Annotated in this window: 54 protein-coding genes and 1 other annotated feature (2 of these 55 running past the window's edge); of the genes, 38 read left to right on the top strand and 16 right to left on the bottom strand. The window is 35.2% G+C overall.

Going from position 1 to position 57,671, the window contains the following annotated elements; translation table 11 throughout:
* The 4 genes from ESZ54_RS08140 to ESZ54_RS08125 all read left to right on the top strand — a co-directional run.
* A protein-coding gene (locus ESZ54_RS08140; RefSeq protein ID WP_136137169.1) for an ABC transporter permease crosses the window boundary here: on the top strand, positions 1-141 show its 3' portion. The gene continues 630 nt to the left of window position 1, outside the view; only the last 141 of its 771 coding nucleotides appear in the window; the start codon falls outside the window, past its left edge; it ends in the stop codon at positions 139-141.
* A gap of 8 nt (positions 142-149) precedes the next feature.
* Positions 150-1,151 (top strand): ABC transporter substrate-binding protein, encoded by a 1,002-nt coding sequence (locus tag ESZ54_RS08135; protein ID WP_136137168.1) that lies wholly within the window; start codon positions 150-152, stop codon positions 1,149-1,151.
* Positions 1,151-1,891, top strand: coding sequence for an ABC transporter ATP-binding protein (locus ESZ54_RS08130; protein WP_136137276.1), 741 nt, complete (start codon positions 1,151-1,153; stop codon positions 1,889-1,891). The genes ESZ54_RS08135 and ESZ54_RS08130 overlap by 1 nt, the downstream gene beginning before the upstream one ends.
* Before the next feature lie 703 nt (positions 1,892-2,594).
* Positions 2,595-4,118 (top strand): YfcC family protein, encoded by a 1,524-nt coding sequence (locus ESZ54_RS08125; RefSeq protein ID WP_136137167.1) that lies wholly within the window; start codon positions 2,595-2,597, stop codon positions 4,116-4,118.
* 65 nt (positions 4,119-4,183) lie between these two features.
* Here ESZ54_RS08125 and ESZ54_RS08120 read toward each other — a convergent pair whose 3' ends face one another.
* The 3 genes from ESZ54_RS08120 to ESZ54_RS08110 form a co-directional block, all read right to left on the bottom strand.
* Positions 4,184-4,780 carry a TetR/AcrR family transcriptional regulator gene (locus ESZ54_RS08120; protein ID WP_136137166.1) on the bottom strand — a complete coding sequence of 199 codons (597 nt, stop codon included), beginning with the start codon at positions 4,778-4,780 and terminating at the stop codon, positions 4,184-4,186.
* A gap of 71 nt (positions 4,781-4,851) precedes the next feature.
* Positions 4,852-5,544, bottom strand: a complete 693-nt coding sequence (locus ESZ54_RS08115) for an ABC transporter ATP-binding protein (RefSeq protein ID WP_136137165.1) — start codon at positions 5,542-5,544, stop codon at positions 4,852-4,854.
* Positions 5,545-5,548: 4 nt separating this feature from the next.
* Positions 5,549-6,625, bottom strand: coding sequence for an ABC transporter permease (locus tag ESZ54_RS08110; RefSeq protein ID WP_136137164.1), 1,077 nt, complete (start codon positions 6,623-6,625; stop codon positions 5,549-5,551).
* A 429-nt stretch (positions 6,626-7,054) separates the two neighbouring features.
* Here ESZ54_RS08110 and ESZ54_RS08105 point away from each other — a divergent pair, with 429 nt between their 5' ends.
* Genes ESZ54_RS08105 through ESZ54_RS08095 form a run of 3 tightly spaced genes read left to right on the top strand, consistent with a single transcriptional unit; the run spans position 7,055 to position 11,193 of the window.
* Entirely contained in the window at positions 7,055-7,891 is an 837-nt protein-coding gene (locus ESZ54_RS08105; RefSeq protein WP_136137275.1) for a PRD domain-containing protein, read from the top strand.
* A 5-nt stretch (positions 7,892-7,896) separates the two neighbouring features.
* Positions 7,897-9,735, top strand: a complete 1,839-nt coding sequence (locus ESZ54_RS08100; RefSeq protein WP_136137163.1) for a beta-glucoside-specific PTS transporter subunit IIABC — start codon at positions 7,897-7,899, stop codon at positions 9,733-9,735.
* A gap of 27 nt (positions 9,736-9,762) precedes the next feature.
* Complete coding sequence (locus tag ESZ54_RS08095) at positions 9,763-11,193, top strand: family 1 glycosylhydrolase (protein WP_136137162.1); 1,431 nt, start codon at positions 9,763-9,765, stop codon at positions 11,191-11,193.
* A gap of 147 nt (positions 11,194-11,340) precedes the next feature.
* On the opposite strand, the gene ESZ54_RS08090 is transcribed toward ESZ54_RS08095, so the two are convergent.
* Complete coding sequence (locus ESZ54_RS08090; protein ID WP_136137161.1) at positions 11,341-12,594, bottom strand: exo-alpha-sialidase; 1,254 nt, start codon at positions 12,592-12,594, stop codon at positions 11,341-11,343.
* A 250-nt stretch (positions 12,595-12,844) separates the two neighbouring features.
* Between ESZ54_RS08090 and ESZ54_RS08085 the strand changes: the two genes are divergently transcribed.
* Complete coding sequence (locus tag ESZ54_RS08085) at positions 12,845-13,582, top strand: MBL fold metallo-hydrolase (protein ID WP_136137160.1); 738 nt, start codon at positions 12,845-12,847, stop codon at positions 13,580-13,582.
* A 60-nt stretch (positions 13,583-13,642) separates the two neighbouring features.
* On the opposite strand, the gene ESZ54_RS12570 is transcribed toward ESZ54_RS08085, so the two are convergent.
* A complete protein-coding gene (locus ESZ54_RS12570) occupies positions 13,643-13,789 on the bottom strand; it encodes a hypothetical protein (protein WP_204249524.1) in 147 nt (48 codons plus the stop codon).
* A gap of 127 nt (positions 13,790-13,916) precedes the next feature.
* Here ESZ54_RS12570 and ESZ54_RS08080 point away from each other — a divergent pair, with 127 nt between their 5' ends.
* The 4 genes from ESZ54_RS08080 to ESZ54_RS08065 all read left to right on the top strand — a co-directional run bounded on the left by ESZ54_RS08080 (position 13,917) and on the right by ESZ54_RS08065 (position 17,309).
* Complete coding sequence (locus tag ESZ54_RS08080; protein ID WP_136137159.1) at positions 13,917-14,180, top strand: hypothetical protein; 264 nt, start codon at positions 13,917-13,919, stop codon at positions 14,178-14,180.
* A 144-nt stretch (positions 14,181-14,324) separates the two neighbouring features.
* Positions 14,325-15,158 (top strand): hypothetical protein, encoded by an 834-nt coding sequence (locus tag ESZ54_RS08075; protein WP_136137158.1) that lies wholly within the window; start codon positions 14,325-14,327, stop codon positions 15,156-15,158.
* 118 nt (positions 15,159-15,276) lie between these two features.
* Positions 15,277-16,260: a hypothetical protein gene (locus ESZ54_RS08070; RefSeq protein ID WP_136137157.1), complete on the top strand. Its 984-nt coding sequence runs from the start codon at positions 15,277-15,279 to the stop codon at positions 16,258-16,260.
* Positions 16,261-16,454: 194 nt separating this feature from the next.
* Positions 16,455-17,309, top strand: coding sequence for a metallophosphoesterase (locus ESZ54_RS08065; protein ID WP_136137156.1), 855 nt, complete (start codon positions 16,455-16,457; stop codon positions 17,307-17,309).
* A gap of 172 nt (positions 17,310-17,481) precedes the next feature.
* Here ESZ54_RS08065 and guaA read toward each other — a convergent pair whose 3' ends face one another.
* The 3 genes from guaA to ESZ54_RS08050 are packed head-to-tail and all read right to left on the bottom strand — an operon-like array spanning position 17,482 to position 20,546.
* Positions 17,482-19,035, bottom strand: coding sequence for a glutamine-hydrolyzing GMP synthase (gene guaA / locus ESZ54_RS08060; protein WP_136137155.1), 1,554 nt, complete (start codon positions 19,033-19,035; stop codon positions 17,482-17,484).
* Positions 19,036-19,064: 29 nt separating this feature from the next.
* Entirely contained in the window at positions 19,065-19,988 is a 924-nt protein-coding gene (gene coaA, locus ESZ54_RS08055) for a type I pantothenate kinase (RefSeq protein ID WP_136137154.1), read from the bottom strand.
* Between the two features lie 15 nt (positions 19,989-20,003).
* Positions 20,004-20,546 (bottom strand): acyl-CoA thioesterase, encoded by a 543-nt coding sequence (locus ESZ54_RS08050; RefSeq protein WP_136137153.1) that lies wholly within the window; start codon positions 20,544-20,546, stop codon positions 20,004-20,006.
* A gap of 86 nt (positions 20,547-20,632) precedes the next feature.
* On the opposite strand from ESZ54_RS08050, the gene ESZ54_RS08045 reads away from it, so the two are divergent.
* The 4 genes from ESZ54_RS08045 to rpoC all read left to right on the top strand — a co-directional run bounded on the left by ESZ54_RS08045 (position 20,633) and on the right by rpoC (position 29,436).
* Positions 20,633-21,187, top strand: coding sequence for an SGNH/GDSL hydrolase family protein (locus tag ESZ54_RS08045; RefSeq protein ID WP_136137152.1), 555 nt, complete (start codon positions 20,633-20,635; stop codon positions 21,185-21,187).
* A gap of 5 nt (positions 21,188-21,192) precedes the next feature.
* The gene (locus ESZ54_RS08040; RefSeq protein WP_136137151.1) at positions 21,193-21,792 is read left to right on the top strand and encodes a class I SAM-dependent methyltransferase; all 600 of its coding nucleotides are present in this window, start codon (positions 21,193-21,195) and stop codon (positions 21,790-21,792) included.
* 359 nt (positions 21,793-22,151) lie between these two features.
* Positions 22,152-25,730, top strand: a complete 3,579-nt coding sequence (gene rpoB / locus ESZ54_RS08035) for a DNA-directed RNA polymerase subunit beta (RefSeq protein ID WP_136137150.1) — start codon at positions 22,152-22,154, stop codon at positions 25,728-25,730.
* Positions 25,731-25,788: 58 nt separating this feature from the next.
* Entirely contained in the window at positions 25,789-29,436 is a 3,648-nt protein-coding gene (gene rpoC / locus ESZ54_RS08030; RefSeq protein ID WP_136137149.1) for a DNA-directed RNA polymerase subunit beta', read from the top strand.
* Positions 29,437-29,483: 47 nt separating this feature from the next.
* Here rpoC and ESZ54_RS12840 read toward each other — a convergent pair whose 3' ends face one another.
* Complete coding sequence (locus ESZ54_RS12840; protein WP_420824360.1) at positions 29,484-30,194, bottom strand: prepilin peptidase; 711 nt, start codon at positions 30,192-30,194, stop codon at positions 29,484-29,486.
* Positions 30,195-30,330: 136 nt separating this feature from the next.
* Here ESZ54_RS12840 and ESZ54_RS08020 point away from each other — a divergent pair, with 136 nt between their 5' ends.
* Positions 30,331-31,050 (top strand): DUF5105 domain-containing protein, encoded by a 720-nt coding sequence (locus tag ESZ54_RS08020; RefSeq protein WP_136137147.1) that lies wholly within the window; start codon positions 30,331-30,333, stop codon positions 31,048-31,050.
* Positions 31,051-31,118: 68 nt separating this feature from the next.
* Positions 31,119-31,583: a Dps family protein gene (locus tag ESZ54_RS08015; RefSeq protein ID WP_136137146.1), complete on the top strand. Its 465-nt coding sequence runs from the start codon at positions 31,119-31,121 to the stop codon at positions 31,581-31,583.
* A 67-nt stretch (positions 31,584-31,650) separates the two neighbouring features.
* Here ESZ54_RS08015 and ESZ54_RS08010 read toward each other — a convergent pair whose 3' ends face one another.
* The 3 genes from ESZ54_RS08010 to proB all read right to left on the bottom strand — a co-directional run bounded on the left by ESZ54_RS08010 (position 31,651) and on the right by proB (position 36,545).
* A complete protein-coding gene (locus tag ESZ54_RS08010) occupies positions 31,651-34,305 on the bottom strand; it encodes a YfhO family protein (RefSeq protein WP_136137145.1) in 2,655 nt (884 codons plus the stop codon).
* Positions 34,306-34,476: 171 nt separating this feature from the next.
* Positions 34,477-35,721, bottom strand: coding sequence for a glutamate-5-semialdehyde dehydrogenase (locus tag ESZ54_RS08005; protein WP_136137144.1), 1,245 nt, complete (start codon positions 35,719-35,721; stop codon positions 34,477-34,479).
* A 23-nt stretch (positions 35,722-35,744) separates the two neighbouring features.
* Positions 35,745-36,545: a glutamate 5-kinase gene (gene proB, locus ESZ54_RS08000; RefSeq protein ID WP_136137143.1), complete on the bottom strand. Its 801-nt coding sequence runs from the start codon at positions 36,543-36,545 to the stop codon at positions 35,745-35,747.
* A 370-nt stretch (positions 36,546-36,915) separates the two neighbouring features.
* Here proB and ESZ54_RS07995 point away from each other — a divergent pair, with 370 nt between their 5' ends.
* The 12 genes from ESZ54_RS07995 (at position 36,916) to ESZ54_RS07940 (ending at position 48,729) form a co-directional block, all read left to right on the top strand.
* On the top strand, positions 36,916-38,961 hold the full coding sequence (locus ESZ54_RS07995; protein ID WP_136137142.1) for a KUP/HAK/KT family potassium transporter: 2,046 nt from the start codon (positions 36,916-36,918) through the stop codon (positions 38,959-38,961).
* Between the two features lie 115 nt (positions 38,962-39,076).
* Complete coding sequence (locus tag ESZ54_RS07990) at positions 39,077-39,604, top strand: dCTP deaminase/dUTPase family protein (protein WP_136137141.1); 528 nt, start codon at positions 39,077-39,079, stop codon at positions 39,602-39,604.
* Positions 39,605-39,655: 51 nt separating this feature from the next.
* On the top strand, positions 39,656-41,026 hold the full coding sequence (gene radA / locus ESZ54_RS07985) for a DNA repair protein RadA (RefSeq protein ID WP_136137140.1): 1,371 nt from the start codon (positions 39,656-39,658) through the stop codon (positions 41,024-41,026).
* Positions 41,027-41,044: 18 nt separating this feature from the next.
* Positions 41,045-42,139 carry a PIN/TRAM domain-containing protein gene (locus ESZ54_RS07980; RefSeq protein WP_136137139.1) on the top strand — a complete coding sequence of 365 codons (1,095 nt, stop codon included), beginning with the start codon at positions 41,045-41,047 and terminating at the stop codon, positions 42,137-42,139.
* Between the two features lie 92 nt (positions 42,140-42,231).
* A complete protein-coding gene (gene gltX, locus ESZ54_RS07975) occupies positions 42,232-43,695 on the top strand; it encodes a glutamate--tRNA ligase (protein ID WP_136137138.1) in 1,464 nt (487 codons plus the stop codon).
* Positions 43,695-43,911, top strand: a binding site (T-box leader). Its footprint overlaps the gene before it by 1 nt.
* 46 nt (positions 43,912-43,957) lie before the next feature.
* Positions 43,958-45,367, top strand: a complete 1,410-nt coding sequence (cysS, locus tag ESZ54_RS07970; protein ID WP_136137137.1) for a cysteine--tRNA ligase — start codon at positions 43,958-43,960, stop codon at positions 45,365-45,367.
* The gene (locus tag ESZ54_RS07965; RefSeq protein ID WP_136137136.1) at positions 45,367-45,786 is read left to right on the top strand and encodes a Mini-ribonuclease 3; all 420 of its coding nucleotides are present in this window, start codon (positions 45,367-45,369) and stop codon (positions 45,784-45,786) included. The genes cysS and ESZ54_RS07965 overlap by 1 nt, the downstream gene beginning before the upstream one ends.
* The gene (gene rlmB / locus ESZ54_RS07960; protein WP_136137135.1) at positions 45,764-46,579 is read left to right on the top strand and encodes a 23S rRNA (guanosine(2251)-2'-O)-methyltransferase RlmB; all 816 of its coding nucleotides are present in this window, start codon (positions 45,764-45,766) and stop codon (positions 46,577-46,579) included. The genes ESZ54_RS07965 and rlmB overlap by 23 nt, the downstream gene beginning before the upstream one ends.
* Before the next feature lie 20 nt (positions 46,580-46,599).
* The gene (locus tag ESZ54_RS07955) at positions 46,600-47,127 is read left to right on the top strand and encodes an NYN domain-containing protein (protein WP_136137274.1); all 528 of its coding nucleotides are present in this window, start codon (positions 46,600-46,602) and stop codon (positions 47,125-47,127) included.
* Between the two features lie 98 nt (positions 47,128-47,225).
* Positions 47,226-47,777, top strand: a complete 552-nt coding sequence (locus tag ESZ54_RS07950; protein WP_136137134.1) for a sigma-70 family RNA polymerase sigma factor — start codon at positions 47,226-47,228, stop codon at positions 47,775-47,777.
* A 165-nt stretch (positions 47,778-47,942) separates the two neighbouring features.
* Positions 47,943-48,200, top strand: coding sequence for a Veg family protein (locus ESZ54_RS07945; protein ID WP_136137133.1), 258 nt, complete (start codon positions 47,943-47,945; stop codon positions 48,198-48,200).
* Between the two features lie 67 nt (positions 48,201-48,267).
* The gene (locus tag ESZ54_RS07940; RefSeq protein ID WP_136137132.1) at positions 48,268-48,729 is read left to right on the top strand and encodes a low molecular weight protein-tyrosine-phosphatase; all 462 of its coding nucleotides are present in this window, start codon (positions 48,268-48,270) and stop codon (positions 48,727-48,729) included.
* Positions 48,730-48,839: 110 nt separating this feature from the next.
* Here ESZ54_RS07940 and ESZ54_RS07935 read toward each other — a convergent pair whose 3' ends face one another.
* The 3 genes from ESZ54_RS07935 to ESZ54_RS07925 all read right to left on the bottom strand — a co-directional run bounded on the left by ESZ54_RS07935 (position 48,840) and on the right by ESZ54_RS07925 (position 50,805).
* Complete coding sequence (locus tag ESZ54_RS07935) at positions 48,840-49,835, bottom strand: peptidylprolyl isomerase (RefSeq protein ID WP_136137131.1); 996 nt, start codon at positions 49,833-49,835, stop codon at positions 48,840-48,842.
* 154 nt (positions 49,836-49,989) lie between these two features.
* Complete coding sequence (locus tag ESZ54_RS07930) at positions 49,990-50,379, bottom strand: YtxH domain-containing protein (protein ID WP_136137130.1); 390 nt, start codon at positions 50,377-50,379, stop codon at positions 49,990-49,992.
* A 3-nt stretch (positions 50,380-50,382) separates the two neighbouring features.
* On the bottom strand, positions 50,383-50,805 hold the full coding sequence (locus tag ESZ54_RS07925; protein WP_136137129.1) for an HIT family protein: 423 nt from the start codon (positions 50,803-50,805) through the stop codon (positions 50,383-50,385).
* Between the two features lie 145 nt (positions 50,806-50,950).
* Here ESZ54_RS07925 and ESZ54_RS07920 point away from each other — a divergent pair, with 145 nt between their 5' ends.
* The 4 genes from ESZ54_RS07920 to trmB all read left to right on the top strand — a co-directional run bounded on the left by ESZ54_RS07920 (position 50,951) and on the right by trmB (position 54,566).
* Positions 50,951-51,688, top strand: a complete 738-nt coding sequence (locus ESZ54_RS07920; RefSeq protein ID WP_136137128.1) for an ABC transporter ATP-binding protein — start codon at positions 50,951-50,953, stop codon at positions 51,686-51,688.
* A gap of 4 nt (positions 51,689-51,692) precedes the next feature.
* Positions 51,693-52,913 (top strand): ABC transporter permease, encoded by a 1,221-nt coding sequence (locus ESZ54_RS07915; protein WP_136137127.1) that lies wholly within the window; start codon positions 51,693-51,695, stop codon positions 52,911-52,913.
* Positions 52,914-53,021: 108 nt separating this feature from the next.
* On the top strand, positions 53,022-53,804 hold the full coding sequence (locus tag ESZ54_RS07910) for a phosphotransferase family protein (RefSeq protein ID WP_162615134.1): 783 nt from the start codon (positions 53,022-53,024) through the stop codon (positions 53,802-53,804).
* 123 nt (positions 53,805-53,927) lie between these two features.
* A complete protein-coding gene (trmB, locus tag ESZ54_RS07905) occupies positions 53,928-54,566 on the top strand; it encodes a tRNA (guanosine(46)-N7)-methyltransferase TrmB (protein WP_136137125.1) in 639 nt (212 codons plus the stop codon).
* A gap of 68 nt (positions 54,567-54,634) precedes the next feature.
* Here trmB and ESZ54_RS07900 read toward each other — a convergent pair whose 3' ends face one another.
* Entirely contained in the window at positions 54,635-54,988 is a 354-nt protein-coding gene (locus ESZ54_RS07900) for a PepSY domain-containing protein (protein WP_136137124.1), read from the bottom strand.
* Between the two features lie 193 nt (positions 54,989-55,181).
* Here ESZ54_RS07900 and pepA point away from each other — a divergent pair, with 193 nt between their 5' ends.
* From pepA to ytpR, 4 genes are all read left to right on the top strand, one after another.
* Positions 55,182-56,258 carry a glutamyl aminopeptidase gene (pepA, locus tag ESZ54_RS07895; RefSeq protein WP_136137123.1) on the top strand — a complete coding sequence of 359 codons (1,077 nt, stop codon included), beginning with the start codon at positions 55,182-55,184 and terminating at the stop codon, positions 56,256-56,258.
* A gap of 8 nt (positions 56,259-56,266) precedes the next feature.
* On the top strand, positions 56,267-56,578 hold the full coding sequence (locus ESZ54_RS07890) for a thioredoxin family protein (protein ID WP_136137122.1): 312 nt from the start codon (positions 56,267-56,269) through the stop codon (positions 56,576-56,578).
* A 12-nt stretch (positions 56,579-56,590) separates the two neighbouring features.
* A complete protein-coding gene (locus tag ESZ54_RS07885; RefSeq protein WP_136137121.1) occupies positions 56,591-57,049 on the top strand; it encodes a universal stress protein in 459 nt (152 codons plus the stop codon).
* A 91-nt stretch (positions 57,050-57,140) separates the two neighbouring features.
* Positions 57,141-57,671: the 5' portion of a YtpR family tRNA-binding protein gene (gene ytpR / locus ESZ54_RS07880; RefSeq protein WP_136137120.1), read on the top strand. Its footprint extends 81 nt past the window's final position; the window shows 531 of its 612 coding nt (coding positions 1-531); the start codon lies at positions 57,141-57,143; its stop codon lies beyond the right edge, outside the window.

The following is a 57,671-nucleotide window of genomic DNA, read 5'->3' as shown; positions in this document are numbered from 1 at the left end:
ACAAGGGTTAGAAAATCATATCATTTTGATAAAATGTTTGCTGTTATATTTTTGATTTCAATCATTAGCTTATTGTTAATGGCGGTAGTCAACGTGTTAGAAAAAATCTGTATGCCTTGGCAGAAACAGGAAAATATTTAGGAGGAATTATGAACTTTAAATCGATTGTTTTCGTTGCAGTAAGTAGTTTACTATTAGTAGGTTGTTCAGCAACACCAAAGAAGGATGAAACTAAAGAAAAAGATTTAAAAAAGATAACTTTTGTTTTAGATTGGACGCCTAATACTAATCATACCGGATTATATGTTGCCAAAGAAAAAGGCTATTATCAGGAAATGGGACTGGATGTTGAGATTGTCCAACCATCAGATGATAGTGCGAGCATGATTGTGGCAAATGGTAAAGCAGATTTTGGAATTACAGCCCAAGATTCAATGGCGCCCAATTTTGCAACTAAAAAGCCATTGCCAATTACCGCAGTAGCAACTATTTTGCAACATAATACATCAGGCATTATGTCTCGCAAAGGTGAAGGCATGAATCAACCGAAAGGCATGGAAGGAAAAGTCTATGCAACCTGGGATTCACCAGTCGAACAGGCAATGATTAAAGATGTGATGAAAAAAGATGGTGCTGATTTTGATAAAGTAAAACTTGTCCCGAATACGATTGTCGATGAAGCGATGGCTTTAAAACAAAAACAAGTAGATAGTTTGTGGGTCTTTTATGGTTGGGGCGGTATCATGTCCGAAATTGATAAAGTACCTGTTGATATGTTTTACTTTAAAGATTTAAATCCGAAATTTGACTATTATACACCAGTCATTATCTCGAATGAAAAATTCTTAAAAGATAATGAAAAGACGGCGAAAGACTTTCTTACTGCGACAGCTAAAGGCTATGAGGATGCCATTGAAAATCCTGATCAAGCAAGTGAAATTTTAATTGAACACGTGCCAGAAATTAATGCCGACTTAGTTAAGAAAAGTCAAAAGTGGATGGTAGCACAATATAAAGCAGATGAAAAGCGTTGGGGCTATATTGATCCAGAACGCTGGAATGCATTTTATCAATGGCTAGGTGATGAAAATTTAGTTGAACAGGCCATTCCAAAAGATACCGGATTTACCAATCAGTATTTAGGAGAGTGATCACCATTTTAGAAGTCAAAGATATCAGTCAACACTTTTCAGAGAAAAAAGTTTTAGAGCATGTAAATTTTACCGTTCAAAAAAATGAGATTGTAAGTATTTTAGGTCCGAGTGGTGCAGGTAAATCAACACTATTTAATATCATTGCGGGTTTGCTACAACCCTCATCAGGTGACATCTTACTGAATGGTCAATCAATAATCAAATCACCCGGACATGTGTCCTATATGCTACAAAAAGATTTGTTGTTACCATACAAGACAGTGGGCGTGAATGTTGCGTTGCCTTTAATTCTAAAAGGCGTTCCTAAAAAAGAGGCATTGGTTCAAGCAAGTGAACTTCTTGATCAATTTGGCTTGCATGGTATAAGTCAGACCTATCCGAATGAACTTTCAGGAGGAATGCGCCAACGTGTCGCTCTTTTAAGAACTTATCTCTTTTCGTCAGAATTGATTCTTTTAGACGAGCCTTTCAGTGCACTTGACACATTTACTAAAGATGAAATTCATGAATGGTATTTAAATATTCATCGTAAATTAAATTTAACGACAATTTTTATCACACATGATATTGAAGAAGCCATCAAACTATCAGATCGAATCTATATTTTAAAAGATCATGTCTTAAATGAAGCAGATAGTATCGTGATATCAAAAGAAAAAAAAGACCTAGAAGAATTCCTGCTCTCAACAGAGTATTTAGACTACAAAAGATTAATCATGTATTGTTTGAATCATTAGGTGATTATTTTGGCGTTCTGAGATGAGCAGTAAGACAATCCGGTTAATCAGGCGATTTTTGCCTGAATAAACGGATTAGCTTAATGCCGAATCTCAGCCAAAATAATCCCGATAAATTAGGTGATTTTTGGAGCGTTTGGAGGTGAGTCACAAGGCGAGCTTGCGAATAAATTGGTTTTTAATTTAATCGCGAGATTGACTTGTGACCGAACCTCTGCTCCGAAAATCCCGATAATCCAGTCATTTCAAGGGAAGTATTCTAAGTAATATGCAATAGCGTCACAGCGATCCAATCAAAATGTGAGTAACGTTTTGATTGGGTCGCTTTATTTGTTAAAAAAGAGTGACATTTCTCTGTGTAGCCAATATTTTTATGAATACTTCAGTTCAGAACATACATGAGTATATCTTTACCGAATTATTAAAATAAACTTAGCTAATTCTTTTTGAAATCTTAGTATTTTAAAATGGTTGTTAGATAACTTTAAAGTTCATTTGCATCTGTTTTGTTTTGTAATATACTTAGGTTATATTTATATAATTCCTAATTGATTAATTTGTGTCAGTTTGACTGATGACAGCATGGAAGCGGATACATTTTTATCGGTTAAAAATGTGATTAGGGTGAGGTGATTTCATTCGAAGTAATCTTTATAGTTTTTTATGGGTAGCGTAAAAATAAACTAAAAATGGAGAATTCAAAATGAAAGAGAAGAAAAAATTTCAGTTTCCTACCGCGTACACCGTTATTATTATTGTATTACTATTAGTTCAAGCACTAACATTTGTTATTCCATCAGGTAAGTACAGTACATTAAGCTATAATGACTCAAAAGACGAATTTGTTATTACTGATTCAAAAGACAAGACAACTTCGGAACCTGCAACACAAGAAGTCCTTAAGAAATATAAAATTAATATTTCAATTGATAAATTTAAGGACGGCACACTTTATAAACCAGTTGCAATTCCAGATAGCTACAAAGAAATTCCAAAACCAAAACGGGGCGTTGTCGGTACCGTTTTACAATTCTTGAATTCACAAGTTCAAGGGTTACTAGACAGTGTGGATATTATGGTATTTATCTTAGTGATTGGTGGGGTTTTAGGTGTAGTAAACTCTACTGGTGCAATGAATGCCGGAATCTTAAGACTGTCAGAAAAATTAGATGGCAAACAAAAATGGTTAATTATTATTATCATGGGCTTAATTGCTCTTGGTGGGTCAACATTTGGACTTGCTGAAGAAACATTAGCCTTCTATCCGATTTTAGTGCCAATCTTCTTAATCGCGGGTTACGATACACTGACCGCGGTCGCCACAATTTATCTAGGTTCGGCGATAGGGTCAATGAGTTCAACAATTAATCCGTTCTCGACGGTAATTGCATCTAACGCGGCTGGAATCAGTTTTACTGATGGTATGCCAGTCAGAGTTATCATGTGGGTATTATCAGTTGGATTATCTATGTTCTACACTATTCGTTATGCCGAACGTGTTAGAAAAAATCCAAGTGAATCTTTAGTAGTAGAAGAAATGAATGATAAAAACTTAGAACAATTTAAAATTGATAAAGATAAAGATGGCAAATTTACATTACGCCAAAAGATTACTTTACTCATTTTTGCTGGTGGTTTCCTTGTGATGATTTATGGGGTACAACAACTTGGTTGGTACTTCACTGAAATCACAGTTGTCTTCTTGGCAGTGCTTTACATCCTAGCTCTAACATCTGGATTGAAAGAAACCGTCTTCGTAGATAGTTTCGTAACAGGTGCGGGTGAATTACTCGGCGTAGCATTTACAGTAGGTATTGCTCGTTCTGTAGGGATTGTAATGGAAACTAGTTTCGTAAGTGATACAATCATGAACTTCTTTAGTAACTTAATTAGTGATATGAATAATGTTCTATTTATCATTGTATTATTCTTTGTTTACTGTATTTTAGGTCTGTTTATCCAATCTTCATCTGGTTTGGCGGTACTGTCTATGCCAATCATGGCACCATTAGCAGATGTTGTTGGAATTGATCGTTCAATTATTATTAATGCGTATAACTGGGGTCAAGGACTGATTGGTTTAATCGCACCAACTGGTTTAATCCTAGTTTCACTTGCAATGGTTAATATAGGTTTTGATAAGTGGCTGAAATTTGTTATGAAACTACTTGTCATGACGGTCATTTTAATCTTAATTGTTCTGGTCGCGAGTGTGTTAATACTATAGGCATTAGCGACGTAAATTATACTAATAAACGAGGTAAGTCATTTTCGACTTACCTCGTTTTCTTTTTATTTAATACCATTTAATATCCATTTAACACGGAAACGATAGTCTGTAATCAGTTCTTCAGTAGTCCAATCATTGGCGATGTATCCAGTTAAAGCATTCATGACCAATTCCATAATGAAATATAAGAAAGCAACCGCTTCATCATGACTATTCATCTCAATATTGCTTGCTGTTAAGGTATCCGTCCACTTAGTAATCAAAGGTGAATCAATATCGATTTGGAATCTTTTATAAGCAGATAGGTCATTAGATTCACTTAATAGGCGCAAACTTTTCCAATATTCACTTTCATGATCGAGTTCACTACACCAAATGAGATACTCTTCAATACCTTCAAAAAATTGTGTTTTATCGCGGTTAATATACGTTAAAATATCTTGATGAATGATGAGGGCGTACTTATTGATTGTATAGGAATAAGCATCCTCTAAGTCGTCAAAATATTTATAAAAAGCACCACGCGACATTTTCATATCGCTTACGATTTGTGAGACTTTGACCTGACTAATTGGCTGGTCAAAAAATGTCGTCAGCAGGATGTCATCAATCACTTGTTTCTTGTGATCAGGTAAGTTTAAAAAAGTTTCATGAGGCATAAATGTCACACCTTTCAGCTAGGCTAATAGAATTTATTAATTGCTATTATTCTAACATAAAATAGAGGAGGTTATGCTTCTTTTTGAAAGTCGAAGATCTCGATAAGTTCACCATCATACATCTCAAAAACGCGGTCACTCCATTGAATCATTCTTTTGTCATGTGTGACCATGACGGTGGCTTTGTTTTTTTCATGCGCTTCTTTAACAAGTAACTTTACAACTTCAAAAGCGTGCTCTGTGTCCAAACTTGCAGTGGGTTCATCGGCTAAAATCAAACTAGGCTCATTGTAAAGAGCTCGAGCGATGGCAACACGTTGGCGTTCACCACCAGATAAATCTTTTGGGTATTTATTTTGTAAATCCAAAATATCTAAAGAACGTAATAGGTTCTCGATTTTTTCAGTTGGATTTTTGGCTTTGTTCACTTTTTCGACTAAAAGAAATTGTTCTTTGATCGTCAAAAATGGAATTAGATTAGAAGCTTGAAGAATAAAGCCAATTTCTTTAAAGCGTAAAGTCGCGCGTTTTTTTTCGGATAAGTTTGTAAAAGAAGTATTATTGATTGCGATATCTCCAGTAGTCGGGCTTTGCAAACCTCCTGAAATTGTCAAAAAGGTGCTTTTTCCAGAACCAGAAGGACCAATAATACTGATGAATTCACCTTGTTTAACTGAAAAATTGATATTTTTTAGCGCGTGAATTTCTTGATTACCTTGTTTAAATGTTTTTGTAATGTTAGTCATTTTTAACATATCTTTCATATTTCTAACCTCCAATTGCTTTCATAGGATCAACGTTTGTGATGGTACGGATTGAGAAGATACTACCCAGTACTGTGACGAGTAATAAGACTAGACTATAGATACTCCAAAGCTGAAGTGGCACTTCAAACGGCATTGTACTTGGTAAAATCAAACTAGTGATGTAGGCGATAGCAAAACCAAGTGAAATACCAAATAATCCGACAAGTAATGATTGTTTAATTAAGGCATTGATAATAAAGCCGTTTGAAATACCTTGAGCTTTCATGACGCCAAAGATGCTAGCATTTTGAAGAGTTAGCACGTACATGAAAATACCGATAATGGTAGTCACAATCACAAATAAAAAGTAAATCATCGCATTCAAGGTTAAATTTTGTTCAGCATACCCAGGCAGACTTTCAATAAAGTTCTCAATTGTCAATTTGGCTAAATCCGGTGTGGCACTCGAATTGATTTTAGTAGCCTTATCTTGTGTAACAATGGCATTCATTGGTTGTTCGTTATCTTGAGGCGTAAAATTTTCACCGTATTTAATTGTATTAGCATCTTCAATGGAAGAATAAATGACCGGTGTCACAGCATAAAAGGTCGTAGGCGAAATGCCGACAACTTTCATCGGAATACTATCTTTGCCCATTTTAATGGTGTCGTTAATTTTATAACCTAGGTCAGCTAAATTTTTAGAAATAGAAATTTCGTGTTCCTCGTTTGGTTGATGTCCTTCTAAAAGTTCCGGTAGGATAAACGCGTCAGAGGATGTTCCGAATAATATGATGTTGATTTTGTCGTTCTTATTTTTGATCGCTCCGTTGTAGATTGAAAGAGGGGCTTTTTTTGTTGCTGCGACATCTTCAAGATTCTTCTCAGTTAATTGTGAAGCAGAAAGATTCTTATTACTATCATCTGATAAAATGATTTGCTCGCCATTCCAATCAACAATTGCTTGTTTGAATTCAACAGCCAAACCGTTGGCTAAACCAGAAAGCATAAAAACAGCGTATGCAATGAGTGTAATAATGCCAATAATTAATGAATATTTTAATTTTGAAAATTTAATTTCTTTAAGTGCTAAAAACATGATATTGTTCTCCTTTAATATTTATTTATCAGTGACAAAATGTCACTATATTGTTCTCCTTTAATATTTATTCATCAGTGACAAAATGTCACTTTTTATGAGTATAAAACAAAAGTGACATTTTGTCACTGGTTAAATCCTGAAAAAATTTAATTGTTTAGAAAAAATTAAGAGTCTAACTATCCTCCGTTTTTAGATTAAATCGGCCGAGATTAATCTGTAAGTGTTTACAAAAAAATGGTTGTATCGTATAATGTCACATGTAATTAAGAAAAAAACATGAACGTAGCGCAGTAGCTAGGTTTAGAGTTATGTTACTGATTAGCAGGCAGAACTCAGATTAGCATAAGGACTTGAAAGAACACGAAAAGTGCTCTTTATTCTTTATGTTAGTCTGAGTTTTTTTCTTGGAAAGGAATGGATGACACAATGAAAATTCGTCAAATTTTAAATAATAATATTGCTTTAGTTGATCGTGGGGGTAATGAAATTATTGTCTACTCAAAAGGAATCTCATTTTTAAAGAAGGTTGGCCAACCGATAACAGAGGCTGAAATTGAAAAAGTCTATGTCTTAGATTCTGAAGATCGCCTAGAACATTTTAGTTATTTACTTCAAGCGACAGACGAACAACTAATCGAGATAGTGAATCAACTTGTGACTTTTGGTAAAACCAAATTAAATACAACGTTAAACGACTATATCTATTTAGCATTGGTCGATCATCTTTCTTTCGCAATTGATCGCTCTAAAAAGGAACAATTTATTTCGAGTCCATTGACGTGGAATGTTAAGAAATTCTATTCGAAACATTTTGAAATTGGAATGTATGGACTAGATTTGTTGCATAAACAATATGCAATAGAATTTCCTGAAGACGAAGCCGTTTCAATTGCATTACATTTTATCAATCAACAATTTGATGAAGCTGTTCTAACGCAGACAAATAGTGATTTAAAAACGTTGAAACATATTTTAAATATTATTAAGTATCATTTTAATATTGAATTTGATGAAACGAGTTTAAATTATTCGCGTTTAATTACGCATCTGCAGTTTTTTATTGAACGCCTGCATCGAAAAGAAAACTATCAAGAAGAATCGTCAGTTTTATTTGAACAAGTTAAAACATTGTATCCGGATGCATTTGAGGCTGTTCAAAAAATCGCGATCTATGTGTTAGGAAAATATGACCAAGAATTAACGCAAGATGAATATACATACTTGATGTTACACGTCCATCGTGTGGTCCAAAGAAGGGATTAGTTAGCATGAAATACCAAGATTTTTGTCAGGATATTATCCGCCATGTGGGTGGTAAAAAAAATATAAAAGCAGTTGTTCATTGTATGACGCGTTTAAGATTTACATTAGTGGATCGTGATTTAGCGGATACAGAAAAGTTAAAAGAAATGGATGGCGTCATTGACGTAGTCTCAAACCAAGTGGCGTATCAAGTCATTGTTGGCACACATGTCAAAGATGTTTATCAGGAATTAATTGAAATGTTAGGGTTAACTGAAGATCAAAAAACACCAAAAGAAAAGAAAAATGTAGTTAAGGCCATCTTTGATGTTGTGTCGGAGTCGATGAACCCTATTTTAGAACCGATTATTTGTGCGGGGTTATTAGCGGCATTCTTATCGATTATTTCATTAACAGGTTTGATTTCACCAGAAAGCCCAACTTATCAAATACTTGATACCTTAAGAGGCGCGGTCTTTTTCTTCTTACCTATTTTTATGGCAATGTCGAGTGCGAAACGTTTAGGCGCTTCACCTTATTTGGCAGTTGCCTTAGCAGCAACCTTATTATCAGAACAAATTAATGGTGTCAAAGGGTTAAGTATTTTTGGAATTGGTTTACCAGAAATTACTTATGCGAACAGCTTTATTCCCATATTAATTGCAGTTTGGTTTATGGGACTAGTCACAAAATGGGTTAAAAAAATTGTACCTGAAGTGTTAAGTTACTTTTTAAATCCTGTGATTATAATGTTAATCACACTACCAATGACATTATTAGTTTTTGGCCCTGTTGGGTTTTACATTGGTGAAGGAATTATTGGCTTCTTTACATTTTTAATGGATACAATTGGTTCTTGGTTTGTGATGATGCTTTATTCAGCTTTACAACCTTTTATCATTCTTTTAGGTGCAGGGAATTTTATTATGCCGGTGGTGGCAACATTACTTGCGGATAAAGGCTTTGATCCAGCGTTTATTTCAAGTTGTACGATTTCGGATATTGCTGTTGGTGGTGCGATGTTAGGTTACTTCTTACGTGCGCGTAACGTGAAGCAAAAATCATTATTTGGAACCGTAACTTTATCTGCTGTACTAGGTGTGACTGAGCCCGCAATTTACGGTGTGTTCGTTAAATTCCGTCGTCCGTTTATTGCTGTGATGATTGGTGGTGGCTTAGGTGGTTTATTCGCTGGTCTAACAGGAGTTAAAGCATATTCAATGGCATGGGGCTTATTCGGTTTACCATCATATATTGGTGGCAATGGTGACTTTAAAAACTTAGCTTTAATGGTAACGGCGGTTATCATTTCGTTTGTTGTGTCTGCAATTGCTGCGTATCTCTTGTTTAAACCAGAAGAATCTGAAGCTGATACAAAGCAAGAAGTTAAAGTATCAGATGAAGTGGTGCGTAGTATTCCACTCACATCAGTTGCAAATGGTGAGTTAGTTCAATTGGCTGATATTAAAGATCAAGCCTTCTCTTCGGGTGCTTTAGGAAAAGGCATCGGTATTATTTCGTCAGGTGATGATATTTACGCGCCATTTGATGGTGAAGTAGTCATGGTTTTTGATACAAAACATGCGATTGGTTTGCGTGATGAAAATGGTGTTGAAGTCTTAATTCATATTGGAATTGATACAGTTGAATTAGAGGGTCAAGGTTTTGAAGTGCTTGTTGAATCAGGCGCGAAAATTAGACAAGGGCAAAAAATTGCGCAAGTAAACTTTAATGAAATTAAAGCAGCTGGGTACGATCCAACAGTAATTGTTGTTGTGACTAACACGGCAGATTTTCTAGATGTTATTCCGGCAACAGTTAATAATATTTTAACATCAGCATCGATGTTGAGTGTTGTTTTATAGAATTGATGTAGAGAAAGGAGGGATCAAATGCAGTTAAGAGATAATTTTTTATGGGGTGGCAGTATCGCCGCACATCAATGTGAAGGTGCGTGGAACGTTTCAGGCAAGGGACCTGCGATTATGGACTTTGTAACGGTTGGCTCAGTCGATCATCCTAGAGAAATCACAAAAACAATTGAGCCTCATAAAATGTATCCGTCGCATACTGGGATTGATTTTTATAGCCGATATGAAGAAGATATCCAACTTTTTGCTGAGATGGGCTTTAAAGCCTTGCGACTGTCGATTGATTGGTCACGTATTTTTCCAAAAGGTGATGAAGAGACGCCGAATGAAGAAGGTCTGCAATTTTATTCTGATGTGATTGATACTTTATTAAAGTATCAGATTGAACCGATTGTGACACTTTATCATTTTGAGATGCCAATTCATTTAGTACACGCTTATGGTTCTTGGACCAATCGTAAAGTCATTGATTTTTACTTACATTTTTGCGAAGTGCTCTTCGAACGTTTTAAGGATCGTGTGACTTACTGGGTGACTTTCAATGAGATGAATCATATCGACCCGCAAACGGAAGCGACTGATATTTTTACTTATATTATCGCAGGCTTAAAATTTTCAGAACTTGAAAACAAAGCCCAAACACTTGCGACGATTGGTTATAACATGACGCTAGCAAGTTGCAAAGCGATTGAACTGGGGCATAAAATTAATCCGCATTTTAAGATGGGTTGCGTCTTTGGCATTGAACCAGTCTATCCGTATAATTGCTCGCCAGATTATGTCATGAATGCTTTTCAGCAAATGGATCGCGATTTTTATCAAATTGATGCGATGTGTCATGGTACATTTCCGCAGTATAAGCTGGCTGAATATCAAGCGCAAGGTATTGAAATTGAAGTGACAACAGAAGATAGGCAAGCTTTTACGAATGGAACGCTCGATTTTATTGGGATGAATTATTATGGTTCTTCAGTTGCAGAATTTGAAGGAACAGATGCTGAAAAGAGTAAACTTTTTGGTGGGCTAGCCAATCCATATTTGGAAAAATCAAATTGGGGTTGGACGATCGATCCAGTTGGTTTACGCTATTTGTTAAACTATACTTACCGTAAGTATGGGTTGCCGATTATGATTACCGAAAACGGTTTGGGTGCAGAAGATGTTCTGGCAGAAGATGGGTCAATTCAAGATGATTATCGGATTGACTACTTGCGTCAACATCTCATTCAGATGAAAAAAGCCATTGAAGAGGATCATGTCGATTGCTTAGGTTACTTGATGTGGGGGCCAATTGATCTTGTCAGCGCAACAACTGGCGAGATGAAAAAAAGATATGGCTTTATTCATGTTGATAAGTACGATGATGGGAGTGGGGATTACCATCGAACGAAAAAAGCCTCTTTTAATTGGTATCAAGAAGTCATAGCATCAAATGGTAAATGTTTAACTTGAAGATAAAGTAGTCGATCAGTCAAATATAGATTAGTCGAGCCTCTTTTTGATGAAAGTGTTGGGGGACCTTTTATTGATAAAGAGTCTATGGCAAATTAAAAACACTCGTGTTTGCATCAATTGATGCAAGCATGAGTGTTTTTGAGTTTAATCAGGACTATCTGTATAATATTCTTTTTCGTCTTTTTTGTTAGGATCTAACAAATCAGTTGTATTTGAATAACTTAACCCTCTTAAATTATAGATATCTTTACCATATGCGAGTCCAATGCCGCGAGTATCATCAAAACCGATACCACTATAAAAGACATAGTATTGGCCATTAGTTTTTAGTAGGGCACTCTTATAAAGACCTTTACCATCATAACGATGTTTATCACCAGAAGGGAAGATAATCGGTGTTAATTTATCCCAATTTTTACCGTCTTTTGATTTACCGTAATAAACATTCATTTTATGACGTTCAGTTAAAAGTTCGGCGCTATCTTTACTGTCACCTTTGAAACCTGAAACTACAGCTTCGTAACCTAAATTAGTCTTTTGAACATCGAGATGCCAATGTTTCATATGATCAGCATTTGAGTATCCCATTTTAATTTCAGTAGGCTGACTCCATTTTTTACCATCAGGACTAGTACGATGCCAAATACGATAGCCGTTTGCCACGTACCAAACTTGATAGCCATTCTTATCTTTAACAAAAGCTGGTGAAACCCAGTCATTTTGTTTGCGGTTGTCCTTATGAATGATTTGCTTATCAGACCACGTTTTGCCATCGGTTGAATCCATGCGATAGATGACAACCTCGTTATTCACGTCATCAACAAAACGCCAAAATAGTTCAATTCGGTTTTCTTCTTTATTGTAGATTAAATTTGTATCTGAATCATATTGCAATGGAATTTGGCCGTTAAATTTAGATGACTTCGGTTCATCCAAGGGATTCTTTTCATCAGGTACCCATTCAATTAAATCATTTGATTTAAAAATATGTGGATTTTCGTAAGTTGCGACACCTTTCGGATATGAAGTAACCCCCATCCAATATTTGTATCCATTCCATTTTTCAGGAAAGCTGATCACAGAAGGATGTGTATTTTCAATTGAATCATAAGCAGTCGGTAAAATTAAGCGTTCTTTAGCATTCGCGTAACTCTTGACTTTTTTACCGCTGACATATTGAATATTGACTTCATCGACAATTCCCTTCTTCTCTTTAATATAAGTAATTGAGTAAGGTAGGAATAGGCCGACACCCGCTGTCGTCACGACAATCATTAAGATGTTGAGTTTCCAATTTTTTAAATCCTTTTTGAAAATATAACGATAAATAAAGTAACTAATACCAAACGCCATAATACAAACGCCAGCAAACAATAATAGTGCTTCTCTAAATCTCATGTATTTCCTCCATTTATTTTCCTTTTTAAAACATACCATCATCAGTATATCAAATAGATGTGTTGATTAGTACAGTGATGACAATTCTGTTAAGATTCTTGCCTATTTTAACATGATTTTTTTACTGTGAATAGCGGTATTAGCTCATTTAATTTTGACAATACTAGTTATTTAAAATATAAGAGAGTTGTACAAGATAACAATTATCGGTAAAATTGGGATAAATATATATACGAAGAGGTGCATGATTATGAAAGTAACAATTCTAGGCTATTGGGGTGCGTATCCACATCAAGGTGAAGGCACGACTTCTTTTCTATTGGAATCAGGTGATTTTCATTTATTACTAGATGCGGGTAGTACGACTTTAGTTCAGTTAGAGAAAATATTGGATCCGTTAGTCTTGGATGCGGTCATTTTGACACATTATCATCATGATCATATTGCTGACTTAGGTGTGCTCCAATATTTACGTCAATTAAAACCATCAGCACCAATTGCAGAGTTACCAATCTATGGTCATAGTGAAGATTTAGCCCATTTTAATGCCTTAACATTACCAGGAGTTTCAAAAGGAATCGCCTATCAGCCGCAAAAAGAATTGACAATAGGGCCATTTCAAATATCATTTCTAAAAACAGTTCATCCTGTACTATGTTTTGCGATGCGAATTGTTGAACGTGAAACGGGGAAAGTTTTGGTTTTTACAGCTGATACTGGCTATTTTGCAGACTTGATTCCATTTTGTCAGGATGCGGATGTCTTAATCACCGACACCTATTTTTTAGAAGGCATGGAAGGACATCATGCCCATCTTACTTCAAAGGAGACAGGCTTGTTAGCAAAAGAAGCAAATGTTAAAAAATTAGTGTTAAGTCATTTAAAACAAGACGTGGATTTACAGGAATTAAAGCGACAAACAGAGGAGTATCATCATCATAAAATTGAAACTCATTTGGCACAAACATTGATGGAAATCGAGTTGTAAATAAAAAATCACAGTTTGTTTCTTTAAAAAAAGAGGTTGACTGTGATTTTATATTTTAGTTTATTTCGCTTTATTCTGTTTGTTTTTCAAGAATTTCTCGCGCATGTCTTGTAGATATTGTTTCTTATCATTTTTTTCAGGTGTATTTTTTTCATGATATTTTGTAACGGAAGTTTTTCCTTTTGAATCTAATTGATATTTACCCATTGTATTCACCTACTTTAATAAAATTGAGCATCTGCTCATCTCAATCAATATACCTTATTTTGACAGGAGAAACACTAAGATTTGTACGAATTTAAAGAAAAATTCATTTTAGAAAGGCGATGGCGAGATGTTTGCATTGCGAATCGATATTACTGCTGTGTTGCTTGTTATCAGTTTAATATTAATTGGGATTGGATTTATCCTAAAAATGACTGATGGTTTGTTTTGGGCTCGATTTCCGAGAGACTTTATTAAGGATCAAGAAAATCCTGATTTTGAACGAGAACGTGAAGTGGGAATGAATGTATCGAGGTGGATACTTCGTGTTGTTCCGCCTGTTTCACTATTATTGTTGATATTATTGTTATTAAAAATTATGAATGTATTATAGTCATGAGAAATAAGGGCATTGTTCTAATAGAACTATCATAATTTTTGATGATGGTCTCATTTACTATTTGGAAACTTCTGCTATAATCAGGATTGTATTAAAATGCAAACGTTTTTTTACTAGTGATTATTAAGGAGAGATGAAATGGGATTAGTTTTGAAGTATGGGGTATCAATGATTGTCTACATTGGCATTTTAATGTTAATTGTGGAAGTCATGAGAAAGAATTATCGTTTTTCTAGTTGGTTTTGGTCAGCAACATTGTTGACTTTTCCACTGTGGATTATGACAGGTGGCGTATCTGGTTGGTTTAGATGGGTAAAAATATTAAGTGTCATCTTGCCAACAATTGTTCTTGGATTTGCTAGAGTCGCTAATGCTGACAATAAAACAGGTGGTACTTGGAGCTTTTTAAGAAAAAATTGGATGTTGTGGTTTTTATACGGCATTCTATTCCTAAATATTACTGAAGCAACAATCAAAGATTTACAAATGGGTAACTTTTATAATGCTTTAGCAGGAATTGTATTATGTATTACCATTCCATATGCACCAAAATATTGGGATATTGAAAATAAAAACAATGGTGACCTTTTAGTTTATACAACAATTATGTGGAATTTTTTATATACAACATGGAATATGGCTTTTGTTTATGCAGAAGGAGCAACTTTCTTTGCGAGCTCAATCTGTATTTTACTAGCCGCGGAAGTTTATCCAATCATCAAAGGACGTCCAGAGTTATATGTGATTGCGCGAGTTTACACGTTAGCAACACACCTTTTAGTTCGTGCAATTGTACCAGAATTGTTCCCTAAAATTATGAATTCAAGCACTTGGTTTAATCCGGATGTCATGAAATATTGGGGCATTGCCAATGCGGTGATTGCATTACCATTCGTATTTTGGCATACATGGCAATTACATACAGGTAAGGCCGAGCAATCATTTAGACGAATTAAAGCAGTTAAAAATTAATAGGATAGACAGAAAACGTAAGGAAGCCTTACGTTTTTTTTATGACTATGATTGGCTTATTATGTTGATGTTTTATAGAATAAGTTAAGGCATAGTTTTTGTATGTAAAAATAAAATCATGATTAAAAGGGGGATTATTATCGATACTAAAGAAGCGTGGGTAAAAAATTGGTTACTTTATTGTGATGAAAAAAATATCGTTCCATGGGAATTTGACTTTAAGCAATGCTATTTAAAAAATGATATTCAAGCAAGTGACTCAAGTTTAATGTTGGAATTAGATTATTTAAGTAATCATTTATCTGAAAGAAATAAAAAACTGCATCCATTTGCAAAAGAGAATGATAAGCCTCATTGTGATCGTGAGCCAGTTTATATTTATGATTTGTTGGACTGGAATCCTCAAGAAATAGAAAACTTACGAGGCGACTGTATGAATTCTTTCAAGACGACATTTAACCGATTGCTAGCTGTGAATAAAAGTCCTTTCTCGAAAGAAAATGAAGTAACGTGGCAGGAAGTATTTAGTGAAATTCCGAAACTAGATAAGTGGTATTCTGAAGCAAAAATGAGTGATATTGAGAAATTTTATTTTAATAAGCATAATTTAGAGCGATTAGAGAAAGAGAAAACGACGATAAACTTACTCCAAGAAATTAAAAGATTCTCCAAATTGACCCATTCTATCGGTAATTTTATCGTGTTATTGTCATGGATGAATCAAGGTAGAGGAATTGGAAATTGTCGCGATTACTGGGATCTTACATTGAAAGATTTGAGAGATTCGTGGGTTCATTTAGAATATGGTGATAAAATGTGGGAGAGCTTCGTCAAGAAATATTATCTTCAACCATTTGTTGATTCCAATTATATGGTCAGAGAGTTTTGGCATCATCACTTTGAAAATAAAGTACCGAACGCAATCGAAGAATTTGAAAAATTCTATTTTACGGTAAATTTACTCATCATGGAACGAGGAAAATGGATTACAAAAATACTGTGTGAGAAACTAGGCTTAGTCGACTTAACTTGCTATAAAAAAGAAGAGTTGGATAAAATGGCAAACATTCGTTGGTTTAGTGAAATTATCACGGAAGAATAAATTGTTGAAGTCCTTTTTTAGACTGTATAATTTTTGTACAGCTTAAAATTCAGAATTTACATGATAAAAATTTGAAATTAAAAGACATTTAATTGATTGATTGTCACGATAATGATTGGAACGTGATGATCGAAAAAATGAGAACTAAATAATGATATTAGGTTTAAAAATAATGTGACAAAGGATTGTTATGAATGAAAACAATATATGCGATGAGCGACATACATGGTTGCTATGATGCGATGATGAACTCTCTTAAATATATCCATTTAGAACCTTCTGATGTAATAGTATTTATAGGTGATTATGTTGATGGTGGTTCGGAATCATTTAAAGTATTAAAAGAGATTATGAATTTTGAAAAGAGTTATCCAAATCAAGTAGTGGTATTGTTGGGCAATCATGATGAATGGTTAGTTGATTGGTTATTTTCAAATAAAGAAATGAATGATTTTCATGCTTTGAAAATAGGATATGAAACAGTAATGAGTTTTTTTAATGAATTTGAAATACAGAATATTATCAATGAAACTAAGAATTCAGATGCATTTAGCGCAGACTTAGTAGAACTAAATAATGTGTTACATCAGAAAATTATGCAGTCTGAAAAATATAAGGAGCTACTTAGTTGGTTAAGGGAAAAAACTAAAGAAAAGCGTTATTTTGAAACTGAAACCCAAATTTTTGTTCATGCAGGTATTGATGAAGACGCTGAGGACTTTTGGAAAGTAGGAACGCCTGATTATGTCTTTACAGGTAAATATCCAGCGACGAAAGGAAAATTTTATAAAGATATTATTAGTGGTCATGTTTATTCAGAAGAGGTGGCTTGTGATGAAAGCTATTTTGGTTCAATTTATTGGGATGAGAAAAGCCATTATTTTATTGATGGTCATACTACAAAAAGTAATATCGTACCAGTATTAAGATACGATACTGAAATTTCAAAGTATTCATTTTTAAATACATCTAATGGTGATTGGGAAATTAGTTTTTCTAAATCAGAAATAATGGTGATTGGGAAATTAGTTTTTCTAAATCAGAAATAGTAGGGAATCTCTATGAGAAAAAATAAAAGCTCAGTCATTTTAGACTGGGCTTTTACTCGTTACAAAACGGATTACATTTTGTTGGTATCTTTCTATTTTTTATAAAAAATGTAATAAACAATTGGTTTTAGAGTCTATTGTATCAATATCTTAAAATAGAGTTAAGCTGTTACTATTCCCACTCCACAGTTGCAGGTGGTTTACTCGTAATGTCATACACGATACGGTTAACGTGATCGACTTCATTCACAATACGAACAGAGATTTTTTGTAATAGGTCCCAATCAATACGAGCGAAGTCTGCAGTCATGCCGTCGATTGATGTAATCGCACGAATACCAACTGTGTAGTCGTAAGTACGGCCGTCTCCCATAACACCAACTGACCGGATGCCTGGTAAGACAGTGAAGTATTGCCAGATATCGCGATCTAAGCCAGCTTTGGCAATTTCTTCGCGTAAGATAGCGTCACTTTCACGGACGATTTCTAATTTTTCTTCAGTAATTTCACCTAAGACACGGATACCTAATCCAGGTCCAGGGAATGGTTGGCGCCATACTAATGATTCTGGCATGCCTAATTCCATACCTAAGGCACGAACTTCATCTTTGAACAATGTATTTAATGGTTCAATTAATGTAAATTCCATGTCTTCTGGTAAGCCACCTACGTTGTGGTGTGATTTGATGACTTCGGCTGTATCTGTTCCACTTTCAATCACGTCAGTGTATAACGTACCTTGAGCTAAGAAATCAATCCCATCTAATTTAGCTGCTTCATCATCAAATAAGTAGATGAATTCATTACCGATAATTTTACGTTTTTGTTCTGGATCGGAAACGCCAGCCAATTTATCTAAGAAACGTTTTTGAGCGTCCACTTTGATAATGTTTAAGCCAAATTTTCCAGCTAAGCTATCCATAACTTGTTCAGCTTCGCCTTTACGTAATAAACCATGATCTACAAAGATACATGTTAATTGGTCGCCAATTGCTTTTTGTAGTAAGACACCAACAACGCTTGAATCCACACCACCTGAAAGAGCAAGTAGCACTTTTTTGTCACCAACCATTTGGCGTACTTTGTTGATTTCAATTTCGATAAAGCTTCCCATTGACCAGTCACCTTTAGCTTGGCAAATGTCAAAAGCAAAGTGACGTAAAACGTCATTACCATATTCAGAATGACGAACTTCTGGATGGAATTGGACGCCGTAAAGATTTCTAGCTCTGTTTTCCATTGCAGAAATTGGGCAGTTTGGACTTGTGGCTGTAATAGCAAAGTCAGTAGGGACTTCTTCAACTAAGTCACCGTGGCTCATCCAAACTTGATGATGTGTTGGTAAACCTGCTAAGAGGTCGCTTTCACCTTGTACATCAATCATCGCTTTACCATACTCAGAGTGGTCAGCTGTTTTAACTGTACCACCAAGTTTATGAGTCATTAATTGCATGCCATAGCAGATACCTAAAACTGGAATTCCTAAATTAAAAATTTCCGGATCAATTGAAAAACTGCTTTCGTCATAGACGCTGTTTGGTCCCCCTGAAAGGATGATACCTTTTGGCGCCATTTTTTTGATTTCTTCAGCACTAATTTTGTGGCTAAGAAGTTCTGAGAATACCCCAAATTCTCTGATGCGGCGAGTAATTAATTGATTGTATTGGCTACCGTAGTCGAGCACAACAATTTTTTCTAAATCCTTAAAGTCTGATACTTGTGTCAATGGATTCACCCTATCTTTCTTTTATTTTTTTAGAACTTACGCATGAAAATCTCATCGATAACATGGTGTTCTGTTTTATGTAAAATCACGTCGGCTCTGCTTCTAGTTGGGAGAATAAAGCTGGCTAAGTTTTCAGCGTTCACTTTTTTCCACACATCTTTAGCAAAGTCGAGTGCTTCTTCACGCGGTCCATTTGCGTAGTTATAATAATAATTAGTTTTATCTTCTTTTGCAAGGTCTAATAATGCTTCAAAGCGCTCTAAATACCAAGACTCGATTAATTCTTCGTCAGCATCGACATAAATTGAGAAATCAAAGAAGTCACTAACATATATTTGTTCATTTTTTGGCAACTGCAAGACGTTAATTCCTTCGACAATCAGAATATCTGGTTGCGTGATGGTTTCGAATTCATCTGGAATAATATCATAGCTTTCGTGAGAGTAGGCCGGGATTTTTAAATCGTCTTCGCCATTTTTGACAGCGTTTAAAAAGTTCAATAATTTTTCCATATCGTAACTTTCAGGAAATCCTTTGCGGTCTAAAATATCACGTTCTTCAAGTGTCTTGGTTGGGTAAAGGAACCCATCAGTTGTAATTAGCTGCACGTGTTTGCGTTTAAAAATTCGTGAGAGCATCATTTGTAGGAGACGCGCTGTTGTGCTTTTGCCAACAGCAACACTTCCGGCAACACCAATAATAAATGGTGATGGTGTTGCGAATTTTTGCATAAATAAGCCTTTACTCAATTGTAACGACTCATATTCTTTAATGTAAATATTAATCAAATGGGTCAGTGGAATATAAATATCTTGAACATCTTGAAGTGAGATATTGTCGTTCACACTTTTTATTTGTTGGAGTTCGTCATTGGTTAATGGTGGCACCCCGTTACGATAAAAACTTTGCCACTCTTTACGACTTACTCGGTAAAAATTTGCTGTTTCATCCATGAAAATACTCCTAAATTAATGTTCTTTTTCATCCATCCACGGGATAGAGAGGGATAGATGAGAGGCTAATTCTTTATTTTGTTTGAAATTTAATAGTCGTTTCAAACGACGTTCTTCATAACCTTCTGTAATGGCTTCTTCTTCATGTGTTTCCGGAATAACTTTTGGCACGCCAGCATAGTCTTCCTCGACATTCACAACAACAAAGGTCATAAAGCAAGTTGCCGCTAAGTAACGTTCCCCAGTATCTAAATCTTCCCCAATTACTTTTGTAAAGATTTCCATCGATTTGTGTCCTGTACCAGTGACATAGGCTTCAACACAGACAGAATGATTTTCATATAAAGGATGTAGAAAGTTTAATTCGTCTGCGCTGGCAGTCATGACTGGTCGTCTTGAGTGACGTGATGCTGAAATTGATGTCGTATCATCGATGAAAGACATTAATTTTCCACCGTATAATGCTTTATGGGCATTGAGATCTGCTGGAAAAATACGGTGAGTTTGAATAATACGCGATTCGCGACATTTTTTTGTTTGTGGTGTTTTAATAAACATATTCAAAACGCTCCAATTCATGATATGATAAATAAGTTGTAACGATTATAGCACAAAACAAGTCAAAGTACGAAGGATGGATTGCGATGCAAAAATTAATTTTATTTGGTGATAGTATTACAGCCGGATATACTGAGGGTGAAATCACGCTTAAATTAAATGATGCGATTGGATCACGTACTTTAGCATATACAATTAGAAATGCGGGTATCCCAGGTGATACCACACGTGATGGACTGCTGCGCGTTGAGGAGCATGTTGTGGCCTATCAACCTGATAAAGTGACAGTCTTTTTCGGTGCAAACGATGTGTCTCTTTTAAGTGATGTCTCTTTAGAATTGTTTAAGGTAAATTTAAAAGATTTAGTAACAAAAATTGGTACAAATCGTGTAATCTTAATCGGTACACCTTACGCTTGTCAGACGCTCTATGCGACCGAGAGACCTTTGGCATGTTTAAAGGCATATGACGAAGCTGCTCGAAAAATAGCAGAGGCGTATCAAATTTCTTTTATCTCTTTATTAGAAGAAATGCAAAAAAATAGTAATCCAAATCATTATCTACAAGCAGATGGCCTCCATTTTTCAGATGAGGGTTATGAGCTGTTGGGTCAATTAATAGTAGAGAAGTTAAGAAAGTAGGGGAAATAATGAGTCATTATTATAGTGAGCGACCAGAGGCATCTCACAATCGCCAACAATGGACATTTGAACTAGTCGGTAAAACATTTAAGTTTATGACCGACAGCAATGTCTTTTCAAAGAAAACAGTGGATTATGGTTCACGTGTTTTGATTGAACAGTTTAATGAAGCAGTTTTACCAGAAGGCGAAATTTTAGATGTGGGTTGTGGCTATGGACCGATTGGTTTGTCGCTGGCCACTAAAACAGGTCGCGGTGTTCATATGGTTGATATCAACCAACGGGCGATTGAATTGGCACAAGAAAATGCGGAACGTAATCAAGTTGCGAAGACAGCAATTTATGCTTCAAATATTTATGAAAAGGTAACGAAAACTGATTTTGCCGCTGTTGTAAGTAATCCACCTATTCGAGCTGGTAAAGAAGTGGTTCATGCGATTATTGAAGGCTCACACGCACATCTTAAAACAGGTGGTACACTAACAATCGTCATTCAGAAAAAACAAGGTGCCCCAAGTGCACAAAAGAAAATGGATGAGATTTTTGGGAATGCTGAAATCGTAAAAAAAGATAAAGGCTACTATATTATAGTGAGCGAAAAGTGAGGTTAATTTTTAATAGAGAATCACCCAAGACGAAAGAAATGTATCTTTCGTCTTGGGTGATTTTATTTAATTTTATGCGAGTTGCTCGAAATGGAATCATCATCGCTAAAACACGGGTTGACAAAAGCAGTTCTAAGCGTTAAAATGATTAGTTGCAGAATGCTTTATGTTTCAAGCGTTAAAGGGTATGAAATATTGTCCATATTCCTTTAATTGATAGTAAAACAAAAATAGAACGGTCAAAATATACAGAACTGACTCTATTTTTGTATTTTTTTTACTTAAAAATGGTTATGTAACATTTTTGTAACCAAACTTTAATTTTTGAAACATAAAGGCTTTTGAAAAAACTCAGAGGGGTGACTAATTTGGTTGGACACGTAGTAAAATACGGCAAACACCGAGAAAGACGCAGTTATTCTAGGATCAGTGAAGTACTAGAATTGCCAAATTTAATTGAAATTCAAACAGACTCTTACAAGTGGTTTTTAGATGAAGGGTTACGCGAAATGTTTGAGGACATTTTACCAATCACAGATTTCAGTGACAAATTATCACTAGAATTCGTTGATTATGAAATGAAAGAACCAAAATATACAGTAGAAGAAGCTCGTGCTCACGATGCAAACTACTCTGCACCGATTCATGTCACTTTACGTTTAGACAACCAAGTAACAGGTGAAATTAAGTCTCAAGAAGTCTTCTTTGGTGACTTCCCATTAATGACTGAAATGGGAACATTTATCATCAATGGGGCAGAACGAGTTGTGGTATCACAGTTAGTTCGTTCTCCTGGTGTTTACTTCAATGGTAAAACAGAAAAAAATGGACAAGAAGGTTTTGGTACAACAATTATTCCTAACCGTGGTGCATGGTTAGAGCTTGAAACAGATGCGAAAGGCTTATCATATGCTCGTATCGACCGTACACGTAAGTTACCTCTAACAGTTGTTGTCAGAGCATTAGGTTTTGGTTCTGATAGTACAATTTTAGACATCTTTGGTGAAAGCGAAAGTTTACAAGCAACAATTGAAAAAGATATTCATAAAAATTCAAGTGATTCTCGTACGGAAGAAGGCTTGAAAGATATTTACGAACGTCTACGCCCTGGTGAGCCAAAAACAGCGGAAAGCTCAAGAAACTTACTTAACTCAAGATTCTTTGATCCAAAACGCTATGACTTAGCAGCAGTTGGTCGTTATAAAGTAAATAAAAAATTAAACTTAAAAACACGTTTGTTGAATCAAACTTTAGGTGAAACTTTAGTTGACCCTGAAACAGGCGAAATTATCGTTGAAAAAGGAACTGTAATTACACACTCTGTTATGGAAAACTTAGAAAGCTATTTAGATGCTGGTATTAATAGTTTGACATTCTATCCAACAGAAGATGGTGTTGTAACTGAACCAATGACAATCCAAGTCATTAAAGTTCTTTCTCCAAAAGATCCTGAACGTGTGGTTAACATGATTGGTAATGCTAACTTAGATGATTCTGTTCGTACAATCCGTCCAGCAGATATTATCTCAACAATGGGTTACTTCTTTAACTTACAAGAAGGTATTGGGAACGTTGACGATATTGACCACTTAGGTAACCGTCGTATTCGTTCAGTTGGTGAGTTATTACAAAATCAATTCCGTATCGGTTTATCTCGTATGGAACGTGTGGTTCGTGAACGTATGTCAATTCAAGATACTGAAACATTAACACCACAACAATTGATTAATATTCGTCCAGTTGTTGCAGCAATGAAAGAATTCTTTGGTTCTTCTCAATTGTCTCAATTCATGGATCAAACAAACCCTCTTGGTGAGTTAACACATAAACGTCGTCTATCTGCCTTAGGACCGGGTGGTTTGACTCGTGACCGTGCCGGCTATGAAGTCCGTGACGTTCACTATTCGCATTATGGTCGTATGTGTCCGATTGAAACGCCTGAAGGCCCGAATATTGGGTTAATCAACAGTTTATCAAGTTACGCTAAAGTAAATAAATATGGTTTCATCGAAACACCTTATCGTCGTGTTGATCGTTCAACTGGTCGCGTGACTGAACATATTGATTACTTAACAGCTGACGAAGAAGACCATTATATGGTAGCGCAAGCGAACTCACCATTAAATGATGATGGCAGCTTTGCTGAAGAATTAGTAATGGCTCGTTTACAAAGTGAAAACTTAGAAGTCTCTGTTTCTAAAGTTGACTACATGGACGTTTCACCAAAACAAGTAGTTGCGGTCGCAACATCATGTATTCCTTTCTTGGAAAACGATGACTCTAACCGTGCCTTAATGGGTGCCAACATGCAGCGTCAAGCAGTGCCGTTAATCCAACCACATTCACCACTTGTTGGTACTGGTATGGAATATAAAGCAGCGCATGACTCTGGTGCAGCTCTATTATGTAAACATGATGGGATTGTTGAGTTTGTTGATGCTAAACAAATTCGTGTTCGTCGTGAAGACGGTTCATTAGATAAATATAATGTGATTAAATTCCACCGTTCAAATGCGGGTACAAGTTACAACCAACGTCCAATCGTTCGTAAAGATGAACGAGTTGAAGCTGGTGACACTTTAGCTGATGGTCCATCTATGGAAGAAGGCGAATTAGCTTTAGGCCAAAACGTACTGGTTGCATTCATGACGTGGGAAGGTTACAACTATGAAGATGCGATTATTATGAGTCGTCGTCTGGTTAAAGATGATGTGTATACTTCAATTCATATTGAAGAATATGAATCAGAAGCTCGTGATACTAAATTAGGACCTGAAGAAATCACACGTGAATTACCAAACGTTGGTGAAGATGCGCTTAAGAACCTTGATGAAATGGGTATTATTCGTATTGGTGCTGAAGTTAAAGATGGTGATTTATTAGTTGGTAAAGTAACGCCTAAAGGTGTGACTGAATTATCAGCTGAAGAACGTTTATTACATGCAATCTTTGGTGAAAAAGCACGTGAAGTTCGTGATACTTCACTTCGTGTTCCTCACGGCGGTGGCGGTATTGTTCACGATGTTAAGATCTTTACTCGTGAAGCTGGCGATGAATTATCACCAGGCGTTAACATGTTAGTTCGTGTTTATATTGTCCAAAAACGTAAAATCAATGAAGGTGACAAGATGGCCGGTCGTCACGGTAATAAAGGGGTTGTATCCCGTATTATGCCGGAAGAAGATATGCCGTTCTTACCAGACGGTACACCAGTTGATATCATGTTAAACCCATTAGGGGTACCATCACGTATGAATATCGGACAAGTACTTGAGTTACACTTAGGTATGGCTGCTCGTTCATTAGGTATCCATGTAGCAACACCTGTCTTTGACGGTGCTGATGAGGAAGATGTTTGGGCAACAGTTGAAGAAGCTGGCCTAGCGCGCGATGCAAAAACAATTCTTTACGATGGACGTACTGGTGAAGCATTTGATAACCGTATTTCTGTTGGGGTAATGTACATGCTGAAACTTGCGCATATGGTTGATGATAAACTACATGCTCGTTCAATTGGACCTTACTCATTAGTAACGCAACAACCACTTGGAGGTAAAGCTCAATTTGGTGGACAACGTTTCGGAGAGATGGAAGTTTGGGCACTGGAAGCATACGGTGCTGCTTATACCTTACAAGAAATCTTAACTTACAAGTCTGATGACGTTGTTGGTCGTGTGAAAACATACGAATCAATCGTTAAAGGTGAACCAATTCAAAAACCTGGTGTTCCAGAATCATTCCGCGTATTAGTGAAAGAATTGCAAGCATTAGGTTTAGACATGCGTGTCCTTGATGCTGACAATGAAGAAATCGAACTACGTGACATGGATGATGAAGACGATGATTTAATTACAGTGGATGCTCTAGCTAAATTTGCTAAAGAACAAGCTGAAAAAGAAAAAGCAGAACAATCGTTGAAAGATGCACAAGACAAATAAAGAATAAGCAATGATAAAGACTGTTATTCTGATAGACAAAGAAACGGAGGGACATCTTTTGATCGATGTAAATAAATTTGAAAGTATGCAAATTGGATTAGCTTCTTCTGAAAAAATTAGAAGCTGGTCTTATGGTGAAGTGAAAAAACCAGAAACTATCAATTACCGTACCCTAAAACCTGAGCGTGATGGTCTTTTCTGCGAACGCATTTTCGGTCCTACTAAGGACTGGGAATGTTCTTGTGGAAAATATAAACGTATTCGTTATAAAGGAATCGTTTGTGACCGCTGTGGCGTTGAAGTCACTCGTTCTAAAGTTCGTCGTGAACGTATGGGACATATTGAGTTAGCTGCTCCAGTTACTCATATCTGGTATTTCAAAGGAATCCCAAGTCGTATGGGTCTTGTTTTAGACATGAGCCCACGTGCGTTGGAAGAAATTATCTATTTTGCATCATATGTAGTAACAGATGCAGGAGATACTTCATTAGAGAGAAAACAATTATTAACAGAACGTGAATACCGCGAAAAACGTCTTGAGTATGGTCAAGGTTTCCAAGCAAGCATGGGTGCAGAAGCAATCAAACGCTTGTTAGAAGATGTTGATTTAGAAAAAGAAGTTGTGGAATTAAAAGAAGAATTGAAAACAGCACAAGGTCAAAAAAGAACGCGTGCAATTCGTCGTCTAGATATTTTAGAAGCCTTTAGAACTTCTGGTAATAATCCTGAGTGGATGGTAATGGACGTTGTGCCAATTATCCCACCGGATTTACGTCCAATGGTTCAATTAGAAGGTGGACGTTTTGCAACAAGTGATTTGAACGATTTATACCGTCGTGTGATTAACCGTAATAACCGTTTGAAACGTTTATTAGACTTAAATGCACCTGGTATTATTGTGCAAAACGAAAAACGTATGCTACAAGAAGCGGTAGATGCGTTAATTGATAATGGTCGTCGTGGCCGTCCAGTTACTGGACCAGGTAACCGCCCATTGAAATCTTTATCTCATATGTTGAAAGGGAAACAAGGTCGTTTCCGTCAAAACTTATTAGGTAAACGTGTTGACTATTCTGGTCGTTCAGTTATCGTTGTTGGACCTTTCTTAAAAATGTACCAATGTGGTCTGCCAAAAGAAATGGCCATTGAATTATTCAAACCTTTTGTGATGCATGAATTAGTAAAACGCGAAATTGCGAATAACATTAAAAATGCAAAACGCCAAATTGAACGTCAAGAAGATGCAGTTTGGGATGTCTTAGAAGATGTAATCAAAGAACATCCAGTATTACTTAACCGAGCACCTACATTGCATAGACTTGGTATCCAAGCGTTTGAGCCTGTCTTAGTTGAAGGTCGCGCGATTCGTCTTCACCCATTAGTTTGTGAGGCTTATAATGCCGATTTTGATGGGGACCAAATGGCGGTTCACGTTCCTTTAAATGAGGAAGCACAAGCTGAAGCACGTATGTTAATGTTAGCGGCTCAAAATATCTTGAACCCTAAAGATGGTAAACCAGTTGTTACACCATCTCAAGATATGGTTTTAGGTAACTACTATCTAACAATGGAAGAACCCGGCCAAATTGGTGAAGGTATGATTTTCCGTGACTTAGATGAAATTGTTTTAGCGTGGAGAAATGGATATGTCCACTTACATTCTCGTATTGGATTACAAACAAGCTCAATGCCTGAAAAACCATTTACACCTGAACAAAGAGAACGTCTGTTGATTACAACAGTTGGTAAAGCAATCTTTAACGAGATTATGCCTCCAGAGTTCCCTTATCTAAATGAACCTACTGACTATAATTTAACTGTTCAAACACCAGATAAATACTTCGTTGAAGCTGCTACTGATGTAGCTGCTCATATTAAAGAGCAAGAGCCAGTCGGTCCATTCAAGAAGAAAAATCTTGGAAATATCATTGCTGAAGTCTTCAAACGATTCAAAATTACTGAAACTTCAAAAATGTTAGATAGAATGAAAGACTTAGGTTATAAACATTCGACTTATGCTGGTATGACTGTTGGGATTGCGGATATCGTGGTCTTACATGAGAAACCAGGTATGATTGAAGAAGCACATAAACAAGTAGAAACAATTACAAAACAATTCCGTCGTGGTCTGATTACGGATGACGAACGTTATGAACGTGTTATTGGAGTCTGGAATGCAACGAAAGATGCAATCCAATTGAAACTGATGGAAAGTTTAGATGATCGTAACCCAATCTTCATGATGAGTGATTCTGGAGCCCGTGGTAACATCTCCAACTTTACACAGTTAGCTGGTATGCGTGGTTTGATGGCAGCTCCAAACGGACGTATCATGGAGTTACCAATCGTTTCTAACTTCCGTGAAGGGTTAACAGTCTTAGAAATGTTTATCTCTACTCACGGTGCCCGTAAAGGTATGACGGATACGGCCCTTAAAACAGCCGATTCAGGTTACTTAACACGTCGTTTAGTTGACGTGGCCCAAGATGTTATCATTCGTGAAACAGATTGTGGTACAGATCGTGGCTTGAATATCCGTGCAATGAAAGAAGGTAACGAAGTTATCGAAACGCTTGAAGAGCGTATGTTAGGTCGTTACACTCGTAAATCAGTTGTTCATCCTGAAACCGGTGAAATGATTGTCGGTTCAAATGAACTAATTACTGAAGATATTTGTAAACAAATTACGGAAGCTGGTATTGAAGAAATTACAATTCGTTCCGTATTTACATGTAATACAAAACATGGTGTATGTAAACACTGTTATGGCCGTAACTTGGCAACAGGTTCTGAAGTTGAAGTTGGGGAAGCAGTTGGTACAATTGCCGCTCAATCAATCGGTGAGCCTGGTACCCAATTAACAATGCGTACGTTCCATACGGGTGGGGTTGCCGGAGATGATATTACTCAAGGTTTACCTCGTATCCAAGAAATCTTTGAAGCACGTAATCCAAAAGGGGTTGCTGTGATTTCTGAGGTTGCTGGTGAAGTTATTGAAGTATCAGAAGATCCAGCAGATCGTACAAAACAAGTTATTGTTAAAGGTGAAACAGATACAAGAACATATGATGTAGCATTTACAGCTCGTTTGAAAGTTGCTGAAGGCGACATTATTGATCGTGGTACACCATTAACAGAAGGTTCAATTGATCCTAAACAATTATTACAAGTTAAAGACGTCTTGACTGTGGAAAACTACTTACTTAAAGAAGTACAAAAAGTTTACCGTATGCAAGGGGTAGAAATTGGTGACAAACACGTTGAGGTAATGGTACGTCAAATGTTACGTAAAGTACGTGTTATGGACCCAGGTGATTCAGAAATTCTACCAGGTACATTACTTGATATTGCTGAATTCTCAGACCGAAACTACAATACGTTAGTTAGCGGTGGAAATCCAGCGACAAGTCGTCCTGTCTTATTAGGAATCACGAAAGCATCTCTTGAAACTAACAGTTTCTTATCTGCTGCATCATTCCAGGAAACAACTCGTGTGTTAACAGATGCTGCCATTCGCGGTAAGAAAGATGAGTTACTTGGTCTTAAAGAAAATGTTATCATCGGTAAGATTATTCCTGCCGGTACTGGTATGCCAAAATATCGTAACATGGAACCAAAAGAAGTTGGCGTGGCTAGCGAAAATGTTTATAGTATTAGTGACATTGAAGCACAAATGGCTGCTGCTGATGCTTTAAAAGATAAATAAAAATTAAAAATCTAAAAGTGTTCAATGCGAACGCTTTTAGATTTTTTTTATGCAAAATGGGGATAAAAATATGTCACAATCAGAAAAGCGAGTGAAATAAAGGGGACAAATGGCAATTTGTGAGTTCGATTGTGGATAAAAAGCATTTTTAGTAGTGTATAAAGAATGCCACAAAGTGATGCTAATAGAATTATCCACAAAAGTGAGTATAAACCAGTGAAAAAGACTAAAAAAGTCAGTAATTGGATATCACCACCACCGATTTGTTGTGGAAAAAGGTAATTATACAGTGAGAAAAGACAAAAAATTAGTAACATATCCAGAAAATGTGGAAAAAGCCGTGTATAACTATTGGCTTGAAGCACGATTAACATAAGAACGATAGGATAAAGAAGTAAAGGTTCAACAATGCCGTAAAAATAATCAGTCAAACTAAGCATGAACAACAGTAGACTAAGGTAAAAACAAAGCCTGTACTCAAGTGTCCAGGGATTAAAAAATCCAATCAAAAATAAAAAACCGCTTAAACATTCAACTATCCAATAATAATTTGAAATTTTTTCTTTACAATAAGTGCAGCAGTTTCTATGAAATATTAATTGCCAAAATGGGATTAATGCAAAAAAAGATAAATCCTTTTGACAATAGTCGCATTTCGAGCGACTCAGAATAAATGTTTCTTTCTTAGGTATTCGTATTGCGAGTACACCAAGAAATGACCCAACTAGGCAGCCAAAATAAAAAATAAATAATATCATAAACAAGTTAATTTGCCCTCTTTCTTTCTATTTTGAATAAGATACGCAAAACTTATCGACAATTTCGTTTAAAAAAGTACATTTTATGCTCAAATGTGTTAAATTTAATATATGATAACCTTTAGGGAGATAGTATATGAAGAAAATAAAATCATTTGGCATAGCAATGATGACCATCTTGTTGTTTATTTTGGCTGGCTGCCAATCTAAAGAATTAACCCCTCAAACAGTTGGAACAACTTTTGTGAATAATTTTATTTATTATAAAGATAGTAAAAATTTTAAAGAATATTTTGTTGAAGGTGATCTTTTAGAAAAGCAACTTCGTGTCAAAATGAATACTTTTGAATCACACTTTTCAGATGTTTTTGATGCAATAGTCGATGAATTATCAGATAAAGACAAAGATAAACTATCAGCAAGTCTAATCGAGGCAGTTCAAAATAAGGCCAAATATGAAGTAAATGTTATTGATGAGACAGATGAATTTGTTAAAATATCGTATGATATTCGTGGCTTAGATTATGCGCAAGTTATCGAAAATACATTGACGAATATTTTAGATAAACCGATTGTCAGTGAAGAAAATAATGATAAGACAGCTGAGTTACAAGAAGCAGTCATGAGTTCGTTTTTATCAGCCTTAAATAAATCGGATACAAAAAAAGTGTCAGTTAAAGTCGAATTGACATTTTTAAAAGATAAGAGACAATGGAAATTGAAGGATGGCCAAGATAAAGAGATAAACCAATTAATGCTTGCTTTTATCGCAGGAGTCAATGATATGGAAACATATGAACAAGAAACGAATAAAGCTGTTCAAAATGCTGTTCAAAAAGCTGAAAAAAAACTTTAGTTCTTATTGTTTTAATTTTCTCTTTTAAAGTGTTACTATAGATATAGTAATTAAAGGAGGAATTGTTCATGAGTAATGTAAAAACAAAAGAAATTTTAAACCAAGCTGTTGCCGATTTAAGTCAGTTTGCTGTAGTGATTCATCAAGCTCATTGGTATATGAGAGGTCAAAATTTCTTAACACTACATCCAAAAATGGATGAGTATATGGATGGTATTAATGATCAATTAGATGTTATTGCAGAACGTTTAATCACAATTGGTGGTAGCCCATATTCAACGTTAACAGAATTTGCTGAACACACAAAAATTAAAGATACTCCTGGAACTTATGATAAAACAATGAAAGAACATCTCGAAGTTCTTATCTCTGGTTATCAATATCTTCGTCAATTAAGTGCAGAAGCAATTACAATTACTGAAGAAGAAGGTGACCATGTCACTCAAGATATCTTTATTGGTATGAAAGGTGAAACAGAAAAAACATTATGGATGCTATTTGCTGAATTAGGTCAAGCACCTAATTTAGGCTAATCCAACTAAATTTCTTAGAACAAACAAAAGCCCTCAAACTTATTTAATAAGTTTGATGGCTTCTTTTTTATTTAGAGCGTCTTCTTGAAGAGGAACTATTAGTGTTACTTGATTTACGTTTAGATTGAGGATTGTAAAAGAATAGTACATAACCAGAAAACGTTGCAATACCAAGGAATAAACAAGCAAAACCTAGGTTTAAGCCTGGCGGTAAGTAAGATAGTTCAATATCATGTTTTCCTTTTGGTACATTGAAGGTTAGTAAACCTTTTTCAAATGGTTTTGTTTTAACTTTTTTTCCATCAATTCGCGCTGTCCAACCCTTATCATAAGGAATTGTTGTGAAGAGTACTTGATCTTCAACTAGATTAACATTTGCATAGGCATGACGTTTATCAACTTTAAATTTCACATCTTTTTGTTGAATGTTACGAATTGCAGTTTGATAATGGTTGGTATCTAGTGTTACAACAGTTGGTTCAATGACTTCTACTTCTGGCGATCCGGTGAATTCGACAGTAAATTGAATCGTTGATTCTTGAGAGAAGTAACCTAAATTATAGTATTGTCCAGTAATATCAATTTGTGAACGATTAGTTACACCTTGAGAAGTAACAATTGCCGAAGAGCCATCCAACAAACCAAAATCTGTTGGAAAAATACTAATATAAGCTTGTTGTCCTGCAGGTACTAAAACGTTGAAAGTCAGTTTCTTGCCGATATCAGGTTTCTTCTCTTGATAAAGAACTTTTTGATCACCTTTTGGAATAATTTTAGTATTTTCAGATTTGACTAATTTAGGTTTAATGAAATCAAAATATTCTGTTGTTAAATTAGAAAGCTGATTCATTAACATTGTTTGTGAGCCTAAATTATCAGTATCAGGTAATTTTAAATTATATAAATCTTTATCAGTTAACATTCCTAATGGTAATGCTAATGAGTTTTGATACAGCTGATATTCACCTTTTGATTCGATGACTTCATAGCCAAATTTATTAACGGGTTGTTTACTGATATTGTGACGAATCCCAAAAAGGCTATCCATCATTACGGTATTGTTGTCGTAGCGAATATTTAGATTCGTGCCTTGCGAACGGTATCCCAGTGTATCTAAGAGTCCGGATGAGTGTCGGTTACGAACAGAAGAGAACATGCTAATACCGCTGTAGCCATAATTAAATGTATCATTGGAAGAAACATCATCAAGTGATTCAAGTCGATAGAAATTATTTTCGTTTTCTTTCTCTGCACGATTTACGAGTGAATCGATTGATTTATAAGGATCAGAATACAAACTTCGTGATGCATAGTTCCAATCGTCGAGAATCCCATTTAACATGAAATTGGTATTTAAAAATGCTTCTCCAGCCATTAAGAAAAAGAGTAGTACAGCAAGATGTTTCATTAAAAATTTACCTTGATGATAGAGACTCATTAGTAAAATATATAAAATCATAAATAAAATTGTAAGAGCAAGTGACTCTAGTGAAATGAAATCAAAGTGTTCTGGCGCTGTTGTTAGCTTGGCAAGTACAAAGAGAACGATTAAGATGATGCTTGTGCCAATAAAATAGATGCTATCTTCTTTCTCAAATTTTTCCCATCCATAACCTGCTAACATAATGACAGTGAAAGAGAATAGGAAACTAAATCGGAATAAGAACATATTTGGCGCATGCATTCCATGCCAAAATAGATTTAATGGATCTAAGTAAAATGATAGGAAAATAAAAGCCATGATACTACCGTAAGCAATTTTCTCGTTTAAACTAATTTTCTTGGTAATAAAATAGAAAATACAAAATACAAGTGGAATTAAACCAATATAAATAAATGGAATGGAACCATATTTGGTTGTATCGTAGGAACCAATCATGTTTTTAGCGATAATGTCCCAAGCACTAGTTGCCTCTGTCTTTAGCATTGTCAACTTAGTAAGTGTTTCACCATTACTTTTTAAATCAAGAATAGATGGTAAAATTAAAATCATTGAACTGATACCTGCTGTGAAAGCCGTTAAAAAATAAGGAACTACTCGTTTTTTAGCTTCCTTTTTATTCAGGAATAGTTTTGCTATGAAATAAAGGAATGAGAAGACTCCAATCATAAAACCGAAATAAAAATTAGATACAAACAACATAAAATAAGCGACAAAGAGTAAAGTTGGTTTTTTATTTTCAAAAATACGGTTAATGCCTAAAATAATAAGTGGTAAGTAAACCATCGCATCTAACCACATAATGACCTCAGATTGTGCGATACTAAACGACATCAATGCGTAGGAGACGCTTAGCGAAAGGATACTCCATTGATTTAATTTAAATGTTTCTTTAGCATAAAACCAAAAAGCAAGTCCGGCAGAGCCAATTTTTACTAAGGTAATCAGATATAAGGCGTCTGGAATATTTTGGTTCTTGAAAAAGAAAACCAGTGGTGTAAAGATACCACCCAGATAGTATGAAATTAATGACCAAAAATTGAGGCCGAGTGAGGCATTCCAAGTATAAAAAATACTTTGTTCCCCGTGTAGTACGTTGTTAAAACTTGCGTGAAAATTGGAGAATTGTGCAAAAGCATCACTAGCTAAAACACTTCGTTCACTTCCCCAATAAATTCCAAGGCTTAAATAAACCAGGAACATAATTAATACTGGTATGAAAAAGGCGGCGACGCCAAATCCCCAGATTTTTTTCTTCGTTTTTCTTCTAGCTTGTCTCATTATAGAAAATCCTCCATATGTAATTAACGATATTTATTATAACATACAACAAAGTTGAAAACATTAGGCTTAAAATTAAAAAGAATCTCATTATGTGGTGCGACTGTCGTAAATAAAGATAAAAAGAAACTAGTGCTTGGTATTTCGTGCACTAGTTTTTTTATGATTTTTTTAACGTGTTTGTCCAGTTCCTAAGATAACATACTTAATCGAAGTCAATTCGTTTAATCCCATTGGTCCACGTGCGTGGAGTTTTTGGGTACTGATGCCGATTTCACCACCAAAACCAAAGACACTACCATCAGTAAAACGAGATGAAGCATTAATATAAACAGCTGCTGCGTCAACTTCTTTAACAAACCTCTGTGAAGTGAAGTAGTTATCTGTAATAATGACTTCAGAGTGACGCGTACTATATTGATCAATATGAATCATTGCGTCATCAAGTGAAGAAACAGTTTTAACTGCTAAAATTAAATCTAGAAATTCAGTTGCAAAATCTTCTTCTGTTGCGTCTTTTGCATGTGTTAAGTATTTTTTAGCTGCCTGGTCAGCACGAAGTTCAACTTTATGCGGCGCTAAAGCTTCCTCAAGTTGCGGTAAAAAGTTTGCGGCAATTTCTTCATGAACAATGACCGTTTCAATTGCGTTACAGACGCTAGGTCGTTGGCACTTGCCATTAACAACAATATCTATAGCCATTTGGATTTGTGCTTCAGAATCAACATAAACATGACAGTTACCTGTTCCCGTTTCGATGATTGGTACTGATGCTGTTTTGACAACTGTTTGAATCAGATTAGCCCCACCACGAGGAATTAAGACATCTAGATAATCATTGAGTTGCATAAATTCGCGCGCTGTTTCACGTGATGTATCTTCAATTAATTGAATCGTTTCTTTTTTAAAACTATTTGCTACTAGAGCTGATTGCATTGCGTTTACTAGTGCTTTGTTTGAATGAAGAGCCTCTTTTCCGCCACGTAAAATAATAGCATTTCCCGATTTAAAACAAAGACAAGCTGCATCTGTTGTAACGTTAGGACGAGATTCGTAAATAATACCGACAACACCCAAGGGGACTCGCTGCTTTCCAATAGATAAATTATCTTCATTGACCCAAACTTTATCCATACTTCCGATAGGATCATTGAGATCAATAATGGTTTGAATATCTGCCTGCATCGCTTTTAAGCGTTCACTTGTTAGTAGGAGACGATCGATCATTGGGTCTGAAATGCCGTTTTCTTTGGCTGTGGCAATATCTTTTTGATTTGCTGCTAGTATTTCAGATTCATAAGTATTTAAAGATTGAATAATTGCATTTAAAGCTTGATTTTTTTGTGCTGTAGTCGCAATTGATAGTGTGCGAGCTGCAACTTTAGCTTGTTGTCCAAGAATAGTTAAGTCAGTCATAAGGTGTTACTCCTTTCAAATGATTAGTGATTGGAAAATAATGTGCCAACTTCACGACCATCAATGATGTCGAAAATAATACTAGGGTCTGCGCCATTGGCTAAGACCATTTGACCGTTATAATCAAAAATACGTTGTGCGGCTTTTAACTTGCTTGCCATGCCGCCGGTACCAAAACGACTTCCTTCGCCACCAGCCGCTTCAGTCAATTCAGGTGTGATTTCCGTGATAGTTGAAAATAAAGTTGCAGTTGGATCTGTTTGCGGATTACCAGAATAAAAGCCATCAATATCAGATAACATAATTAACAGGTCAGCATCGATTAACTTAGCGACTATTGCAGACAGTTGATCGTTATCACCAAATTTAGTTTGGTGATCTAATTCATCAACTGCGACACTGTCATTTTCATTAACAATGGGAACAAGCTTCATCTTGAGTAATTCATTTAGAGTATTGATGACATTTTTTCGACTTTCAGGGAAATCAACGATATCACGCGTCATTAAGACTTGTGCAATTTCTTGATTATAGTTTTCAAAGCGTTGCGAATATGTTTTGACTAGTTCAGATTGGCCAATGGCAGCAATGGCTTGCTGTTTAGCAATTGTGCTTGGTCGACTAGTTAAACCAAGTTTTTGTAACCCTGCACCAATCGCTCCGGAAGAGACAAGAGTAACTTCATAGCCTTGATTTGTTAGTGAAGTTAAAACAAATGCTAATTGATCGATTGAGCGTAAATTTAATTTACCATTTTTTAGTACAAGCGAACTGGTCCCAACTTTGACCACAACGCGTTTAACTTTAGTTAATGAGTTTCTCACTTAATTCATCCTTTTTCTATTGTAATAGCTATATTCTATCATGTTGTAGACAACGAATCGAGTTGTAAGTCGTTTGAATTGTGTGAATTCATTATAATAGCACTGTTTTTTTATGAAAGAAAACAATAAATGAAATAACACAAGTTTTATAGAGCTCCTGATTGAATACTCGTTTAGCGTAAGGGTTGAAATAACAGTGTTTTTGAGTTGTTAAAAAGAAATGAAAATGTATTGTAAAAAGCACTGTTAATTTTGCAATTTTGATGTATAATGGCTCTTATATTTTGTAAATTTTTAAATTTATGAAAATGTTATGTTAGTCATTATAAAAATAAAAGGATAGGAATGAGAAAGCGAGAGGGAAGTAACGATGGAAAGTGCAGCAAAAAAAGATAATTTGGACAAATTTACAATGGGTGGCGCCTTAATTGCGATGGGTGTCGTTTATGGTGATATTGGAACAAGTCCACTTTATGTCATGAAAGCGATCATTGAAGGAAATGGTGGTTTAGCTTTAGTATCAGAGGATTTTATCTTAGGTGCGGTTTCGTTGGTTTTTTGGACGTTAACACTATTAACAACGGTTAAATATGTCATGATTGCTTTAAGTGCAGATAATCATGGCGAAGGTGGTATCTTTTCACTCTACACACTAGTGAAAAAAATGAGTAAGTATTTAGTTTTTCCGGCAATGATTGGAGGAGCGACATTACTAGCAGATGGTGTTTTAACCCCTGCAGTAACAGTAACGACTGCGATTGAAGGCTTACGCGGAATCCCAACATTTTATAATGTATTTGGTGATAATCAACATGTGATTGTTGTCATTACAATGGTAATTATTATTTCATTATTTATGATTCAACGGTTTGGGACACAAAAAGTAGGGACTGCATTTGGTCCAATCATGTTAGCATGGTTCACTTTTTTAGGCGCGATAGGGCTTTTTAATTTTGCTCAAGATTTGTCAGTGATTCGAGCATTAAATCCAATTTACGCTTTGAAAATCTTGATGTCGCCAGAAAATAAAATGGGTGTCTTTATTTTAGGAAGTGTGTTCTTAGCAACAACTGGAGCTGAAGCTTTGTATTCAGACTTAGGTCACGCAGGACGTAAGAACATTCGTTTTAGTTGGCCTTACATCAAAATTTGTTTGACTTTAAACTATTTTGGTCAGGCTGCTTGGATTATTAGCGTTAAAGATAATCCAATGTATCAAGAAATAGAAATGTTAAATCCATTCTTTAGAATGATGCCTAGTTCATTAACAGTTGTTGGCGTATTATTTGCGACTGCAGCAGCTGTTATTGCGTCACAGTCATTGATTTCGGGTTCATATACATTAGTTTCAGAAGCAATTAAATTAAGATTACTACCTCGTTTAAGAATTGTGTATCCAACTGATCAAAAAGGGCAACTTTATATTCCAGTTGTCAATACACTATTACTAATCGGTTGTTTAAGTATTGTGGTAACCTTTAGAACATCTGCACATATGGAGGCAGCTTATGGTTTGGCAATCACAATTACAATGTTAATGACCACAATTTTACTTTTATTCTACTTGATTCAAATTAAAACACCGAAAATCTTAGCTTTTGGAATTTTCTTCTTCTTTGGGATGATTGAAAGTGTCTTCTTTATTTCAAGTGCAACAAAATTCTTACATGGTGGGTATGTTGCTGTTTTAATCGCAGTGACTATTCTGTTGATTATGTTGATTTGGCATCGTGGTAATGTCATCCAAGAAAAAAGTTCAGATCGTGTCTCATTATATGATTATAAAGATCAATTAGATGAATTAAGACAAGATGAAAGTGTGCCGCAATATCAAACCAATATTGTCTTTTTAACTTCTAAAATTAAAGGGCACCAAGTTGGTCGTGAACTCATGTACTCTATTTTAGATAAGAGTCCTAAAAAAGCTAAGGTTTATTGGTTTGTGAATGTCTTTGTTACCGATCAACCTTATACAAAAGAGTATTATGTAGATATGATGGGGACGGATTATATTGTCAATGTTCAATTGCGTTTAGGTTTTAGAGTCAATCAAGAAGTGAATGTTTATATCCGTCAAATTGTCCATGATTTAATGAGTTCAGGTCAGTTACCGAAACAACCGCAGAAATATTCAATTATGCCAGGGCGTGAAGTTGGCGATTTTGCTTTCGTATTGATTAAAGAAGAATTAACGCGTGTGACGTCGTTAAGTGCGTTAGATACATTAGTCATGCAACTTAAGCTAGGTATTAAGAAACTAGCTTTTGATCCGGCTAAATGGTTTGGTTTAGAATATAGTGATGTAACATTTGAACATGTGCCACTTGTCGTCGGAAAACACAAACATCTATCGAAATTAACTAAAATTCAAGTTGATGATTTCGATGAAGACGATGATGATGAAGAACAAGATTAAAAATAATTAAAATATTGAAGAAAAGGGTAGGTTTGTGTGAATTAAACAGACTTACTCTTTTTATTTTGCTATAATTATCTAGATACAGTATATAGAGATTGGAGTTTTTTATTAGATGTCGAGAAATAGGGGATTTGAAAAAGTATCAACATTTGATGCGATTAATTTACCAAAAAGAGCAACACACCATGCAGCTGGATATGATTTTGAAGCAGCTAGTGAGGTTGTCATTCCAAGTATTTGGAAAAAAGGGATTGCGACAAGTTTAAAAGCAATTCTAAATCATGATGAATTTTTTGCTGATGACCAGTTAAAAAAAGAGGTAAAACCTGTTTTAGTTCCTACTGGGGTGAAAGCATATATGGGTGAAGATGAATTTTTACAATTATGTAATCGTTCTAGCAATCCCTTGAAACGTTTCTTATTATTAGGAAATGGTGTTGGCATTATTGATAGTGACTATTATGGTAATGCTGGCAACGAAGGTCATATTATGTTCCAATTTATTAATTTTGGTCTAACAGATGTCGTGATTAAAAAAGGCGAACGAATTGGGCAAGGCATCTTTTTGCCGTTCTTAAAAGCTGATAATGATGAAACAACACAAAATCGCGATGGTGGCTTTGGTTCGTCGGGACAATAGCTTTTGGCAACGTATGTTAAAATAAAGTATCTTAAAAAGTGAGGGAATAACTTGGCAAAAAAAAGCAAAACAGAATTTATTTGCCAGTCATGTGGTTATATTTCTCCTAATTATTTAGGGAGATGCCCAAATTGTGGTGAATGGAATTCATTAGTTGAAGAAATTATTCAAGAAAAAGTGACCCGTCATAGTCGCGTCAGTTTACAAGGTGAACGGACAAAACCTGAGAAATTAGGTCAAGTTGTACATCAAAAAGAAAAACGCGTTAAGACTGATATGGGTGAGTTGAATCGTGTCTTGGGCGGTGGTGTGGTACCAGGCTCATTGGTCTTAATTGGTGGTGATCCAGGAATTGGTAAATCGACTTTACTGTTACAAGTGTCACAACAGTTAAGCAAACTTGAAGGTCAAGTGCTTTATGTATCTGGGGAGGAAAGTGCGCAACAAATTAAAATGCGTGCTGAACGACTAAGTGATAGTGAAAACGACTTTTATGTTTATGCTGAAACGGATATGAGTGCGATTAAGCAAACAATTGAGAATCTAAAACCTGAGTATGTCGTCATTGACTCTATTCAAACCATGATTAATCCAGAATTGAATAGCGCTGCTGGTAGCGTGAGTCAAGTCCGCGAAACAACAGCTGAATTGATGCAAATTGCAAAATCAAATCAGGTAGCCATCTTTATTGTTGGTCATGTGACAAAAGAAGGTTCATTGGCTGGACCACGTATGCTCGAGCATATGGTAGATACGGTTTTATATTTTGAAGGGGAACGACATCATACATTCCGTATTTTACGTGCGGTTAAAAATCGTTTTGGTTCCACAAATGAAATTGGGATTTTTGAGATGCGTTCGCAAGGTTTGGTTGAAGTGTTGAACCCATCAGAAGCTTTTTTAGAAGAACGATTAGCAGGTGCGACAGGATCGGCTATTGTTTGTTCAATGGAAGGTACACGCCCTATCTTAGCGGAGGTGCAATCTTTAATTACACCTTCAGTATTTGGTAATGCTAAGCGAACAGCAACAGGTCTTGACTATAACCGTGTGTCGCTAATTATGGCCGTTTTAGAAAAACGTGCTGGTTTATTATTACAAAATCAAGATGCTTATTTAAAAGCAGTGGGTGGCGTGAAGCTAGATGAACCAGCGATTGATTTGGCGATTGCTGTTAGTATCGCCTCAAGCTACAAAGAACGTGAGACATCTGCCAAAGAGTGTTTTATTGGTGAAATTGGTTTAACAGGTGAAATTAGACGCGTAAACCGAATCGAACAACGTGTTGTTGAAGCTGAAAAGCTTGGCTTTAGTAAAGTTTATGTCCCTAAGAACAATTTAGCTGGTTGGCAGGTTCCAAAAGGAATCGAAGTAATTGGTGTTGCAACTGTCACAGAAGTCTTGCGACAGGTGTTTAAATAAAGAAAGGAGGAAGAAAAATTGAAAAAAATATATTTAGCAATCTTTGCCATTTTAGGTTTTAGTTTAGGTTTAACATTTGTACCCAAATTTTGGAATTTAATTGGATTAAGTAATCAACCAGTTTTAGAAAACGAAGTCGTAATGGGCGTTATCGGAGCAATTATTTTTATTATTTTTTCAGCACTTACCTACGACTACGTGGCAAGAACAGTAAAAAGAATGGAAAAGGTGATCAATGAACAAAGCTTGTCGATTTTAGTCTTCGGTAGTATTAGTACCATCGTTGGTTTACTTTTAGGAGCTTTGGTTTCAATCCCGTTATATTCAGTTCAAATTGCCTACTTAAATATTATTTTACCAACATTGATTATGTTGACATTAGGCTATTTTGGTTTCCGCGTGGGAACAACTAAAATTGATGAATTCAAAAAATTATTTGCGCCACGTCCTAAAAAAGGTACAGAAGAAATTTTGGAACGTAAGGCAGATGATTATTTTAGAAAATATAAAATACTTGATACAAGTGTGATTATTGATGGTCGTATTTATGATGTTGCTAAAACAGGATTTATTGAAGGCACTTTATTGATTCCAAATTTTGTTTTATATGAATTACAATATATTGCTGATTCTGGCGACAGTATGAAACGCGTTCGTGGTCGTCGCGGTCTAGATATTTTAAACTCATTACAAAAAGAACCTGGTATCAGCGTTGAAATGTATGAAGGTGATTTTGAAGATGTGCAAGAAGTTGATTCAAAATTAATCAAACTAGCTAAAGCACTAGACGGTGTAGTAGTGACAAATGACTTTAACTTGAATAAAGTCTGTGAATTTCAAAATGTACCGGTTTTTAATATTAATGCATTAGCAAATGCTATTAAACCGGTGGTCATTCCTGGTGAGACCATGGATGTTATCGTGATGAAAGATGGTACAGAACGTCAACAAGGTGTGGCGTATTTAGACGACGGCACGATGGTTGTCGTTGAAGATGGAAAACATTTTATGAATGAAAAAATTAATGTCATTGTGACAAGCGCACTGCAAACAGCCGCTGGTCGAATGATTTTTGCGAAACCATCACACTCTCAGACAACAATTCATGAATAAAGTGCGGTCAACCCTTTACTAAACCAAGAAATGAATGTAAAATTTAGGGTAATAAGTAGGAACATTATAGATAAGTAAGGAAGGTAACTCTCATGACAAAAAAAGTACGTGTTAGATATGCACCTAGTCCAACAGGTCATTTACACATCGGCAATGCAAGAACAGCATTATTCAATTATTTATACGCAAGACACCACGGTGGTGATTTCGTTATTCGTATCGAAGATACTGATTTGAAACGTAACATTGAAGATGGTGAAAAGAGTCAGCTTGAAAACCTTGAATGGTTGAATATTGATTGGGACGAATCTCCAGACAAACCAGGTAAATTTGGTCCTTATCGTCAATCAGAACGTAAAGATATTTACCAACCATTAATCGATCAACTTTTAGCAAGCAACTTAGCTTATAAATGTTACTGTACAGAGGAAGAATTAGAAGCGGCTCGTGAAACACAGCAAGCGCACGGTGAAATTCCTCGCTACTCTGGCAAATGTACACATTTGACTCCTTCGGAACAAGCTGAAAAAGAAGCAGCTGGTATTGTTCCAGTGATTCGTTTCCGCGTTCCAAAAGGTGAAGAGTATTCATTTGATGACATTGTCAAAGGAAAAATTACTTTTGAATCAGACAGTGTTGGTGGCGACTTTGTAATCCAAAAACGTGATGGCATGCCAACTTACAACTTTGCAGTAGCAGTTGATGACCATATGATGGAAATCACTCATGTTTTACGTGGTGATGATCATATTGCGAATACACCAAAACAATTGATGATTTATGAAGCGTTAGGTTGGCAAGCGCCAGAATTTGGTCACATGACATTAATTATTAACAGTGAAACTGGTAAAAAACTAAGTAAACGTGATGAAACAATTTTACAATTTATTGAACAATATCGTGAACTAGGTTATTTACCAGAAGGTATGTTTAACTTTATTTCACTTTTAGGTTGGTCACCAAAAGGTGAAGAAGAAATCTTTAATCAAAAAGAATTAATCGAAATGTTTGATGCTGATCGTTTGAGTAAATCACCAGCTGCATTTGATAGTAAGAAATTAGAATGGGTAAGTAACCAATACTTGAAACAAGTAGAACGTGATGCATTTACTGATATGTGTTTACCTCATTTAGTGAAAGCTGGTTTAGTTGAAGAAAACTTAACACCAGAACGTCATGAATGGGTTGCTGAATTAGCAAGTCTTTACCAACCACAAATGAGTTACGCAGCTGAAATCGTTGAATTATCACAATTATTCTTTAACGATACTTTAGCTTTAGATGATGCAGCTAAAGAAGTCTTAGCTGGCGAAACAGTGCCACAAGTTTTATCAGCTTTCACAGCTCAAATTGAAGCAATGACTGAGATGGACGTGCCAATAATCAAAGCAGCGATCAAAGCGGTTCAAAAAGAAACTGGTGTGAAAGGTAAAAACTTGTTTATGCCAATTCGTGTCGCTGTTAGTGGTCAAATGCACGGTCCAGAATTAGCTGAAACTATTTTATTATTAGGTAAAGAGAAAGTGTTAGATCACTTAAAACAAGCAACAAAATAATAAATACGCTGAAAAGAAAAGTAGAGTAGGAATTAACCTCAGAGAGTTTACGGTGGGTGCAAGTAAACTTAATTCCTTCTTGAAGTGCCTCTTGGAGTAGTTTTGATGAAAAAAAGTAATCAAAAACGCGTGATAGACGTTACCTATCAAAAGGTAAAAGTAATGAAAGGTTACTTTTATGAACTAAAGTGGAACCACGTAAAGAACGTCTTTTGAATTTTTTAAAAGACGTTCTTATTTTTATATTTAGGAGGAATTCAACATGAAAATTTATAATACATTAACACGTCAAAAAGAAACTTTTCAAACGATAGAACCAAATAAGGTCACCATGTATGTATGTGGCCCAACAGTTTATAACTATATTCATATTGGGAATGCTCGTAGTACTGTTGCTTTTGATACAGTGCGTCGTTATTTAGAGTATCGTGGCTATGAAGTAAATTATGTGTCAAACTTCACTGATGTTGACGATAAAATAATTCGTACTGCTAAGGAAGAAGGCATGACAACGAAAGAATTAGCCGATAAATTTATTGCGGCCTTTGAAGAAGATACTGCAAAATTAAATGTTCAACCAGCAAGTCTTCATCCTCGCGTGATTGATCATATTGATGATATTATAGCGTTTGTAGCGTCATTGATTGAAAAAGGCTATGCATATGAGTCAAATGGTGATGTGTACTATCGTGCCCGTAAATTTAAAAATTATGGACAATTGAGTAATAAAAGTATTGATGAATTAGAAGTTGGCGCAAGTAATCGTATAGGTGACGAGCAAGAAAAGAAAGAAGATCCATTAGACTTTGCATTATGGAAAGCTGCTAAAAGTGGCGAAGTATCTTGGGAATCTCCTTGGGGAGCAGGACGTCCAGGTTGGCATATTGAATGCTCGGTTATGGCAACAAAACACTTAGGCGCAACCATTGATATTCATGCTGGTGGACAAGATTTAGAGTTTCCACATCATGAAAATGAAATTGCTCAAAGTGAAGCTCATACAGGGCAACGTTTTGCAAATTATTGGATGCATAATGCTTATTTAACAGTCGGTGACTCTGGAGAAAAAATGAGTAAATCTCTTGGGAATTTTGTAACGGCACATGATTTAATGGAGCAAGTTAAACCAGAAATTATCCGTTTTGCTTTAGCAACTACTCATTATCGTCGCCCAATGCCATTTAATGAAATTGTCCTGAAAGAAGCGGAAACGAATTTATCTAAAATTAAACATGCTGATCATAATGCAACATTCCGATTAGAAACAGCATTAGATTCTTTAGAAGATGATGAAGAATACTTAAACGAATTAGCAGAATTTAAGACACAATTTGTGACGGGAATGGATGATGATTTTAATACTGCAAACGGGATTACAGTTGTTTACCAATTAACAAAATGGTTGAATTCGTATCTTGAAAAAGTAAATGTATCAAAAGAAATCATTATGGCTTCTCAAGCACAACTTAGAGAATTTATGGCTGTTTTTGGGATTCAATTTGCTGAAGATAAAGAATTACTAGATGAAACTGTCGAACAATTAATCAATGAGCGTAACGAAGCACGTAAAAATCGCGATTTTGCTAGAAGTGACGAAATTCGTGATGAACTAAAAAATCAAGGCATCATCTTAGAAGATACTGCCCAAGGAACGAGATGGAGTCGAAGTTAATGAAAGACGAAAAAGATTATACATTACTTGGTGGTTTGACACTGGCTTATATCGGTGACGCTGTTTATGAAGTTTATATCCGTGACTTTTTGATTCGCTCTGGTCAAACAAGACCGAATCAATTACACCGAATGGCAACCCACTATGTTTCTGCTAAAGCGCAACATTATTTAATAGAACTCATGCAAGCAGAAAATATCTTAACAGAAACTGAGTTATCAATGTATAAACGAGGAAGAAATGCCAAGAGTCATACAGGTGCTAAAAACACTTCAGTGGCAATCTATCGCTCTTCAACTGGTTTTGAAGCATTGATGGGCTATTTACATATGACTGAACAAAAAGAGCGAATGGAAGAATTAATTCAATGGTCCATCGAGAGAATAGGTGAAAAAAATGCGAAACAATCAAAAAAATAATAAAAAACCGTTTCCCCCAAAAAAAGGTCGGTCGAATACACACAAAAAAATAAATGAAGAAGTTGTTTTAGAGGATGTTTCATTTGGTCGTCATGCTGTTGTCGAAGCGATTATGGCTCGTCGTGGCAATAAACTCTTTCTACAAGAAGACTTGAAGGGTCAAAAAATAGAAGAAGTTAAACTACTAGCAGCTGAATATTCTGTACCTGTAAAATGGGTGAAAAAACAAAAATTAGATGAAATAACTAATCAAGAAAATCATCAAGGAATGGTGTTAAGAACAACTCCATTTGAATATCTAACTTTAGATGAATTGCTGACACAAACAGCTGAAAAAGAAAATCGTTTCTTTTTAATTTTAGATAGCGTGATGGATCCTCATAATTTAGGTTCTATGATGCGTACGGCGGATGCAACAGGTGTTGATGGTATTATTATTCCTAAGCATCGCGCAGTCGGTATTACACCAGTTGTCGTTAAAACATCGACTGGTGCCGTCGAACATATTCCTGTGGCGCGTGTGACAAATTTATCGCAAGTTGCAACAAAACTAAAGGCAGAAAATTTTTGGTTATTCGGGACAGATATGGAAGGCACAGATTACCGCCATTGGAATGTTGCGGGTAATATTGGTTTGGTTATTGGGAATGAAGGTAAAGGGATGAGTCCAGGCTTGAAGAAAGAAATGGATGAATTAATTACAATCCCTATGACAGGCCATGTTCAAAGTTTAAATGCGAGTGTTGCAGCAGGACTTTTAATGTATGAAGTCTTTAGAAAGAGATTGAATTAGACATGAAATATCATAAAAAAATAAAACGTCAAGTTTTATTTGTTGATGGTTACAATATGATTGGTTTTTGGCCTGAATTGGTCCAATTAAAAAAGCAAGCAAAATTGGAAGATGCTAGAGATCTACTTTTATTTATGCTTTCTAATTATGCGCGCTATAAAGACATTGAAATTATTGTTGTTTTTGATGCTCAGTTTGTTCCTGGTATTCAAAAACAATATGATTATGTCGGAGTAACTGTCGTTTTTACCAAAGAGGAAGAAACGGCAGATACTTATATTGAAAGAGAAGCTGGCTTAAGAATTAATCCGTTAACACATGTTCGAGTTGCAACTAGTGATTTGGCTGAACAATGGATTATTTTTTCTAAAGGTGCTTTGCGAGTTTCAGCTCGAGAATTATACAAAGCAATCATGGAGTCAGAAAAAGAAATTTTAAACGATACAGAAGATTATCATTATTCTAATTATCGCCGGAATTCCCCGTGGCGTAGCGAACAATTGTTTGAATTACAGTTATTTTTTGACGAGATGGATGATAAAAAATAACAATTTGAACAATTGTTCTCTTTTAATTTATCACGATTCGTGGTAGTCTATAGATGTAGCAAAAGTAAGCGTTATCACTCCTTGATAAGGAGTCAGTCATGGATAAAATAAACCTAATAAATAAAGCTAAAACTAATGATCCTGAAGCAGTTGAATTGTTATTTAACCAATATAAACCAATTGTCTTAAAACTCAGTCAAAAGTACTATTTAAAAGACTTCGATCAAGATGATTGGCTGCAAGAAGGTCGGATTATTTGCCATTTATCGGCGCTTGATTTTTGCCCATCCAAAGGAGTTAGTTTTGGAGCTTACTTCAAAATTAACTTCGAACGAGCTGTTATTGGACTGGTACGTCACCAAGAAGCGTTGAAACGTAAAAGTATTCGTTACGCTGAATCGTTAGAAAGTCCGTTACATGTTGCTTATGTACGGGAAAGTATTCATTCCTTAGTTGGAGTTGATTATATTTTTGTTCGCGATTCGTTGTCTGATTTTGGTAGTCGTTTATCTGATTTGGAGAGAGATGTTTTCACGGCATATTTAGACGGATGTGAAAAAGAGGAGATTTCACAGAAGTTGAGCCTTGAAATTAGCCAAGTTGTAGGTGCATTATCTCGGGCGAGAATCAAACTGAAAGAAGAAATATAAAATTAAAAAATAATAAGGAGTGATAACACTCTTTTGCTACTTTTCTTTATGAAAATCAATTAAAAAATCCGAAAAAATCTCATATATACTTGAATTAGCAAATCATTTATGGTAAAATTTTCTTTTTTCTTGATTTTATGATAAAATGATTCTGAGGTGAATGAAATGAATCATAATATCGCATCAATCAAAGAAGACCTAAAAGGAAGAATAGGTAGTCGATTGACGTTAACGTCTCAAGTTGGTAGAAAGCGTCAAAGTGAACATAATGGTGTTCTTGCAGAAATGTATCCAGCTGTATTTGTAGTTGACTTAGATCAAGGCGATCACGCTGTTGAACGAGTTTCTTACAGTTATGCAGACGTCTTAACTCATTCAATTGAATTAGAATTTCTTGATGGAGAAACACAATTGTTTGGTTAGAAAATTGAAGAAAGAAAAGATAATCTAAACATTGTGTTAGATTTTTTCTTTTTTAGGAGGAATTTTGATGATAAAAGTACTTTTTGTTTGTTTGGGTAATATCTGTCGTTCGCCGATGGCTGAAGCTGTTTTTAGAGCGAAAGTGAACGAAAGTGGTATGCAAGATAAGTTTTTTATCTCTTCAACAGCGTTAGGGACATGGAACTTGGGTAATCGACCGCATGAAGGAACGCAAGCGATTTTAGATGAACATCAAATTGATTATTCTGGTATTACGTCAACTAAAATTAATGCAAGTGATTTTGAAGAATATGATTATATTTTTGGCATGGATCAAGAAAATATCAATGGCTTATTGGCCTTAGCAAAAACGGCTGAAGAGAAGGCAAAGGTGCGTTTACTATTAGATAGTGTACCGAATGTTTCAACTTTAGAAATACCTGATCCGTATTACACTGATAATTTTGATTTAACTTTTGAATTGGTAGATGCCGGCACAAGCTTTTGGTTAAATAAAATAATAGAATAAACAAAAAGATTTAGCACTCATTTTTCGATAAGATGAGTGTCTAAATCTTTTTTTTCGATTATTTAAATAAAAAATAAGGCTGACATTTTGCCAGCCTTATTAATTAACAATTATTTTGTTGATTCAGTTGTTTTCTTGTCTTCTTTTTTGTCATCTTTTTTATCAGATTTTTTATCAGCTTTTTCTTCTTTTTGTGGAAGGAAAGCATTTAAGATATCTTTGAAGTCAGGATCTGTAACTTTAACGTTTGCTTTTTCTAATTCATCGCCTAAAACTTTTTGTTGGAAAGTTGGATCAGCAAGTTTTGTTTGTTCAGTGATTTCTTTTAATTGTTTTTCGTAAGGTTTGTAATCATTACCTTTTTTCTTGTTTTTAACCATTTTAACAATGTAGAAGCTATCTTCACCTGTCATAGGGTTTTGTGCTGTGATTACGTCAGAAACTTTACCATCTTCTAATTTGTATGCTGCTTCTTTAACAGCATCAGGGATCATTACGTTAGCTGGTTTAGTAACTTGTGTAGAGTTAAATGTTACTTTACCACCTTCGCCTTTAGTTGTTTCATCTGTTGATTTTTCTTTTGCGATTTTAGCAAAGTCACCATTGTTGTTGATTGATTCTAAAGTTTTCTTAGCTTCAGCTTCATCACCCATTGCGATGAATTGTACATCAACATCTGGATGGTAAGTTTTCCATGCTTCTTTTAAGTCAGCATCAGTAATCTTAACGTGAGAAGCCATCATTTCTTTTTGAGCTAAGTTTGTTTTGATGTTTTCTTTGAATGTTTTAACATCCATTTTGTATTGTTTTAAGTTTTCTTCTAAAACTTTTTTACCACCGTATTGTTTTTCAGCTTTTTTGTATTCTGCTTCAATTTCTTTTTCGCTTACTTTATCACCATAGTTTTCAAGTGCGATTTTGTTGAAAATCATACCAGTTAATAACTGTTTTGATTGATCGTCTTTTTTAAGCTCTTGGTAGAATTCATCTTGTGTGATTTTTCCACCTTTCATTGTTACGATTTCTTTGTTGTCAGCAGAACAACCACTAAGGATAAGTGCACTTAGAAATACAAGACCTGATAATTTTAATAATTTTTTCTTCATTCTTAAAAAACCTTCCATTCTATCTAATTTTGTTATTTTTAATAGTTAAAAAGTAATCACGCTTAATACTATAACATAAAAGTAGGTTAAAAAAAATAATGTTATGATTTATTTCGATAAATATTTATAAAATCTCCACAATTTGATATTAATTCTAGCGTGCTCTTTTTTCTTCGATTTCGTTCATTTTATCGTCAAAGCGATTTATTTCTTTACTGATTTTATTTAATTGTTCTTTAATAATTGCAATGCGAGGCGCATTTGCAAATTTAAATTGATCAATATTCTTCTCTAAGGACTGTGCATTTTCTGGTAATAGCGTTTGTGACAAATAGGCTACTTTTTTTTGGTTTTCTTGCACGTCGGCAATATCAGTTTTGAATTTTTTTAGTAAGTCTAATGTATCGTTGATACTATTTTTTAATTCATCTTGTGTTTCTTTACCTGATTTTGGTGCAAGAAGCAATGCAGCACCGCCACCAATAATCCCACCAACGACTAAACCTTTAATGAATTTTTTTGAAGAGAAACTTTTTTTTGCCATGGTTTACACATTCTTTCTGATAGATTCAGCGATTGCTGTCATTTGTTCTGATGAATATTTTGTACTGTTGTCTCCAAACATTATTTTGAAATCGTCATCTTTACTGTAACGAGGGATGAGATGAATATGTGAATGGAAGACAGACTGGTAAGCGAGTTCACGGTTATTATTCAGCATGTTCAAACCTTCCATATTTGGAAATGCTTTTTCCATTGCACGCGCAATTTTTGGAATGCGAGCAAAAACATCTTGAGCAGTTTCTTCATCTAATTCAAAAAGATCTTTAACGTGTTTTTTGGGGATAACAAGTGTATGGCCTTTCGTTGTTTGTGTAATGTCTAAAAAAGCATAGACTTTATCGTCTTCATAGACAGGATAACTTGGAATATCTTTTGAAATGATTTTACAAAAAATACAATCTGTCATGTAAAAACCTCCTAATTTTATTCTTTTTTCTTCTTTAACATTACCATAAAAATCAGTTGAAATGGTAAAATATCTTTAGTTAATATTGAATGAACCATAGTGAGGTATGTTATACTTATTTTAGACAATAATGGAGGATTATTTTATGACTTTAAAGGTAATGCATTTAACTGGTGGCTATGGCCATGTTTCAGTTTTAAAAGATGTTAATTTCGAAGTGAAATCTGGTGAACTCGTTGGTTTAATTGGTCTGAATGGTGCCGGCAAGAGTACAGCAATTAAACACATCATTGGTTTATTGAATCAAAAAGAAGGCGAGATATTAATTGATGACCTGTCTTTAAAAGCAGACCCAGAAAACTATCGAAAAAAAATCGGTTATATTCCGGAAACGCCAGTGCTTTATGATGAACTAACGTTAAGAGAACACATTGAAGTAACGGCAATGGCGTATGATATTCCAATAGATGAAGCATTTAAAAGAGCAGATAAATTATTAAAAACCTTTCGACTTGAGAATAAATTAGATTGGTTTCCAATTCACTTTTCTAAAGGTATGAAGCAAAAAGTGATGGTGTTGTGTGCTTTTTTAGTACAACCCAGTTTATATATTATTGATGAACCGTTTTTAGGTTTAGATCCGTTAGCAATTAACGCGTTATTAGAATTGATGCAAGAAATGTGTCGCAATGGTGCGGCTATTTTAATGTCGACACATATTTTAGCAACAGCCGAAAAATATTGTGATCGTTTTGTTGTCCTTCATGAAGGGGCAATCAATGCTTTGGGTACTATTGATGAACTGCGCGAACAATTTGATTTACCGGATTCATCGTTGGACGATATTTATTTATCTTTAACGAAAGAAAAGGTGGTTGATTGATTTGATGCCTTTAATTTATAAAAATCGTTTAGCAAAACATCAGAAAAAAATGATGAAATATCTGAAGTATATTTTGAATGACCATTTTATTTTAGTATGTACGTTTGCACTAGGCGGCCTTGCGCTTTATTACTCAGGTTTTATTAAAGCATTGAGCGAAACGCAACTTGTTTGGGTTAAACCCGTTGTGATTGTTATTTGGCTATTGAGTCTATTTATGGGCCAGTTGGCAACACTACTGGTGGAAGCAGATCAGGTGTTTTTACTTGCAAAAGAATGGAAAATGCCAGAATATTTTAAGAAAGTATTTCAATACTCATTAATTTTTCCAACGGTTTTGCTAGGACTAATATTGGGTGTTTTGTTTCCAGCACTGTTAGCATCTGATTCTTTTAGTTTATTAGATTTTATTCTTTTTGTTCTCATTAGTTGTAGTTTAAAAGCTAGTGATTTGATAATTCAATTAACAGCTCTTTATAATGAGGAACCCCCAAAAAAGACCACTTTACAATTAATTTGGTTTGTTTTATCTGCAATAACACTTGGTTTAACCTTGTATCTTCATCCAATCAGTGGTATGATACTTTCTCTTTTAATATTTTTATTATTTCTAAAAATATTGAAAACAACTTGGAAAAACAACCCGCTTAATTGGTCACAGGCTTTAGACGTTGAAACCAAAAGAATGAAACGTCTTTATCGATTTATTAATTTATTCGTTGATGTGCCAAATCTTTCTGGTGAAGTGAAGCGTCGTCGTTATTTAGATAAATGGTTAGCAAAAATAGAGTTAAAACAAAGTAATACATTTTACTATTTATATGTACGTGTCTTTTTAAGAGGCTCTGAATATATCAGTTTAGTCCTACGGTTAACGATTATTGGTTGTTTGTTAGTTTTAACGGTGACAAATCAATGGCTTCAAGTCGGACTTGCTGTTTTATTTATGTATTTAATTGTGTTCCAATTAATACCAATTTACAATGCGTTTGATTACATGTTAATGAGCCATCTTTATCCGGTTGCCGAGAAACAAAAAGAGCTAGCGGTTAAGAAATTGTTGAGTCAGGTCTCATTAGTCGTGGCGGCCTTGTTTACCATATTCTTCGCGCTTTCTAAACCAACGATAATAAATCTAGGAATTTTTGTGGCTGCAATGATTGCAGAATACTTAATCTTTTTCTATTTTTATCTAGCGAAACGAATAAAAAAAGTTAAAAAATAATTATTTTGAAAAGTATCACATAATATTATGTGATATACTAGTGGTCGAATTCTTAATTTTGAGTGAGTGGAGTGGTTGTAAAACGTGTACGGTGGAGGAGAAGAGAAAGTGATATTTAAATTTGATGAAAACTGGAATCTCCAACCGCTGAAAGGAGATACTGGTAAAGCATACAAGGGAGTTAAAGATCAAGAAGAAGTGTTCTTGAAACGTAACTCAACTCCTTTTTTGGCCGCTTTGTCTCGAGAAGGGCTAACACCGAAGCTTCTTTGGACAAGAAGAACAGGCAATGGTGATATTGTAACTGCTCAAGAATGGTTTGACGGCAGACAACTTACTAAGGAAGAGATGGCGAGTAATTTAGAAGTTATTCGCATTTTGACGCATTTACACCATTCGAAATCATTAAAATCAATGCTGAAGAGGATGGAAGGCAGTGAAAAAAGTGCCTTTGATTTTTTAAGCGAATATGTGACTAATTTACCGCGTCCGTTGAAAGAAAATAAACTTTTAATGAAAGTTTTTAAATATTTAGAAGACCATTTACCTTATTATCAGCCGTCACATTATGTAGCTTGTCACGGTGATGCGATTCGGCAAAATTGGTTGATATCAAGTGATGATAATTTATATTTGGTTGACTGGGATTATTCAGTTTTATGTGATCCTGCACTTGACTTAGGTACTATTTTAGGACAGTATGTTGCAAAAGAAGATTGGTCAGATTGGTTGTCTTTATATCAAACAGATCGTGTTGATTACTTGTATGAAAGAGTATATTGGTATGCGGGTATGAGTTTATTGATGCAAACGAAACGTAGCTTTTTAAATGAAGAGCATGATGAACTAAATCGTTGTTTGTTAAGATTAGAAGAGATTTTTAGTGCTTGATTTTCTGATTATTAAGAAAGAGAAAGATACAAACTTTCTTCCAGTAAGCAAACAAGAAAAATAATTTAAATAATGATAAGGCTGACAACATAAAGTTAGCCTTTTTTTAAAGGAGATTTTGGGATGAGACTTAGAAACAAACCGGGGGCACTAGATACAATTAAAAATTCACCACAATATATATTGATGGATGGTACTGACTGGAAAGGCAAATGGCAGCAGCGTTTTGAAAAACCGCACCCGATTCATATTGAAGTAGGTAGTGGTAAAGGTCAATTTATTGTGGGTATGGCTAAAGCTAATCCAGAAATTAATTACATTGCAATTGAGCTGCAAACAAATGCCATTATTTCAATTTTAGAAAAACAACTTGAAGAAGAATTACCAAATTTACAGTTATTACTAGTGAATGGTGCGGATCTTGATGAATATTTTGAAACAGGTGAAATTGCTCAGGTTTATCTTAATTTTTCAGATCCATGGCCGAAAACGCGTCATGAGAAGAGACGTTTGACGCATAAAAACTTTTTACAAGTTTATGAAAAAATTGCGCAACCTGAAGCTGAACTGCACTTTAAAACAGATAATCAAGGATTATTTGAATATTCGTTAGGAAGTCTATCGCAATATGGTATGACATTACAAAAAGTATGGCTTAATTTACACGATAGCCAATTTGAGGGTAATGTGATGACTGAGTATGAAGAAAAATTCTCGAAAAAAGGACAGCCGATTTACCGATTAGAAGCCAAATTTAATTAAAAAAGAGGTTAACCTACTAATTCTAGGTTAACCTCTTTTGACTTATGAACATGTATTAGAGATGCTAATTATAGACGATAGATGTCAACAATTGATCCTGTATGGGCATCCGCAATAAATTCATATTGCGCTAAATCACCATCTTCGATTCGTGAAATACCACCAGTATAAACTTTTGATTTAATTGCAAATTTTTGAGCAGGTTCTTTTTTGAAGTGAATCCAAGAACCTTCAATTGGTCCTTCTTGTAAAAAGGCAGTTTTTACTTGTTCTAAAATGTCATCTGCAGATAAAGTTCGATTCTTTTTATACCAATAGGTTGCGAGCGCACCGCTAGCAAGGCCGATAATTAAACCAACGCCAACACCAGCTGTTAACCCATCTTGAAAGTTAGATTGTTTTTTACGTTTACTTGTAAACATTCGATACCCTCCTTCGTTGTTTATCACAATTATTGTAGCATAAATAAGGAAAATAAACAGTAAAAACCTTGTATTGAGAGAACAACGAAGATCGGTAATGATTTACGGTGTAAGAGATACACTATCTTGTGTTATAATTAAGTTGTAGAAAGTGAGGTGGATCCTCCCAGTTTTTTATTTGGGATAGGAAATTATGGAAGATAAATTATTTCAACGCATTAAGCAACTGACGGAAATTCAAGGCACAAGTGGTCATGAAGAAAATGTTCGTCAATTATTAGCAAAAGAAATGACGCCACTTGTAGATAAAGTAGAATACGATGGTTTAGGCGGCATTTTTGGAATCAAAAAAAGTAGCACAGAAGATGCACCTCGCATTATGTTAGCTGCGCATATGGATGAAGTTGGCTTCATGGTTTCACAAATTAAGGATAATGGTATGTTTACAGTTGTACCTCTAGGTGGTTGGAATCCTTATGTGGTGTCAGCGCAACGTTTTACCTTACAAACTAAGCAAGGCGATTATCCAGTTATTTCGTCTTCAATACCGCCACATCTATTACGTGGCACTTCAGGTGGCAAAGCACCGGATGTATCAGAAATTTTATTTGATGCTGGCTTTATTTCAAGAGATGAAGCAATGGAATTTGGCGTTCGACCTGGTGATACAATTGTTCCTGATGTTGAAACGATTCAAACAGCAAACGGTAAACGAATCATTAGTAAGGCGTGGGATAATCGTTATGGTTGTACACTTTTATTAGATGTTTTAGAAGAATTACAAGGTACTTCTTTACCAAACACATTAATTGCAGGAGCGAATGTTCAAGAAGAAGTTGGTTTACGCGGTGCTAAAGTATCAACACACCAATTTAAACCTGACTTATTCTTTGCGATTGATTGTTCACCTGCAGATGATTTGGAAGGCAAAAAAGATGCCAATGGTTGCTTGGATGGTGGGTTCTTATTACGATTCTTTGACCCAGGCATGATTATGTTGCCAAGGATGAGAGATTATATTTTAGAAACAGCAGAAGATCACCGTATTCCTTATCAATATTTTGTTTCAAAAGGTGGAACAGATGCTGGTGCAGCTCATCTTGCAAATGATGGTGTGCCTAGTGCTGTAATTGGTGTACCAGGTCGTTATATTCATACACACCAAACAATGTTTAGTATTAAGGATTACGAAGCAGCACGTGAAATGGTGCTTCAATTATTAAAATCATTAGATCGAAGTACAGTCAATACAATTATTTATGGGAAGTAGGGATTTCAATGTTAATACCAAATACCCTTGAAGAATTTAATGTAATGAAAGAAACAGGTCTTAAGATTTTATTCTTTACCGCCGACTGGTGTCCAGATTGTGTGGTTATCAAGCCACATATGGCTTCAATTGAAGCAACTTTTCCGGATGCAGAATTCGTTCAACTTGATCGTGATCAATTTATTGATGTCTGTCAAGAGATGAATGTCTTTGGCATTCCAAGCTTTATTGTTTTGGAAAATGGCCAAGAAAAAGGTCGCTTTGTAAGTAAAGACCGTAAAACTAAGGAAGAAATTATTTCATTTATACAATCAGTGTAGAGGAGGATTATTATGTTAGAGTCACAAGAATATCAAACAATTTTAGTAGGTACAGATGGTAGTGAGCAAGCAAAATTAGCTTTTGAAAAAGCGGTGGCGGTTGCAAAGAGAAATGACGCAAAAATTATCGTTGCACATATTATTGAGAACCGAGTGTATGGGGGAACAATGGCTTTCTCTACATTTAGTCCAGATGTTGTGCAAGAAGAAACAGATAACTCTAAAGATTTACTTGCAATGTATAAAGAATTAGCAAAAAACTTAGGCTATGAAAATGTTGAAACAATCTTAGAATTTGGTTCACCCAAAGTCTTGATGGCGAAAGAATTACCAGAGAGATTTAATGCTGATTTAATCATGGTTGGACAATCTGGTTTAAACGCAGTGGAACGTTTGGTAATGGGAAGTGTGAGTGATCACATTATCCGTACAGCACCATGTGACGTTCTTGTTGTTAGACCAGGATCATAAAACTAAGTCATTTGATCAAAAAGAGAAGGCTGGATAGGAGTCATTTATCTAACCTTCTTCTTTTGAGTTTAGAAAGAAAGGAATTTTTTTAATGATAACAAGTTATAATTTAGAAGCGGTTGGTGATTGCTTACTTTGTGTCGTTGCTAACGATGCGGGTCAAGAAATTAAATTTGAACGTAAAGGAGACGTAACAAAAGTATGTGCAGCTGAAACAGGTGAAGTTTTAGGTTGGAACATATTTTCTGCGTCGAAACACCTCACAGATTTATCAGGAAATGGACAGATTTTTTTAACTGATCAGCAAAAAACTGAAGTTCAAGAATTAGTTGAACAAGCAGGCTTTGCAGATCAAATAATTTTTGATGATTCCCCTAAATTCGTTGTTGGCTTTGTTAAATCATGTGTGCCACACCCAGATTCAGACCACTTAAATATTACGCAAACTGAAGTGGATAATGGCGAGGTTGTACAAATTGTTTGTGGTGCACCAAATATAAAAGCAGGTTTAAAAGTCGTTGTTGCCAAAGTTGGTGCAATGATGCCTGATGGTCTAATTATTTGGCCGGGAGAACTTCGTGGCGAAAAAAGTAATGGTATGATTTGTTCGGCAAAAGAACTT

The organism is Vagococcus silagei (genome assembly GCF_004795745.1).
Lineage (GTDB): Bacteria > Bacillota > Bacilli > Lactobacillales > Vagococcaceae > Vagococcus > Vagococcus silagei.
The sequence above is the reverse complement of the archived record's forward strand: the minus strand, read 5'-3'. Positions and strand labels throughout refer to the sequence as shown.

Excerpts from the sequence above, each read along its gene's own strand:
- ESZ54_RS08120 (WP_136137166.1), bottom strand. The coding sequence starts at position 4,780 with ATGCCTCATGAAACTTTTTTAAACTTACCTGATCACAAGAAACAAGTG.
- ESZ54_RS07930 (WP_136137130.1), bottom strand. The coding sequence starts at position 50,379 with ATGGCAAAAAAAAGTTTCTCTTCAAAAAAATTCATTAAAGGTTTAGTC.
- ESZ54_RS08095 (WP_136137162.1), top strand. The coding sequence starts at position 9,763 with ATGCAGTTAAGAGATAATTTTTTATGGGGTGGCAGTATCGCCGCACAT.
- ESZ54_RS08010 (WP_136137145.1), bottom strand. The coding sequence starts at position 34,305 with ATGAGACAAGCTAGAAGAAAAACGAAGAAAAAAATCTGGGGATTTGGC.
- ESZ54_RS08125 (WP_136137167.1), top strand. The coding sequence starts at position 2,595 with ATGAAAGAGAAGAAAAAATTTCAGTTTCCTACCGCGTACACCGTTATT.
- ESZ54_RS07935 (WP_136137131.1), bottom strand. The coding sequence starts at position 49,835 with ATGAAGAAAAAATTATTAAAATTATCAGGTCTTGTATTTCTAAGTGCA.
- ESZ54_RS08005 (WP_136137144.1), bottom strand. The coding sequence starts at position 35,721 with ATGACTGACTTAACTATTCTTGGACAACAAGCTAAAGTTGCAGCTCGC.
- ESZ54_RS07920 (WP_136137128.1), top strand. The coding sequence starts at position 50,951 with ATGACTTTAAAGGTAATGCATTTAACTGGTGGCTATGGCCATGTTTCA.
- ESZ54_RS08045 (WP_136137152.1), top strand. The coding sequence starts at position 20,633 with ATGCAAAAATTAATTTTATTTGGTGATAGTATTACAGCCGGATATACT.
- ESZ54_RS07965 (WP_136137136.1), top strand. The coding sequence starts at position 45,367 with ATGAAAGACGAAAAAGATTATACATTACTTGGTGGTTTGACACTGGCT.
- ESZ54_RS07950 (WP_136137134.1), top strand. The coding sequence starts at position 47,226 with ATGGATAAAATAAACCTAATAAATAAAGCTAAAACTAATGATCCTGAA.
- ESZ54_RS08020 (WP_136137147.1), top strand. The coding sequence starts at position 30,331 with ATGAAGAAAATAAAATCATTTGGCATAGCAATGATGACCATCTTGTTG.
- ESZ54_RS08110 (WP_136137164.1), bottom strand. The coding sequence starts at position 6,625 with ATGTTTTTAGCACTTAAAGAAATTAAATTTTCAAAATTAAAATATTCA.
- ESZ54_RS07925 (WP_136137129.1), bottom strand. The coding sequence starts at position 50,805 with ATGACAGATTGTATTTTTTGTAAAATCATTTCAAAAGATATTCCAAGT.
- ESZ54_RS07995 (WP_136137142.1), top strand. The coding sequence starts at position 36,916 with ATGGAAAGTGCAGCAAAAAAAGATAATTTGGACAAATTTACAATGGGT.
- ESZ54_RS08085 (WP_136137160.1), top strand. The coding sequence starts at position 12,845 with ATGAAAGTAACAATTCTAGGCTATTGGGGTGCGTATCCACATCAAGGT.
- ESZ54_RS08100 (WP_136137163.1), top strand. The coding sequence starts at position 7,897 with ATGAAATACCAAGATTTTTGTCAGGATATTATCCGCCATGTGGGTGGT.
- ESZ54_RS07940 (WP_136137132.1), top strand. The coding sequence starts at position 48,268 with ATGATAAAAGTACTTTTTGTTTGTTTGGGTAATATCTGTCGTTCGCCG.
- ESZ54_RS08080 (WP_136137159.1), top strand. The coding sequence starts at position 13,917 with ATGTTTGCATTGCGAATCGATATTACTGCTGTGTTGCTTGTTATCAGT.
- rlmB (WP_136137135.1), top strand. The coding sequence starts at position 45,764 with ATGCGAAACAATCAAAAAAATAATAAAAAACCGTTTCCCCCAAAAAAA.
- ESZ54_RS08105 (WP_136137275.1), top strand. The coding sequence starts at position 7,055 with ATGAAAATTCGTCAAATTTTAAATAATAATATTGCTTTAGTTGATCGT.
- ESZ54_RS08135 (WP_136137168.1), top strand. The coding sequence starts at position 150 with ATGAACTTTAAATCGATTGTTTTCGTTGCAGTAAGTAGTTTACTATTA.
- ESZ54_RS07915 (WP_136137127.1), top strand. The coding sequence starts at position 51,693 with ATGCCTTTAATTTATAAAAATCGTTTAGCAAAACATCAGAAAAAAATG.
- ESZ54_RS12840 (WP_420824360.1), bottom strand. The coding sequence starts at position 30,194 with ATGATATTATTTATTTTTTATTTTGGCTGCCTAGTTGGGTCATTTCTT.
- ESZ54_RS07900 (WP_136137124.1), bottom strand. The coding sequence starts at position 54,988 with ATGTTTACAAGTAAACGTAAAAAACAATCTAACTTTCAAGATGGGTTA.
- ESZ54_RS08015 (WP_136137146.1), top strand. The coding sequence starts at position 31,119 with ATGAGTAATGTAAAAACAAAAGAAATTTTAAACCAAGCTGTTGCCGAT.
- ESZ54_RS07945 (WP_136137133.1), top strand. The coding sequence starts at position 47,943 with ATGAATCATAATATCGCATCAATCAAAGAAGACCTAAAAGGAAGAATA.
- ESZ54_RS08075 (WP_136137158.1), top strand. The coding sequence starts at position 14,325 with ATGGGATTAGTTTTGAAGTATGGGGTATCAATGATTGTCTACATTGGC.
- cysS (WP_136137137.1), top strand. The coding sequence starts at position 43,958 with ATGAAAATTTATAATACATTAACACGTCAAAAAGAAACTTTTCAAACG.
- ESZ54_RS07890 (WP_136137122.1), top strand. The coding sequence starts at position 56,267 with ATGTTAATACCAAATACCCTTGAAGAATTTAATGTAATGAAAGAAACA.
- ESZ54_RS08050 (WP_136137153.1), bottom strand. The coding sequence starts at position 20,546 with ATGTTTATTAAAACACCACAAACAAAAAAATGTCGCGAATCGCGTATT.
- ESZ54_RS08065 (WP_136137156.1), top strand. The coding sequence starts at position 16,455 with ATGAAAACAATATATGCGATGAGCGACATACATGGTTGCTATGATGCG.
- ESZ54_RS12570 (WP_204249524.1), bottom strand. The coding sequence starts at position 13,789 with ATGGGTAAATATCAATTAGATTCAAAAGGAAAAACTTCCGTTACAAAA.
- pepA (WP_136137123.1), top strand. The coding sequence starts at position 55,182 with ATGGAAGATAAATTATTTCAACGCATTAAGCAACTGACGGAAATTCAA.
- trmB (WP_136137125.1), top strand. The coding sequence starts at position 53,928 with ATGAGACTTAGAAACAAACCGGGGGCACTAGATACAATTAAAAATTCA.
- gltX (WP_136137138.1), top strand. The coding sequence starts at position 42,232 with ATGACAAAAAAAGTACGTGTTAGATATGCACCTAGTCCAACAGGTCAT.
- ESZ54_RS08115 (WP_136137165.1), bottom strand. The coding sequence starts at position 5,544 with ATGAAAGATATGTTAAAAATGACTAACATTACAAAAACATTTAAACAA.
- ESZ54_RS07990 (WP_136137141.1), top strand. The coding sequence starts at position 39,077 with ATGTCGAGAAATAGGGGATTTGAAAAAGTATCAACATTTGATGCGATT.
- ESZ54_RS07885 (WP_136137121.1), top strand. The coding sequence starts at position 56,591 with ATGTTAGAGTCACAAGAATATCAAACAATTTTAGTAGGTACAGATGGT.
- ESZ54_RS08090 (WP_136137161.1), bottom strand. The coding sequence starts at position 12,594 with ATGAGATTTAGAGAAGCACTATTATTGTTTGCTGGCGTTTGTATTATG.
- ESZ54_RS08070 (WP_136137157.1), top strand. The coding sequence starts at position 15,277 with ATGATTAAAAGGGGGATTATTATCGATACTAAAGAAGCGTGGGTAAAA.
- coaA (WP_136137154.1), bottom strand. The coding sequence starts at position 19,988 with ATGGATGAAACAGCAAATTTTTACCGAGTAAGTCGTAAAGAGTGGCAA.